Raw genomic sequence first — 57671 nt, 5'->3', positions numbered from 1 at the left:
GGTCCTATCTTGTCCCGAAATGCCAATTTGGCCTATCGACTAGTGAGCACTGCTTTAAAAAATAAATATGGCAAGGACCTTTCCCTACCGGCTTATGAGGAGATTCTAAGCCTAGAGCAGCCGGAAGAGTACGCTGATGTGAAAAGCAAGGCCCCTGCTGAACAATAAGGAGATAATGATGAACAAAAATAATCTACACTACATTGCTTTATTACTTTTAATTTTATTGATTGCTGGTATTTCCCTTGCAAACATGCAATCAGTCACTGTGAATTTCCTCTTGGTCCAATTTAAATTGCCCTTGATCATTCTGATCTTGCTCTGTGTCCTCTTGGGTGCATTTGTCATGACCTTGGTTAATTTTTCAAAGGGCTTCTCCCTAAAAAAAGAACTCAAGAGCACTCAAAAGCAACTGGAGGAAGAAAAGAAAGAAGTTAAAATAGAAGAAAAAAATAACAACTAAAAAAGCACCGATCGGTGCTTTTTTTATGCTGATGTACCTTCTTTTGCTTGTAATTTCTTGGCGACTACTTGTGCTAAGAGTGAAAAGAGGATGACGCCAGCTCCTATCAAGAGAAAAGATTCTACACGGACACTTGGCAACCAGGTCATCAAGCCTTTAGCCACAGGCATAAAGAGAATGGCCAAGGTAAAAATGGTGCTTAAGACCCGGCCCAGATAGTCTCCTTCTACCTTGGTTTGAACCTGGGTAAAAAAGTGGATGTTAAAAATTGTCATAAAGAGCTCACAGACTAGATTTCCAGAAAAGGAAAGAAGAGGCGGAAGGGGCAAGCCCATCATGAAGACTCCTACTCCTGTTAAAATCAATAAGAAAAGTAGCATTTCCATGCTTGATTTAAATTTATTAGCAATCAAGGCTCCGATGATAGAGCCAATAGCGCCCAAGGTTAAGATGGTCGCATATGCTCCTTTGACCCCGTAAAGGCGATTCGAAAAAGGAATCAAAAACTCAAAAGCTGCAAAAAAGAAATTGACGCTGGAAGCCACCAACAAGAGAAAGAAAATCTCTTTCTGATGCCAGATATAGTGCAATCCATCCTTCATATCCGAAAAAATATCTTTTCCCGTAAGCCGTTTCTTTTCCTGAACCTTGGCTTCTTCTTTCGGAAGGAAAGCGACCAGAACAAAGGCGATGAAAAAAGTTAGCGCATCTAGTAAGAGAGTCGCATGGAGACTGGCAAATTGTAAAACAAGGAAAGAGAACACAGGAGAACTAACACCGACCACTTGTAAGGTCAACTCCAAGCGGGCATTATAGGTCACAATCTCATCCTTTTCTACAACTTCTGTGATAATGGCTTTATTAGCCGTACGAGAGAAAGCAAAAGCAATGGCCTGGACAATATTGGCAACAATCAGGCCTGCAATCATCAAGCTATCATTTGTGATAAAAGAAATTCCCAAACAAAGGAGACCACAAACCAAGTCGGTCGTCATCAAAATCTTGCGACGGGAAAAACGGTCTGAGATCACGCCTCCAAATGGATTGACTAGAATGGAGGTGACGAGTTCAGAAATCTGATAAATCCCCAACACTGTCTTTCCTACCGTCCCCATCGAAGCCAGCCAAACACTGTTCCCATAGTCATAGAGCATATTTCCCATTCTATTGATCGCCCCACGAGCAATCAACTGGATAGCATGTCGATTCATAAAAAACCTCCTTCATTTTCTGAAACTATTGTATCAGTTCATGAAAGAGGTTTTCATTTTGTCCCCTATTTGGGAAAATTAATGCTTTACAAATTTATCAAAGGATCCCTACTGTTCTTTTGATTGAAGTTGCTTAGCTACTAGCTGAGCCAAGAGTGAAAAGAGAATAACCCCAGCTCCAATCAAGAGAAATGATTTCATACGGACGCTTGGCAACCAAGTCATCAAACCTTTGGCGATGGGCATAAAGAGAACAGCCAAGGTATAAATTGTGCTCAATACTCTACCTAGATAATCATCTTCCACCTTGGTTTGTACTTGAGTAAAAACGTGGATGTCGAAAATGGTCACAAAAAATTCACAGACCAAATTTCCTGAAAAGGAAAGATAAGGCGGAAGGGGCAAGCCCATTATGAACACTCCTATCCCTGCCATGATCAGTAAAAACAGGAGAATTTTCATACTTGATTTCATTTTATTGGCAACAAGTGCTCCTAGAATAGATCCAATAGCTCCCAGCGTTAAAATGGTCGCATAAGCTCCTTTAACCCCGTATAGACGATTCGAGAAGGGAAGTAAAAACTCAAAAGCTGCAAAAAAGAAATTGACGCTAGAAGCCACCAATAATAGAAAGAAAATCTCTTTCTGATGCCAGATATAGTCTAACCCATCCTTGATATCAGAAAAAATATCTTTCCCGGTAAACTGTCTCCTTTCTTGCACCTTAGCTTCTTCTTTCGGAAGGAAAGCCACTAGGACAAAGGCAATGAAAAAGGTCAGCGCATCTAATAAGAGGGTCATATGAAGACTGGCAAATTGTAGAACTAGGAAAGAAAACACGGGAGAACAGACACTAACAACCTGTAAGACTAATTCCAAGTGAGCGTTATAGGTCACAATCTCTTCTTTCTCTACTACCTCGGTAATAATGGCTTTATTGGCAGGTCGAGAAAAACCAAAGGCAATGGCCTGAACAATATTGGCAAAAATAAGAGCCGCAATCATCAAGCTATCATTTGTGATAAAAGAAATCGCCAAACAAAGGAGCCCACAAACCAAGTCGGTCGTCATCAAAATCTTGCGACGAGAAAAACGGTCTGAAATCACTCCTCCAAAAGGATTCACGAGAATCCCTGTCACTAACTCAGAAATCTGATAGATCCCTAATACCGTCTTTCCTATAGTACCCATCGAGGCCAGCCAGACACTATTCCCATAATCATAGAGCATATTTCCAATTTTGTTAATCGCTCCACGACTAATTAATTGGACCGCATGTCGGTTCATAAAATCTCCTTTATCACTGTCCTATTTAGAACATTCATTTTTTACAAATTTATCAAAGTGTTCTTGATAATAGGCCACCTGCTCTGGCAGTCCCAGCACGTCAAAAATATGCATGGCTTCCTGCATTTGCTGCCGCCCTTCTTCTGTTTGCCCCTTTTGATAGAGTTCAAATCCCTTGAGATAATGAAAGACATTGCGTTCGTAGAGCTTGATGCTCTTGCCGATAATCTTTTCTACATAGGCTTCAAAATAGATGGCATTTTCAAAAGAACAGTGTTCTAAACAATGCTGGTAACAATTCAGAGCCAGAATCAAGACCAGTTTTCGATGGCGACCAATTTCTTTGTAGAAATCTTCACGCTCCATCACTTCTCTCCCAAGCCGTGTGACATAGTCCACCTCATAAAAGCTGTAGAGATTGCCAAAGAGGATCAACTCATACATGGTCCACTCTTCCGTTTGAAAGAGGTAATCTGCCACCTTATCCAGATCACGCTGCTTCATCGTGTAGCTGGCATCTCTCTGGCAAATCAGGCCTTGTAGCAGGATCCAGTTCAGCTCAAAATAGAGGGGATTGGTGGAATGTTTGGCTTTTTCAAGTTGTTCTCTTTGAAGCTTTTGAAAACCTGCAATATCATTTGAATAGTAAAGTGGAATAATCTGAGCCATTAAGGCGACATGCTCATGGTGTTGAAAATTTCTGGCCTTATCCATAAAATTCTCAATTGTCACATGGATATTGTCCAAAATGTCAAAGAAGCGCGAAGCAGCCAGATCCGACTCCCCCAATTCAAAACGGGATAACTGGGAGGTCGAGCAAGCCTCTCCTGCAGCTTCTTTCAACGAATAATTCTTACTGATTCGAAATTCACGAAAAACTTTGCCTAAATCTTCCATTTGATTACCACTTAAATTCCTTTAAGTGCCTTTCTAACTCTTGCAAGTACCCTTCGTAGAATCCTAGATCTTCTTTCACGGAAACATCTAATTGTCTTAAGTAGGAAATCAGCCAATCAACCAATAGATCATACTGATGAAGAGGTAGGCGTTTCATCTGCTCTTCAACAAAAGAAATGGCCTCTGCAAAGCGCTGCTCTTCTAGAACTTGCTGAAGATAGTGAGCCCCGTTGATGAGTCTTCCTTCCTCATCTTCATACTGCCCCAAATCTAAATTTTGAATCTGTAGGCGCAAAGTTGTACCAATCATGTCGGCTACACCTTTAACCTGCTTCATAAACCAATCATTTTCAGTCGCCATAATGTTCTCCTTATACAAATTAGAAAACTATACTTACTGCGCTAGTTCTTCCCATTCTAGCTCGGCTTCTTCTTGGGCGGCGCTCAGCTGGTCGATTTGCTACTGGCTCTCCATGAGTTCGCAAACGTCAGTGGCCCGCAACTTCTTTCAACGTGTAATTCTTATTAATTCGAAATTCACGAAAACTTTGCCCAAATCTTCCATTTATTCCACCTGCTCTGACAGTTCTGCCCACTCTTCCATGACCGCTTCCTGCTGGACAGTCAGTTGATCCAGCTCGCTTTGGAGTTGAACCAAGTCGGCTGCGTCGTTGGTGCTATGCATAGTTTCGCTGATTTCTTGGATTTTTTGATCCAGCTCTTCCATCTCCGCTTCCAATTGCTCAATGCGACGAGTGATTTTCCGGAGTTCCTTCTGGTTTTGCTTCTGCAAGTGATAATCATTGCTGGTGCCTTCTTCGGTCGAAGAAACAGGCACAGCTTCTGCTTGTGCTGCAGCAAGGGCCTCTAACTCTGCTTTCTTCTCCAGATAATAATCGTAGTCTCCTAGGTAAAGAGTTGAGCCCTCTTCTGAGAGTTCCAAGACTTGTGTAGCCACCCGATTGATAAAGTAACGGTCGTGGCTGACAAAGAGCAGGGTCCCGTCAAAGTCAATCAAGGCATTTTCTAGCACTTCCTTGCTATCGATATCCAAATGGTTGGTCGGCTCGTCGAGAATCAAAAAATTGTTATTTTCCATGGACAGCTTGGCTAGAAGCAAGCGGGCCCGCTCTCCACCCGACAGCATGCCGACGGTTTTCTTGACATCATCCCCAGAGAAAAGAAAGGCTCCCAGTCGATTGCGAATTTCTACTTCTGGCGTCAGTTTAAAGTCATTCCAGAGCTCATCCAAGACACTGTTGTGAGGCGTTAGTTTACTTTGGGTCTGGTCATAGTAACCCACCTCGACATTGGCCCCAAAACGAGCTTCACCCTTGATAAAAGGAATCTGCCCGACGATGGACTTGATAAGAGTAGATTTCCCGATCCCATTTGGTCCCACAATAGCGACCGCATTCATCTTGCGGATATCCAGATTGATGGGCTCTGACAGGATTTGATCGTCATAGCCGACGGCTGCCTCTTCTACTGTCAGGACGACATTTCCCGAGGTCTTATCAGAATGGAAGGTCATATGGGCAGACTTACTTCCAGCTTCCGGCTTGTCTAGACGCTCCATTTTTTCCAACTGCTTGCGCCGAGACTGGGCTCGCTTGGTAGTCGAAGCCCGCACCAAATTACGATTAACAAAGTCTTCCAGAGCTGCAATTTCTTTTTGTTGCTTCTCGTAGTTCTTGGCTTCAGTCAGCAATTTTTGTTCTTTTTGCTCGACAAAGCTGGAGTAATTGCCGACATAGCGGTCCAAGGAATGCTTGGTCAAGTCCAGTGTAATGGTGGCGACCTTGTCTAGGAAATACCGGTCGTGGCTGACAATGAGAAGGGCCCCGCTATAATTGACCAAATAGTTTTCCAACCAGGCGATGGTCTCAATATCCAAGTGGTTGGTCGGCTCGTCCAGTACCAAGAGATTTGGTTTTTCTAGAAGCATCTTGGCCAGAGCTAGACGGGTATTTTGCCCTCCTGATAGCTCTTCAATCTTCATCTGCCACATGGACTCATCGAACTTAAAGCCGTTGAGAATCGCGCGGATATCTGCTTCATAGGTGAAGCCACCTGCCTGACGGAATTCTTCCGAGAGACGGTCATAGTCCTGCATGAGTTTTTCTAAGTCAGCCCCAGTTTTTTCCCCCATCTCAAGCTCCATCTGCCGCAAAGTTTTCTCCGTTTTACGGAGGTCGTCAAAGACATGGAGCATCTCATCGTAGATGGTATTGGACGACTCAAAGCGGCTATCCTGGGCCAGATAGGAGAGGGAAAGGTCGCGCTTTTTATTGATTTCCCCAGAAGTTGGTTCTTCTTCTCCCACCAAGATTTTCAAGAGCGTAGACTTGCCGGCTCCGTTCTTTCCTACCAGGGCAATCCGGTCCCGTTCATCCACTTGCAGGCTGATATTATCAAAAAGAACCTCCCCTGCAAAAGAGCGTTCAATTTTGTTGGCTTGTAAAATAATCATGTCCTTATTTTACTATCTTTTTTCAGATTAAACAAGGAAAGACGAGCCATCAAAAAAATCCTGAGCCCCTTGAGGCTCAGAACTTTTAGAAAGTATTTTAAAACTTATTCTTCCTTGTATAATTGTCGGACTGCTTCCACATCTGTATCCTGAATACTGTAGAAGGAACCAGCCGGTTGCATGACCGATTCTCCATCAGTGTGGTCCAGCCCAATCGCATGGCCTAACTCATGCTCAGCTGTATTGACAATCCGATCATAACTATAGTTATAGACATAATTTAAAAGATAATGGCGATTGAGACGCACTGTGATGTGGGTGAAGCGGTTGGTTAAGAGGTTGGTCTGAGAGGCAGTCTCTCCTGCAGCAGAAACGGATGCGTTATCCATTTCCGTCAAGACCACATTAGCCTCTTTTTCATTTGTAACCAACTTGAAGGTAAAGGCGCCTGTTTGGTTCCAAGCCTCAATAGCATCCCGATAAGCTTTTACAAAAGTTTGACTGATATTGGGATCCAGGTAGACCGTGGCCTCCGCTTTCTCCCAGCGAGCACCGCTATGCTCATGATTGTCTGTCTGCGTAGTCTGTGAGCTAGGTGCCATCCCAAAGCGCGATGCAAACCCCTGATCTCCAAATAAATTGCCGACTTGATAGACAACCTTTTGGGCAGCTCGTCCAAATCCATCCATACCAGAACTAGGAGAATCTGTAAAATAGATGATCCCCACTAGAACGAGAAAACTGATGGCAATGGTCCAGAAAAATCCCCAAAAAAGACTCCAAGCCATGCGAAGGATTCCTATGAAAAATCGAAAAATGGTTCTCATACATTCTCCTTTCTCTTAAAGAAGGTATGCAATTGTAACACCCCATTCTTAAAAATAACTTAAATAACTGCGCTTTCCAGCTTATTGATGAACGGTTACTTTGCCTGTCTGATAATCCAGGCTAATCCCACTTTGAACATTGGGAACAAAGACATTGAACTCAAGGCTCCCATCACTCGATTTGGCTTCGATCTGTGATCCTAATGGAATCAGATCTTCTGGATGGTTGTAGATCAAGGTCACCCGATAGCGGATCCGCTTGTTCTTATCCAGTGCTTTTCGAACCAGGGTCTCATAGTAGTTTTGACCGGTGGAATGAGGATCATTGGCTTGATTGGACCAAGCCGTTTGCACAGCGATATTTTTGGGATTGCTAGTCGAGGCATCAAAACCTTTGAGATTGCCGATCAAGGCGTAGCCCAATAGGTGGCCCCGATCCACAGCATGGTCATACTCGCCTGACAGATTATGGACCTGATGCCAACCTGCTGGTTTCCAATCGGTTAGGCCACTACCTGTTGCATCCCGATCTCTGTACTGGCGAGTCGCCTTGGTCATAATAGCGTTCGCAACCGTCGGTACGGTCTTTCCATTCACTTCTTTTGTCTTGTTATCCGCATAGGGTTGACTAGCCACGCTGGCATCCAGATCTGTGCGATTTCCCTTAACTACAAAGGCTCCAGCACCGTTCCATTCCAAGTCATTCCCTAATTGTGAACGGGCAGATTTCGTTAGTACAGAGCTAGCTAACTCTTTACTAGGTGTTTCTTGTTGGCTACTAGTCACCACCGAAACAACCTGATCCGTCGCTTCTTTCACCGTCGGTTGATTAAAATAATAGCCCCCGATAGCTAGGGCCGTTGCGACCACAAAGCCCGCTAGGGTTTGTTTGGTTCGTTTGCTTACTGTTTGTTTTGCCATATCTCTCTCCAAAAAAGAGCAGCGCTAGATGGGTCATTGACTCGATTCGCTGCTCTCCTTTTTACTCAATTTTAGTTAAAAGCTTATTTGCCTGTTAGCTTTCCAATGATCTCTGACCAAGTGTCCGGAGAGAGAATGGACCATGGATTTTTCCCATCGCCAATCACTCCATAGCCAATGACCAAACCAACTGCAAAAATGATGATTCCAATCACAGCCAACAGGAGGACAATTCCTAGCTGTTTTCCAACATAGCGAAGATTAGTTTTCATCGTCTTCTTCCTCTACACGTTTCACGTCTGCACCTAGCGCCACCAATTTCTCATGGAATTGATAATAACCACGATCTAAGTGACTTAATTTGCTGACCTTTGTTTCTCCTTCTGCTACCAAGCCCATCAAGACCAAGGTTGCACTTGCTCGTAAATCGGTCGACATAACCTCTGCACCTTGGAAGCTTTCCCCTCCAACGATACGAGCTGTATCCCGCATAATATCCGAGTGAACGCCCATCCGACGCATTTCTTCCAAATGCTGGAAGCGATTCTCAAAGACCGTTTCAATCATGGTAGACTCACCTTTAGCCATGGCCATCAAGGCTGTGAATTGAGCCTGCATATCGGTTGGAAATCCTGGGTAGGGAAGAGTTTTAACGGTCACTGGACGGAGCTTACTGATATCCGATTGAATCCGAATTCCATTTTCTTCTTCGGTTACCGTTACACCCATCTCCTGCATCTTAGATAGAAGCGGACGGTTGTGTTCCCAAATGGCATCTTCGATTAAGACATCTCCACCAGTCATGGCTGCCCCAATCATAAAGGTTCCAGCCTCGATGCGGTCTTGCACAACATTGTGGTTTGCACCGTGCAAGCTCTCCACACCAACGATGGTCAAGGTCTCAGTTCCTGCTCCCTTAACATTAGCCCCCATTTTATTCAGCAAGAGAGCTAGGTCAACAATTTCAGGTTCCCGAGCTGCATTTTCAATCACAGTGACTCCATCTGCCAAGGTTGCGGCCATCATAATATTTTGTGTCGCACCTACTGATGGGAAGTCCATATAGACGTGTGCACCTTTGAGACGATCTGCTTTTGCTTCAATATAGCCGGCTGTTTGGGTAATTTCAGCTCCCATGGCTTCCAGACCTTTGAGATGGAGGTCAATCGGACGACTACCGATCGTACATCCTCCAGGCATGGAAACTTTGGCATGGCCATTGCGTGCCAAGACAGGACCTAAGACAACGATAGAAGCCCGCATCTTACTCACATATTTATAAGGCGCTTCCTCTGATAATTTTGCTTGCGCATCTACGACAACTGTATTGTCTTCTTCATTGAAGGTTACTTGTGCATTCAACCCACGAACAACATTGTTCATTGTAAAGACATCTGATAAAACAGGTACATTTTTCAAGGTTGTCACGCCCTCGCTTGCTAGAACTGTTGCAGCAAGAAGAGGAAGGACAGCATTTTTTGCTCCTTCGATTTTGACGGTTCCAACCAGTCGATTATGACCACCATTAACGATTATTTTTTCCATACGGGATTGTTCTCCAATTTCTTAAAGTCACGCTTTCTATCATACCATATTTTTTATAAAATGTGGCTAGAATTGGCCAATAAAAATCTGTCGACTCATCTCATAAACACTGATAAAAAATGAGCTCGCTAGATAGCCGATTCCGACGCTGATCATCAAGATCAAAAAACGGATTTTAACCGCATTTTCAGCACTTACTTTTAAAAACTTTTCCCATTGAACCAGGTTCATCAATAGGTAATAGGCAAAAAAGATAAACAATAGATGGCTTGAAAGATTAAAAATCATTTGAATCATACAGCTATTATACCATATTTGGTCCGTACTTTCTTCTTTTGATTCTCTCCCAACAAAAATAAGGTGAGGACATACCTCCACCTTATTTTGAATATCTTATAAACGATTTCCGACATTAATCCGGTTAATGGCGCGTTGAAGAGCAATTTTAGCACGACGTTCCATATCAACCGAATGCTGATCTTTGGCTTCTTCAATCGCTTTTTCAGCTCGCAGTTTGGCACGTTCTGCACGACTAATGTCAATATCTCGAGCACGTTCGGCAGAATCGGCAACAATGGTAATGACATTATCAGCTACTTCGATAATCCCACCATTGACTGCAATCCAATCAATATGTTTGTCATCGTCGACACGACGAACCTTTACTTGGTCTACAGCCAAAACCGCAATGGTATTGATATGATGAGGTAAAATCCCTAATTCACCATCAATTGTCTTGACAGATACAAATGCGGCATGATGATCATAAACCAGTCCATCCGGTGTAACGATTTGGACGTTCATTTGACTCATCTTTCACCTCTTCTTAGAATCCCATTTTTTCAGCTTTGGCAATCACATCTTCGATCGATCCAACACCACGGAAGGCATCTTCAGGAAGATGGTCATATTTTCCGTCCAAGATTTCTTTAAAACCACGAACAGTTTCTGCAACAGGTACGTATGAACCAGGTTGACCGGTAAATTGTTCGGCAACGTTGAAGTTTTGTGACAAGAAGAATTGGATCCGGCGAGCACGAGCAACCAAGGTCTTTTCTTCGTCAGACAATTCATCCATCCCCAAGATCGCAATGATATCTTGCAATTCATGGTAACGCTGAAGGACGCGTTTGACCTCAGATGCTACTGCATAGTGTTCTTCTCCTACGATTTCTGGAGAAAGGGCACGTGAGCTTGATGCCAATGGGTCCACCGCCGGGTAGATCCCCAATTGTACCAATTTACGTTCCAAGTTGGTTGTTGAATCCAAGTGGGCAAAGGCGGTTGCTGGCGCTGGGTCTGTATAGTCATCGGCTGGCACATAGATGGCTTGGATGGATGTAACAGAACCTTTCTTGGTTGACGTAATCCGTTCTTGCAATTGCCCCATTTCAGTTGCCAAAGTAGGTTGGTAACCAACGGCTGAAGGCATCCGTCCCAAAAGGGCTGATACTTCTGAACCGGCTTGGGTGAAACGGAAGATATTGTCGATAAACAAGAGAACGTCCTGACCTTCGACATCACGGAAGTATTCCGCAATGGTCAAACCAGTCAAAGCAACACGCATCCGTGCTCCAGGTGGCTCATTCATTTGTCCAAAGACCATGGCTGTTTTTTCAATAACGCCAGATTCTTTCATTTCCCAGTAAAGGTCATTCCCTTCACGTGTCCGTTCCCCAACACCGGTAAATACAGAAATCCCACCGTGTTCTTGGGCAATATTATGGATTAATTCTTGAATCAAGACGGTCTTCCCAACTCCGGCACCACCGAAGAGTCCGACCTTCCCACCTTTCAAATAAGGGGCTAAGAGGTCAATAACCTTGATCCCTGTTTCAAGAATTTCTTCTGAAGTAGAGAGCTCGTCAAAGGATGGAGCTTTTTTGTGGATGGAGTCACGAGGAGCATCCTCAGGAAAAGGTTGATCCAAGTCAATGGTATCTCCAAGAACATTGAAGACACGTCCCAAGGTTTCTTTTCCGACTGGAACAGAGATTGGACGACCTGTGTCCAAGACTTCCATTCCACGTGTTAAACCATCAGTTGATTCCATGGCGATGGTCCGTACGACCCCATCACCAAGTTCCAAAGCTACTTCAAGAACGACTTTCGATTTTTGTTGGTCATTTTTATAGACTACAAGCGCATTATTGATCTCAGGAAGTTTATCTCCAACGGAAAAGGCAACGTCTACGACGGGACCTACGACCTGAGAAATTTTGCCTAAACTCATGTCATTCTCCTATTCTAAGTAATTTCTACTGCTCAAAAGTTCTCTTTCAAGCATCTGTTTTTGTATTTAAAATTGTATCCGACAACTATTCAAGGGCGCTAGCACCCGCAACGATTTCGGTAATTTCTTGTGTAATCGCTGCTTGACGAGCACGGTTGTATTGAATCGTTAATTCATCAATGACTTTCTTGGCATTGTCTGTAGCAGTTTGCATGGCCATCATCCCAGCAGCATTTTCAGCTGTTTTAGCATCAATAATGGCACCATAGATCATGCTTTCAGCAAATTGAGGAAGCAATTGATCCAAAATGGCATCTCGACTAGATTCCAATTCTAGATTCAATACATAGTCCTCATCCGCTTCATTGGGGTCCAAATCAATAATTGGAAGCATTTGTTCCACCCGCATTTGACTCGTCAAACTGTTGACGTGATGGTTGTAACAGACGTACAACTCATCAAACAAGCCTTCCTGATACATTTGGACTGTTTTCGAAATGATCTTGCGAACTTCCTTAAAGCTAGGTTGATCAGGCAAACCACGCAATTCATAAACCGGCTGAATCCCACGGGCACGGAAGAAATCCGCACCGACACTTCCAATACAGATCACTTCAAAGTCATCTCCAGTTGGATGGTATTCTGCCTTCATTTCCATCATGGTTTTAAGGATGGAGGCATTGTAGCCTCCGACCAAACCACGATCAGATGTAATCACGATATAAGCTGTCTTATTTACCGGCCGACTCACCAACATCGGATGGGATTTGGCATTTTCTGTTTCATGTCCATGGAGCAAGTCTGTTAGTAACTTACGTACCTTAGCGGCATAAACCTGAAAATCCTTGGCTGCTTGCTCAGATTTCCCGAGTTTAGCAGCAGACACCATCTGCATAGCATTGGTAATTTGACTGGTATTTTTAGTGGATGCAATTTTATTTTTTATATCATTTAATGAAACTGCCATCTTCCACTCCTATTTCTATTTGAAATTTGACTGGTTGACAAATTCTGTAAGGGCTGCATCCAGTTCTTCTTCTGCTGGAAGATCATGTGTCGAACGAATCGTCTCAAAGATTTGGTTATAATGTGCTTCAAAGTAATCAAACAACTCTTCTTGGAAACGAAGAATATCGTCTACTGGAACACTATCTAAGAAACCATGAGTCAAGGCATACAAGATCACGACTTGTTTTTCAACTGTCAATGGTTCATGAACAGGTTGTTTCAAGACTTCAACTGTTCGGCGACCACGGTTCAATTTCGCTTGAGTCGCAGCATCCAAGTCACTACCAAATTTCGTGAAGGCTTCCAATTCACGGTAGGAAGCGAGGTCGATACGAAGAGTACCCGCAACTTTCTTCATAGCCTTGATTTGGGCAGCTCCCCCTACACGGGATACAGAAGAACCTGCATCAATGGCCGGACGAATACCAGCATTGAACAAACTATCTTGCAAGAAGATTTGTCCGTCTGTGATCGAAATCACGTTGGTTGCGATATAAGCAGAAATATCTCCTGCTTGGGTTTCAATGATTGGAAGAGCTGTAATAGAGCCACCACCCAATTCATCTGAAACTTTAGCTGAACGTTCCAACAAACGGCTGTGGAGATAGAAGACATCCCCTGGGAAGGCTTCACGTCCTGGTGGACGACGAAGAAGAAGGGACAATTCACGATAGGCTACGGCTTGTTTTGACAAATCATCATAGACGATCAAAACGTGTTTACCGTTATACATGAACTCTTCTGCCATGGCAACCCCGGCATAAGGTGCCAAGTAGAGCAATGGAGATGGTTGAGAAGCCGAAGCGGTTACCACAATCGTATAATCCATGGCTCCGTATTTACGAAGAGTTTCTACTTGCGTACGAACTGTTGATTCTTTTTGACCAATCGCCACATAGATACAGATCATGTCTTGACCCTTTTGGTTCAAGATGGTATCGATGGCAATCGAAGTTTTCCCTGTTTGACGGTCCCCGATAATCAATTCCCGTTGACCACGTCCGATTGGAACAAGGGCATCAATGGCTTTCAAACCAGTTTGTAGGGGTTCTGAGACAGATTTCCGTTGCATAACACCAGGAGCTGGTGTTTCGACTGGACGGAATTTATCTGTCACAATCTCACCCAAACCATCTACTGGTTGGCCAAGTGGGTTAACAACCCGACCAATCAAGGCATCCCCTGCAGGGACTTCCATGATTTTACCTGTACGACGGACAGAGTCTCCTTCACGAATATCCGTGAAATCACCTAAGATGATGATCCCGACATCCGTTGTTTCTAAGTTTTGGGCCATCCCGTATGAGCCATTTTCAAAGATCAACAACTCACCACTCATGGCATTTTCAAGACCATGAGCACGGGCAATCCCGTCACCAATGTAGGTTACAACACCTGTCTCAGTGACGTCAAAGTTTGGCTTGAAATTTTCAATTTGTTGCTTAATTAAAGCGCTGATTTCTTGTGCGTTAATCGCCAAAATTCACACCACTTTCTATTTCAATTTAGATTTTATAACTTGCAATTGGTGTTTGAGACTGGTATCCAACGTTTTATGATTGGCTGTCACGACAAAGCCACCAATTAAATCTGGATCGATCTTTTGTTGGATCGAGCGAACTTGAATCCCAAATTTTCTTTCGATAATGGGGATTAGCTTTTGCTCTTGAACAGGATCCAAACCAGCAACCGTCGTAACAGTGACGACAAAAGCGTTGCTCAACAGTTGAATCTGATCCAAACAAATCGTTACAATGTCATAAAATAAGGCTTCACGATGATTGAGAATAACCACTTCAATCAAATGGTCGAGTAATTGTGAATCCGAGGGTTGAAAAAGTCTGAGACTTTTTGCTTTCTCTTCATCCTCTACACCGATATGAGCTAAGAAGTTAGCAAGTCCAGTCTCCTCAAAAATCCCCTTGATTTGGGTCAATTTTTCAAAGACTAGATCTTGTTCTCCTTTTTCAAAGACCAATTGAACAAAAGGCTGGGTATATTTCTCAATCACCATCAGTTGCTTTTTGTCCATTAGGCTTCTCCTAATTCATCAAGATAGCGATCGATCAGTTGGCGTTGACCTTCAGCATCCAGCTGTTGGCTCAACAATTTGCTGGCAAGATTGACAGTGAGATCTGCCACATCACCTTTGATACTGTTCAATGCTTCTTCTTTGTTATGCGCAATTTCTTGTTGCGCTTTTTCTTTCAAACGTACTGCTTCTTGAGTGGCTTCTGAAAGGATCTGAGATTTATTCTTTTCTGCAGTTTCCTTTGCATTTTCGACGATAGACGCAGCTTCTTTGCGGCTACCTGCCAACTCTTCTTCACGTTTACTTGCTAGTTCCTCAGCTTTTTGACGAGCTGATTCAGCTCCATCAATATCATCTGTAATCTTTTTGGCACGCGCTTCTAAAATTCCATTGATATTGTTCCATGCAAATTTCTTTATTAAAAAGATTAATAATAGGAAGGAACCAGCAATGAGAATAAAGTCACCAATAATTTCACTCATTGATACATGCATTCTTCTACTCCTCCTCTACTTACTCTTCACCATTAATTTTCTTACCAATATAAATTGATGACAACATGGTAAACACATAGGCTTGGATACATGAAATGAAAATCGAAAACGCTGTCCACGCCATGCTTCCAATAAAGGCAAATGGATACCAATAAACAGCTTGATGCGACAAAGTCACAAGCAAGCTTGCTAGTACCTCACCCGCAAAGATATTTCCGAAGATCCGAAGTGCCAAGGAGGCAAAGTTCGTTAATTCTTCCAAAATATTCATGGGGGTCATAAATCCGGGTGTCACAAAAGCCTTTAAATATTCCTTCACACCACGTCTGCGAATTCCTTCTACATGGGCGATTAAGGTGATCAAAAATGAAAAGGCAAAGTCATAACCCAGGTTAGCGGTTGGTGATGTCCACAAATTGTAACCATTGGTCGTTTCGATTTTAGCCATCAATCCAATGTTATTGGCTACTAAAAGAAAGAGGAAAAGAACAAACAAGAACAAGGAATAGTCCTTTATGTAATGTTCCCCAATATTTCCTTTTGTAAAGCCTACGACAAAGTCATATGCGTATTCCAGCACATTTTGTTTGCCTTTTGGTCGGATCGACATTTTTCGACTGGCCCAATAAATGAAGCCAAAAACGGCGAAAACAGAAATCAGGGTCATAGCAAGTAGGGTCAAATTAAAAGATACAGGTCCAAGAGTAATCGTTGGATTGATACTTTCTTCCAAGGTTTGACACCTCCTTTTCTAAAATAGAAGCGTCTATTTGATAATAAAGGCCATAACCAAGGTTACGAAGAAAGTACCTTCGACAAAGGCAACACCAAGAATCAAGAGGCTACGCAATTGACCGATAATTTCTGGTTGACGAGACGCAGATTTCAATAAGCTACTCATCATCAAACCTTCTGCCAGTGATACACCAAAACAGGCTAAACAAAGACCTAAAAATGTTAAATTCATGATGAATTCTCCTTTTATAAATTTTACCTCCTTAGTTTACTCCTAAAAGATATAATAGTCAAATATTTCCTATAAAAGTAAGCGTTTTAGTGAAATTACGTTATTTTTTTAATATGATAATTTTTCCTATCTACGATTGATTTCTTTTAATTTTTAGACGCTTTGTCCACCTCTATTCATTTTTCCTTCTAAAAAACTCTCACCTGCTCAGCAGATGAGAGAATTCGATTATTTAAAGATAGACGTTTTGAAACTGTCTGTTTGTTGCAGTAATTTCTTAAAGATTTTTTCTTTCAAGGCAAGGGTATTGTCAAATTTGACAGAACCATTCTTCAAACTGGCCTGATCTTTTTCAACCGCAGTTGCAAAGGCTTGTTTTAAGTCATCATAAGTGCTATAAGTAGTCCCATCAACTTCAATAGCCTGAAGTCCATTTTTAGCACTGGTCACCACTTCGTTGAAGTAGGCTTTCTTCCAGTCTTCAAGGGTACTGAATGTTCCATCAGAAATCTTTTGAATGATGTAATCATCCCCTAAAGTCGCATGACCTGCTTGTTTGGATTCTTGTTTATACTTGTTTGAAGCATAGCCTAAGAAGCCTTTTTCATAACCATAGTAGCCCCAGAGTCTAAAGGTATTGTGTTTGAAGGACATGGCTCCAGGAGCCCCTTCACTGGTGTTTCCACCATAGATCCCTGTCATCATCGGCACCGTCACATAGGCTGAGCCAAAGTCTAATGGATTATAGACACCATTTCCAGGACCACGATTGGTCATGAAGTTGTTGGTGATGAGATCATCTACTGAATGTAAGGTGATGGCTTTTTCCTCATCACTCAAAGGACGCACCTTATCAAATTGATTCTTGGTATTAGCCCCTCGGTATTGTTTATCAACCTTCTTGAACCATGCATTGTTCAAGTCTTGACTGCCTTTATTGAGGACGGCTTCTCCTTCTAGGTAATCCAGAAGCATGAGAGTGTCATTATAGCCTTTCATATACCGATCAATTTCGTCACGTGACTTCAAATCATTTGGATTGGTATTGTACCATTGGTTTCCATCGTTAGGACGCTCATAGGCCATGTTGAGACCTAAGGCCTTGTATTCCCCATTTGGATTGGATACGGATGGTGTTTGCAACATTCCTTGGGCAAAGGCTTCAATATCAGTTCCTTCGCGGTGTCTCCAACCACCTAAGTAAACCATACGGTCATTGACGTGCGTCGTTTCGTGCGTGAAGGCAGAGACCCCAAAGTCACTGATCATATCGGTCACCATGAAGAAGACAGAGTCATCTTTATATGGATTTCCGTAAATTCGCGCCACTGCTCCCATCCGCCAATCTGTCGCATGGTAACGATCGGTTGGACCATACAATTCACGGATTGGAGCCACATCCTTGCCACTGTTGGTATGTCCATAACGGTCTGTACTAATGCCCTTGTAGTTTTGGTTATCAAGGACAGGGGTCGGCACCATATTGTTGCTCTTCAAGAGCTGATTGCGAACCTTATCCGTTGCTAGACGTGACCAGAAATCTAGGTAATTCTGTTGGCCTTTCGCTACCTTGTCAATTTCCTCTTTGAAGGCCGTTCGTTCCGCTTCCGTGTTCTTGCCATATTTCTCGAAGGAACTATAGGCCATAGTGTTGTAAGTTGAAATCAAGAACATATGAGCATCTTTTAAGTTCAAGAGTGGCAAGATCATTTTACCGTGAACATCATTGTTTAAGCCCTCATAGGCTCTGTGTTTAGCAGACGCGAATGCTGGATTGGTCGTCTCAGGCTCCACAATATAGACATTGTCTTTGGTTGCTTTGATGAACCAATCGTTCAAGTCTGTCTCTTTTGTAAAGAGCTCCATATTGTACTTCAAGAAGTCATTGAGGTTGCCAGAAAGAGTCGATTTAGCCACGACTTCACGGAAAGCATCGTGGGTACGAGTCCCTTTGATGTAGTCTTCTTTTGAGCCGATTTCAATCAAGCGGTCTAAGACATCAACATTCTTCCCATAGAAGTCTGGCTTGAACAACATGAGTTGCTTGAGATTGACATTATCGAATTTCACCCCGTAATAACGGTTGAGGTAAGAAAGACCCAAAAGAACAGCAGCCTTATTATCATCAATCTTCTTAATGAGCGCACGTTTGGCAGCTTCATCTGTATTCAACTGATGATCTTGGTTTTCAACCAGTTGTTTGACAAAGTGAGTCAGATTATCCTTGACTGCTTGGAAGCTTTCTTCAAGGTAAAGGTTCTTAATAGCATTGACCTTGTTAGGACCTGTTCGACCAAGATGGGTGTAGATTGGATCTGATTGTAATTCGACAGGGCTTAATTTTTCAACGATGGCACCAATGAGATCACTACGGTCTTTGTCCACCATATTCGGTGTATAGACCACTTCACCGAGCTCCGCCACACTGTACTCTTTGACTTGTTTGACTTTAGACTCTTTCGGTGAAATGCTAAAGATATCTTTTGTCTTATCGGCATAATGGATCAGGATGTGATCAGCATCAGCTAGTTCCGTGACAAAATCATTGCCCTTCATAGCAGTCACAGACAAGACTTCCTTGGTCAAGAGAGGACTCGTTGTAGCCAATTTATTCCCTTGGTCGACAATCCATTCTTTGTTGTAGAATGGTTGCAATTTAGCAATATTGCGGTAAGCTAGCTCACGAGTCGCATCGTAACCAGTGATAGCCTTGTATTGATCGTCTTTGCTAACAAGGTGATTGAGCGTATCTTCAATCGGTTTGCTGCTGGTGAATTTATCAGCAGTGATTCCCATTGCTTCAATCTTCTGCTCAGCTTCTGCCAGCGAGATGCTAGGGATTTTACGGGAGTTGTTAAAGGATTTCTTCCCTTCACTTACGCCTTCCACACTGTAATTGCGCTTGGTTCTTGAATAGGTGAAATAATCATCTGCGTCGATATCCGAGTGTCCGAAGACCATCTCACCAGTTTTGACTTTCATCATGGTGATGTTGTCTTCAATAGTCCCCAAGGCCCAGTTGGTCCCTAGTAATCCACCAGATTGTACCGCGTCTTTGAGTTCAATTGAACCTTTAGCAACTGAATTTCTGAGAACCCCTTCTTTACCTACTGTGTGGTTATTTCCACCATTTTGAGAGGAATAAACGAGACCTGCCGCTTTGGCTTTGTTCCCAGTGATTTCAGCATAAACGTAAGCTTTTTCAACAACACCTTTCCAGTTCTCGCCAACAACACCCGCTAGATAGCCACCTTTGTTCCCAGCAGCGTGCAGTTTCCCGATAAAGGCAACATTGCTGACCTTCCCACTGCCATCAATTTTATTGACGATCCCTGCTACGTCATTGTTACCGACAACACTTCCTGTTACTTTAACATTCTCGACAGTTGCATTGTTTTTGATGACACCTGCGATTGGGGCTACTCGATCTGTCCCAGGTAGGTCAATCGCAACATTTTCAAGCAAGAGATTCTTAACCGCACCACCTTCGATGTTCCCAAATAATGGTCTTGTAATGTTATGGATGGCAAATGTATTTCCATCCGTACTTTCTAAAATCCCCTTGAAGGCATTGGTCACATAGGATTTCCCTGCTGGCTGGACATTGGACGCATTCATATTGCTACCAAGCTTAAAGGTTCCAGTCGGATTGGCTTGCATGGCTTTTACAAGTTCGTTGAAATTGTAGTAGACATCACCTTCATGTGCTTTGGGTTTCGCAATATAATGGACATATTCCTCACTAAATTGGTTGTCCGCAGTCCGTTGGACCAGATCTGGAGCTTTGGCTGTTACTTTGTATAAGGTCGCACCATCTACCGTCACTTCTTCAATTTTATCAACGGCTAGTTTTGTAACCTTATTATCATGGGTAGTGACCTTTAAGTAGTAAGGCTTCACATCTGATGGTGTTTCAGACAAGAGGCTGCTATCGGTCTCAAGACCTTGGTCATCCACGCTAATCAGACTGGTTTCCTTGATGTTTTTGATTTCAACTTTTTTAAGATCAATTCTCAGTGGTTCTTCCTTGAGAACTTCTTCTTCATCCCCATTTCCACGGTCATACACCATGGTCGTTGCGAGCGTATAATCCTTGTAGTAGTCCAAGTCCGCTAAAGCAGCTGCCAAGTCTGTCTCTGAAAGGGTCAGGGTTTTCACCACTTGATCACCCTTCTTCAATACAGCCTGGATGGACTTGATGGTCACACCGTCTGGTTTGTCCAAACGATAGGTAGCTTTAGCACTGCGCTTCAACACTTCCTGATCAAGATTGGTCAAGGTCAAGGTTGGCTTGTCTAATTCCTTTGTCCCTTGTTGAATGATCTGATCTTGCGCTTGTTCTACCACTTCTTCGGAAATTGTAGGAGCATCCGTTGTTTTGACACCTTTAATGGTCTTGTAGACCTTGGTGATTTTCTTCTTCCCATTTTTACCGGCTTGAGAAACCCTTTCAGTTCCTTTTAGCAAGGTGGCATCTTGTTCGGTTACCGTCTTAAATGGAATTTCTTCAAAAGCAACTTCCTCTTTTTGGCCTTCAATCGCCTTAGTCCCACGACTAATTTTTTCTGTCACAGGAGCTTTGACCGTTTCAGTGGTCGTACTGAGAGGCTCTCCAATCTTCTCACCATTGACCGTCTTATAAACACGACGAATCTCCTGGCTACCAGCCTCTCCTTTTTGAAGGAGGCTTTCTTCATCGGTGTAACGATTGGCGTCCGTTACATACTCTGTTTCATATGGAAGGATTACCGTTTCTGTCTCGGTTACCGTCCCTTCCGTAACTTGATAGGTTGGATTCTCCGGTTGAACGGGGGCTTCGCCAACATGGCCTTCTTCCTGTGTCCCTTTGGCTTCCACCATACCTGTATAGGTTGGGTTCTCCGGTTGAATAGGGGCTTCGCCGACATGGCCTTCTTCTTGTGTCCCTTTAGCTTCCACCACACCTGTATAGGCTGGGTTCTCTGGTTGAACAGGAGCTTCGCCGATATGGCCTTCTTCTTGTGTCCCTTTGGCTTCCACCACACCTGTATAGGCTGGGTTCTCTGGTTGAACAGGAGCTTCGCCGATATGGCCTTCTTCCTGTGTTCCTTTATCTTCCACCACACCTGTATAGGCTGGGTTCTCTGGTTGAACAGGAGCTTCGCCAACATGGCCTTCTTCTTGTGTCCCCTTAGCCGTTACAACTGGAGAAGGGCTGGGTTGAGGGGTTGGTTGGGCATCTTCTTTTGTCCCAACAGCAAGAATTTGTGAAACTGGTTCTTTAGTGACCTTGCTTTCAACGACTCTGCGAACTTCTTGTCCATCTACCACACTCACTTCTGTCAATAGGGTCCGCTCCCCATTTTGACCAGCAGTCAGCACCTTGGTTTGCCCTTTAGGTAATGTAGGATCAACTTGGTTGACAGTTTCAAATGGCACAGGCTCAGTATAGACTTCCAGGCTTGGTTTTTCAACTTGAGGAAAGGCTGGAGCGACTTCTGGGGTCACACGCGCTTGTGGTTCCACTTGTGGAATCCCTGTACTTGTTTTGATCGTTCCTTTTACAGAAGGTTTCGTTTCCTGCATAGCCTTTGGCTCTCGTAAGCTCGTCTTTTGGACTGACGGGTAGCGCAGATAACCAATATAGTCATAGCCGTCAATTTGAATCACGCCATTTGCAAGATCTTTGCTCGATGCGATCGCAAGATCCTGATTATAGGCGCGCAAGACTTGATTTTGTAGGGCTGCGACTTCAACTGGAAGTAGAAGACTTTGTCCCATGGCTCCAATCAAAAGGACGCCCATGATCTTCTTCCGGTGCTTTTTAGAGAGTAAGAGGACCGCAAAGGAAGCAGTGGCTAGACTTAGCCCAAAAAGGGCGATTTCCTGACTTCCTGTTTGAGGAAGAACCGACTGAGTTGCTTCCTTCTTCTTATAGACGAGATAGAAAGTATCTTCATTTTGATATGCTTCAGGGATTGCATGAATCACCTGTGCTTTTTCTTCAGCAGTCAGCTCTTCTTCTGTCACATATCCTAAGTGCACATGAGCAGGTAGGGTCACCTGATCTGCTTGGACAGGACGAGCCCCTAACAGGCTTCCTCCTAATAAAAAGGCTCCAATGGCCACCGGACCAACACCGACAGATAATTTCCGAATCGAATATTTGGTCATTTTTTCAAACGTTTGTTTCGCTTTTTTCATCCTAAAATTCCTATATAGTAATATTTAACCCTCGAGCAGGGACCTGATTATTTTTAGAGAGGATGGGATCCTTTCCAGAAATAAGAACCTTCCCGGGATTTTTTACCTTTACCTATCTTATCTTTTTTCTTCTATTTTAGCAAGCTCTAAAACTCAAAAATATAAACCGTTTTCTTTATAGGAAGAAAGCAACACAAAAAAACGCCTCGAAAGGCGTTTGTATCATAGATCTATTTATAAGGATTGGTACAAATCATTGTATCGTTGACTAGCCGTATCCCATGAGAAGTCACGCGTCATAGCTTGCTCTTGGAGACCATACCAAGCCTGTTTGTCATTGTAGTAGACAGCCAAGGCTTCATCAACTGCCCAGTTAAACCAATAGCCAGACAAATTATTGAAACTAAAGCCTGTTCCACTTCCATCAACAGCATTATACGGTTGGACCGTATCTCGAAGTCCGCCGACTTCATGCACCAGAGGAAGGGTTCCATAACGCATGGCCATCATTTGAGAAAGGCCACATGGTTCAAAGCGGCTTGGCATCAAGAAGACATCCGACGCTGCATAGATTTCTTGGGCCAATTGGACATCAAATGTGATATTCGCTGAAAGTTTATCTGGGTAGGCTTGACCAAACCAAGCAAAGGCATTTTCAAATCCAGGGTCTCCTGTCCCCAGCAAAACAATCTGAATATCCTTTTGCAAGAGTTGATGCAACTCTTCTACCACCACATCAAAACCTTTTTGACGTGTCAAACGAGAGACGATCCCAAACAAAGGAACATCATCGCGAACAGGTAGACCAACACGTTCTTGAAGAGCTCGTTTGCTAGCTGCTTTACCTGAAAGATCTGAGAGACTGAAGTGATACGTCAAGAGTGGATCCGTTTCAGGATTATACAGATCTGCATCAATCCCGTTAACAATTCCGGTCACCTTGCCAGACTCCATCCGAAGGATCTGATCCAAGCCACAACCATATTCAGCAGTCATAATCTCATGCGCATAGCTAGGAGAAACCGTTGTTACACGGTCAGCATATAGAATGCCGGCTTTCATCCAGTTCAGGCAATCATTCCACCGAAGCGTTCCATCTGCATAGCGTTCAAATCCAACTCCGAATAGGTCCCACAACATTCCTGGGTCGAACTGACCTTGGAATTCCAAATTATGGATAGTCAATACTGTTTTAATTTCATGATAAGCTTGAATCCAACGGTATTTTTCCTTCAGCAAGAAAGGAATCATCGCCGTATGGTAATCATGGGCATGAAGAACATCTGGAATGAAGTCAACCCGTTCCATCGTTTCTAAAGCCGCGAGCTGGAAGAAGGCGAAGCGTTCTCCATCATCAAAGTCACCATAGACATGACCTCTAAAGAAATAATGTTGGTTATCAATAAAGTAAAAGGTGACTCCATCACGCACAATACGTTTCACACCAACATATTGACTTCTCCAGCCAACCTTGGTCTCAAAATGCAAAACATCTTCGATTTGATCTCCAAACTTAGTCTCTACCATATCATAGTAAGGGAGGATCACGCGCACATCATGACCACTTTTCGCTAAGGATTTAGGAAGAGCGCCAATAACGTCTCCCAATCCGCCTGTTTTAGAAAATGGTGCACCTTCAGCTGCAACAAATAATAGTTTCATTAGACAATATCCTCTGTAACAATCGTTCCTTTTTTAACCACGACAGGTGCTTCTTCTGTCCCACGAATCGTCACACCAGCAGCCACTTCGACACCCTTATCCAGGATGGCATATTCGACGATTGCATTTTCATGAATCACAACACCAGGGAAGAGAAGACTACTGCGGACTTCTGAACCTTCATGAAGGTGTACCCGCCGTGAAACAACGGAGCGTTCAACGGTTCCTTCTACAATACTACCCGAAGCAAATTGAGACGTTTTAATATGTGAAGTCTTGGAATAATACGTTGGTTCTTCATTCTTCACTTTCGTATACACCTTTTGGTTTGGTGAAAAGAGCTTCATGAATTTTTGGTTTTCCAACATATCCAAGTTTGCATGGTAGTAGGATTCAACTGAATGAATATTGGCTAGGTAACCTGTATATTCAAAAGCAAAAGCATTGTATTCCACCGCCAAATCACGCAAGATATAGCGCAATTTTTGTGGGTATTCTTTCTTGGCTTCTTCTTCAATTTTTTCAATCAACCAAGGAGTATCCACAATAAAGACATCTGTCGACATGTTGTAGACTTCGTCAGGATCCTTGCCATCGAAAAGTCTTTGCTCTGTAACATGGTCTGTTTCATCAATTTCCAAGATAGCATTGACTTCAGAGATATTTTGAAGATGCAACTTCTTATAAACCACTGTAATCGGACGGTCAACGCTATTATGCAAGTGGAAAACTTGATTGAGGTCAATATTCATCAAGACATCACAGTTCAAAGCAACTGTTTGGTTGGAACCAGACCGTTTCAAATAGGTCAATAATTGTTGGTAGTATTCTGGCCCTACATTTGTATTTTCAACAGGAGTGTTATAGATTCCGAGGTAATAGTGGCTCAATAAAGTAGACAAGCCCCACTCACGACCTGAACGAATATGGTCAAAGACCGAACTAATATTTTCTTGTTGGAAAATCCCAAAAACACTACGAATACCAGCATTCGCAAGACTAGACAACGGGAAGTCAATCAAGCGGTATTTCCCATCAAATGGTAGAGATGCTACCGGACGATGGCTGGTCAAAGTGGACATATCATGATACCCAACTGTATTTCCTAAAATGGCTGAATATTTATCAATCTTCATCTGTTGCTACCCCCACTTTTTCATTGTAACCGACAACTTGTACTTCCTCTGTTCCATCAATCACGACACCTTCTGCAATGACTGCACCTTCCCCGATAATCGCGCGTTTCACGACAGCTCCTTTACCGATAATGGCATTGCTCATCACGACAGCATCTTCGACAACTGCTCCTTCACGAACTTGAGCTTCTGTTGATAAGATGGAGTGTTTGACTGTACCGTCTACCGAACAACCGTCGACGACAAGAGAATCTTCGACGTGGCCATGTTCCCCAAAGAAGTTCGGTGGAGAAATGAGGTTGCGTGAATAGATTTTCCAGTGACGATCGCGACTATCCAAGGCATTATTTGGATCGATATATTCCATATTGGCTTCCCAAAGAGACTCAATCGTACCAACGTCTTTCCAATAACCATTGAATTCATAAGCATAAACACTTTCGCCTGATTCTAGATACGTTGGAATGACATTTTTACCGAAGTCTGACATATCGATATCACTCTTTTCAGCAGCAACCAACATATTGCGGAGACGAGCCCAGTCAAAGATGTAAATCCCCATGGAAGCCTTGGTAGATTTTGGTTCAGCTGGTTTTTCTTCAAATTCGACAATCCGATTATTGGCATCTGTATTCATGATTCCAAAACGGCTTGCTTCCTTCAAAGGTACATCTAGGACGGCAACAGTTAAGCTTGCATTATTATCCTTGTGCGCTTGAAGCATATCATCGTAATCCATCTTATAGATGTGGTCCCCAGATAATATCAAGACATATTCCGGATTGATGCTGTCGATATAGTCGATGTTTTGGAGGATGGCATGGCTAGTTCCTTCAAACCAACGATTTCCTTCACTAGCTGAATAAGGTTGGAGAATAGACACACCTGTATTGATTCCATCCAAGCCCCAACTGGAACCATTTCCAATATGGCTGTTAAGTGCAAGGGGTTGATACTGTGTAATCACACCAACATTGTGAATTCCTGAGTTGGCACAGTTTGAGAGAGCAAAATCGATAATCCGATAGCGCCCACCAAATTGAACCGCAGGTTTCGCGATGTTTTTGGTTAATTTTCCAAGACGTGTTCCTTGCCCACCGGCAAGAATTAAAGCGAGCATTTCATTCTTCATTGACTACTTCCTCTTTTTAAAGCTTGGACTCCCTTAGAGTCAACCGATCATCATTTTTTATCTGATGTTTTAGATTTCGTTTTGCGAACCTTCCGTTTCACCTTCCAAATGCTAGCTCCTAAAGCCGGCAAAGTAAAGGTCAAAGTTTGTTCATAATCCTTCCACAGTCCATCTTGAGACTGAACTGTCGGATTGTGCTCTTTCCAGACACCTCCCCATTCTTCTAATTCTGTATTCCAAATTTCTTCATAGACCGCTGATATAGGCACACCAATCGTAAAGTCCTTGCGTTCTACTGGTGCCATATTAAAGACGCACACCAAAAGATCACCCTTACGATTTTTCCGGATCATAGACAAGACGCTCTGATCCCGGTTATCTGCATCAATAATCTCTAAGCCATCAAAGCTATCATCAATCTCCCACAATTCCTTGTGTTCTTTGTAGAAATGATTGAGCTGAGAAGTGAAACGACGCATCTTAGCATTCATTTCATCCTCTAGATTGCCCCATTCCAATTGCTCTTCTGACTTCCATTCCAAAAATTGACCAAATTCTGAACCCATAAAGAGTAATTTCTTACCTGGATGGCAAATCTGATAGGTCAAGAGGTTACGGAGTCCAGCAAATTGATTGTAACGATCTCCCCACATCTTATGCATCAAACTCTTCTTACCATGCACCACTTCATCATGTGAAAATGGTAGTAAGAAGTTTTCAGAAAATGCATACATGAAACTAAAGGTTACCAGGTTAAAGTCAAATTTCCGGTAGATGGGATCTTCTTCGTAGAATCGAAGGATATCATTCATCCACCCCATATTCCATTTATAGTCAAAGCCAAGTCCACCTTCTTCTTCAGGACCCGTGATCTTTTGACCAGCAGAACTTTCTTCTGCAATCATCATGACATCTGGGTGTTCGTTCTTGATAATCGCATTCAAACGTCTAAGGAAATGAACGCCTTCGTAGTTGAGGTTTCCACCATCAATATTTGGTGTCCATGGACCACTATCGTAGTCAAGATAGAGCATATTGCTCACAGCATCGACCCGAATCCCATCTAAATGATAGGTATCAATCCAAAACTTCAAACTAGAAATCAAGAATGACTGGACTTGATTCTTCCCTAAATCGAAGTTCAAGGCTCCCCATCCGTAGTTATGCGCACGATGTTCATCCTGGTATTCAAAGGTTGGTGTTCCATCATAATAAGCCAAGGCATCATCATTGATAATGAAATGTCCTGGTACCCAATCCACGATCACTCCGATATTGTTGAGGTGGCATTCTTCCACGAAGTCTTGAAACTCTTCTGGGCTACCATAAGTCTGCTCGAGTGCAAAATATCCCATGAGCTGATAGCCCCAACTCAAGCCCAATGGATGGGCCATCACTGGCATAAATTCCACGTGGGTGTAGTTCATCTCTACCAGATACGGAATGAGTTCATCTTTTAGTTGTTTGAAGGTGTAGGAACTGTGATCCTCATTTCGTTTCCAAGATCCTGCATGAACCTCGTAAATATTAACAGGTCGTTCCTTAAAACCAAGTTTTTTACGGCGTGCTCTCCAGAGACCATCTTTCCAGTTTTTCTCTGGAATGGTCTTAATAATAGATCCTGTATTGGGTCTCTTTTCCATCCATAACGCTAGAGGATCGATTTTTTGCACCTGATGACCATTTTGTCGAGTCACCAAATACTTGTATATATCTCCCTCTTTTGCATCGGAACAGAAGACTTCCCAGACGCCTCCTTCATTACGAACCATTGGAATTTTACGAGCTTCCCAATCAGTGAAATCACCAATCAGATCCACCGCCTGAGCATTGGGAGCCCAAACACGGAAGGTAAAGCCTTCTTGTTCTCCCCTTGTTTCCTTGTGAGCTCCTAAGTACTCTTGAAGATGGAAATTATCCCCTCTTCCAAATGTCCATAAGTCTGTGCTTCTATCCATATACTCACCTCTTTATTTTTTTGAAAGCGTTTTCTAGTTGTTTTTATTTTACTATAAAATCACTTAATTTTCAAGTTGATTCCAGGAAAATCATGTAAATTTATCAGGAAAAGTTCTTTCATTTTCTCTTCCGAACCTTTTACTTCATTCCTTCGCTTTCCTCCTAATCTTACTTACGATTATACTATATATACGAGGAAAATTAAACAAAAAACCGAACATTTAAATCACTATTTTTATTACTAACTAGTTTATTACGAATAAAATGAACATTTTTATGTACAATGTAAAAAAAGACTAAGACAAATTTGTCTTAGTCTTGATCGACTCTTAGTCTACGTTCACGTATTCTTTTGAAAGTTCAAGAACTTCTTCCATTGTTGAACATTCAGTCAGAGCACGGTTAGCGTATTCTTGCATTTTAGCTGTGTCGAGTTTCTTCATCAAGCTACGTGTACGAAGGACAGATGTCGCTGACATAGAGAACTCATCCAAGCCCATTCCGACAAGAAGTGGAACAGCAGTTTGGTCACCGGCCATTTCACCACACATACCTGCCCATTTGCCTTCAGCGTGAGCTGCTTTGATCACGTTGTTGATCAAACGAAGTATTGATGGGTTATATGGTTGGTAAAGGTATGAAACTTGTTCGTTCATACGGTCAGCAGCCATTGTGTATTGGATCAAGTCATTTGTACCGATTGAGAAGAAATCAACTTCTTTAGCAAATTGGTCCGCAAGCATTGCAGCAGCTGGGATTTCAATCATGATACCTACTTGGATATCATCTGCCACAGCAACACCTTCAGCAAGCAATTTAGCTTTTTCTTCTTCAAGAATACCTTTAGCCGTACGGAACTCTGTCAACAAAGCAACCATTGGGAACATGATCCGCAATTTACCGTGAACAGATGCACGAAGCAATGCACGCAATTGTGTACGGAACATTTGGTTACCTGTCTCAGAGATAGAGATACGCAAAGCACGGAAACCTAAGAATGGGTTCATTTCTTTAGGAAGATCAAAGTAAGGGAGTTCTTTATCCCCACCGATATCCATTGTACGAACGACAACAGGTTTACCGTTCATACCTTCAAGAACTGCTTTGTAAGCTTCATATTGGTCATCTTCAGTTGGGAAGTCTTGAGAATCCATGTACAAGAATTCTGTACGATAGAGACCAACAGCTTCTGCACCATTATCGTTTACACCTTCAACGTCTTTAGGTGTACCGATGTTGGCAGCCAACTCGAAGTGTTTTCCATCAGCAGTCACTGTTTTCGCATCTTTAAGGAGAGCCCATTCAGCTTTTTGTTTGGCATATGCTTCACCAGCTGCTTTGAACTCTGCGATTTGTTCTTCAGTAGGGTTGATCACTACTTCACCAGTGATCCCTGAAACAGCCAAAACATCGCCATCTTTGACAAGTTCTGTGATGTTATTTGTACCAAGAACAGCTGCGATTTCAAGTGTACGAGCCATGATAGCTGAGTGACTTGTACGTCCACCGATATTCGTAACAAAAGCTTTTACATACTTTTTGTTCAACTGTGCTGTATCAGATGGAGTCAAGTCATGCGCAACCACGATTGCTTCTTCATTGATAGAAGCAGGGTTTGGCAATTTCTTACCAAGCAAGTTGGCAAGGACACGTTTGGTAACGTCACGAATATCTGCTGCACGTTCTTGCATGTAAGGATTGTCTTCCATTCCTTCAAAGATCGCAATGAACATGTCAGTGACTTCTTTCAAGCCAGCTTCTGCATTGATTTTTTTCGTACGAATCGTTTCTTTGATCTGACCAATCATTTCAGGGTCAGCAAGAACCATCATATGCGCATCAAAAACTTGCGCTGCTTCTTCACCAAGGCTTGCTACTGCATTCTCCCGAATAAGAGAAAGCTCGTTTTGTGAAGCTTCAAGAGCTGCATCCAAACGAGCTTCTTCTGCACTTGTATCTTCGACTGAAACAGTCTCAAATGATAAGTCTGGTTGAATGAGCAAATATGCCTTAGCAACGGCAACACCGTCAGATGCTGCAATTCCTTTTAGCATTTTTGTCATATTTTTAAGCCAATCCTTCTTTAGTCATTGTTTCTGAAATAGCTGCGATAGCATCATCAGCGTCAGCACCTTCTGCAGAGATTACAACGTCTGCTCCTTGACCAACACCAAGGCTCATAACACCCATGATTGATTTCAAGTTAACTGATTTACCTTTGTATTCAAGAGTAATATCTGAAGCAAATTTGCTAGCAGTTTGAACCAACAAAGTTGCTGGACGTGCGTGGATACCTGTTTCTGCCACGATGTGGAAATCTTTAGAAGCCATAGTTTGACTCTCCTTTTTAAAAATAGTTTTTGAGTTACCTTTTGATAACCCTTACAATTTGGTATTATATCATCTTTTGAAATTTTTTTCAAGATTTTTATCACTGACTTACAGAAAAAGACTGCGAAAAATCCCAATTTAGATACATTTTAAGAAGCAACTGAAGAACAGAGAAAATATCTTTTCAATTTTCTACTATATTATAAGTAACATTTTCCTCCGCTTTCAATGAAAAGAAGCTGTTTAACCACAGGATATTGATTCACCAAAAAATTATAACTAATTAAAGATGCTTTAAAGCCTATTCCTATCCCATTTCTTCGATTTTCACACTTTTCACTCACCACAATATATTGTGCTTTGAAAACTCCATTTCATCTCTTTGCACAATATTTAGTTTTATTTTGTTGACAAGTTGCTGGATTTTGTTTATACTGTTTACAGATTTATATTTCGATAGGAGAACGGAAAAGAAATGGTAACCATTTATTCAAAAAATAATTGTGTTCAATGCAAAATGACTAAGCGATTCCTCGATAGCAATCATGTGGAATACCGCGAAATTAACTTAGACGAACAGCCAGAATTTGTAGAGCATGTTAAGAACCTTGGCTTCAATGCTGCTCCAGTTATTCAAACACCGGATGAGGTATTTTCTGGTTTTCAACCAGCTAAGTTGAAGAAACTTTCTTAATAAACACAGTATTTTGCTTAAATAGGGTCTAGCGTTAGCAACCTAACACTAGACTTTTTACTTGGAAAGAGAGGACTTCTCCTCTTCATTTTTTTGAACTAGAAAAGGATTATTATGGGATTAAAATCTCTTGAAGATGTGACGTATTTTCGTCTTAACAATGAAATCAACCGTCCAGTAAACGGCCAAATCATGCTTCATAAAGATAAAGAAGCTTTGGATGCGTTCTTTAAAGAAAATGTTGTACCAAATACTAAAACCTTTGACTCGATTACAGACAAGATTCAGTACCTTCTCGAGCACAATTACATTGAGAGAGCTTTTATCGAGAAATACCGTCCTGAATTTTTAGAGGAATTGGCCCAATTTATCAAAGACCAAAACTTCCAATTCAAGTCCTTCATGGCGGCCTACAAATTCTATAACCAATACGCTTTGAAAACAAATGATGGAGAATACTATCTTGAAAGCATGGAAGACCGTGTCTTCTTCAATGCTCTCTATTTTGCAGATGGAAATGAAGCTATCGCGCGAGACATCGCAAACGAAATTATCCACCAACGCTACCAACCAGCGACTCCTTCTTTCTTAAATGCTGGTCGTGCCCGCCGTGGAGAATTGGTTTCATGTTTCTTGATCCAAGTAACCGATGATATGAATGCAATCGGACGTTCCATCAACTCTGCCCTTCAACTTTCACGTATCGGTGGTGGGGTTGGGATTTCCCTCAGCAATCTTCGTGAAGCTGGAGCACCAATCAAAGGATATGAAGGAGCCGCTTCTGGGGTCGTACCTGTTATGAAACTCTTTGAAGATAGCTTCTCTTACTCTAACCAATTGGGACAACGACAAGGGGCTGGGGTTGTTTACCTCAACGTCTTCCACCCAGACATCATCGCCTTCCTTTCTACTAAGAAAGAAAATGCTGATGAAAAAGTTCGGGTGAAGACTCTCTCACTTGGGGTCGTCGTACCAGACAAATTCTATGAATTGGCTCGTAAGAATGAGGAAATGTACCTCTTCAGCCCATACTCTGTGGAACGTGAATACGGAGTACCATTTAACTACATCGACATCACTGAAAAATACGATGAGTTGGTTGCTAATCCAAATATCCGCAAGACTAAAATTAAGGCACGTGATTTGGAAACTGAAATTTCTAAATTGCAACAAGAATCTGGCTATCCATATGTAGTCAACATCGATACTGCTAACCGGGCCAACCCTGTTGATGGGAAAATCATCATGAGTAACTTGTGTTCAGAGATCCTCCAAGTTCAAGAACCAAGCTTGATCAACGATGCCCAAGAATTTGTCCAAATGGGAACAGACGTCTCATGTAACCTTGGTTCAACCAACGTGGTTAACATGATGACTTCACCTGATTTTGGACGTTCGATTCGTGCCATGGTTCGTGCTTTGACCTTCGTCACCGATAGCTCTCATATCGTGGCCGTTCCAACTATTGACCACGGAAATAAACTGGCGCATTCGTTCGGACTTGGAGCAATGGGACTTCACAGCTACCTTGCGCAACAATTGATCGAATACGGATCACCTGAGTCTGTCGAGTTCACTAGCATCTACTTCATGCTCATGAACTACTGGACTCTCGTAGAATCAAACAACATTGCGCGCGAACGGGGTGTTACCTTCCACAACTTCGAAAAATCTGATTATGCCAATGGTACTTACTTTGATAAGTACACGACTGGAGAATTTGTACCAAAATCTGATCGCGTCAAAGAACTCTTTAAAGATATCTTTATCCCAAGTGCTGAGGATTGGGCAGAACTGCGTGCTAAAGTTCAAGCAGATGGTCTTTACCACCAAAACCGCTTGGCTGTCGCACCAAATGGATCTATCAGCTACATCAATGACGTCTCTGCTTCTATCCACCCAATTACACAACGGATTGAAGAACGCCAAGAGAAAAAAATCGGTAAGATCTACTACCCTGCAGCAGGATTGTCAACGGAAACGATTCCTTACTACACTTCTGCCTACGACATGGATATGCGAAAAGTCATCGATGTCTATGCTGCCGCAACTGAACACGTAGACCAAGGTCTTTCACTGACTCTCTTTATGCGTAGCGATATTCCAAAGGGTCTTTACGAATGGAAAACTGAAAACAAACAAACCACTCGTGACTTGTCTATCCTTCGGAACTACGCCTTTAACAAGGGTATCAAGTCTATCTACTACGTCCGTACCTTTACAGATGATGGTGGAGAAGTTGGCGCCAACCAATGTGAAAGCTGTGTCATCTAATCCGCTATCCTAGATAGCTATCAAAAGTCGGTTCGCCGACTTTTTGTGCGGTATTCTATCAATTTATGGTAGAATAGTAACGATTGAATGAATAGAAAAAGAAAGTGATGCAAATGGAAACATACTACAAAGCCATTAACTGGAATGCGATCGAAGATGTCATCGATAAATCGACCTGGGAAAAACTGACAGAGCAATTCTGGTTGGATACACGTATCCCTTTGTCAAACGACTTGGATGACTGGAGAAAGTTGTCGAATAAAGAAAAAGACCTAGTTGGTAAAGTCTTTGGGGGATTAACCCTTCTAGATACCATGCAATCTGAAACAGGTGTTCAAGCTCTTCGTGCGGATATTCGTACTCCCCATGAAGAAGCTGTCTTTAACAACATCCAATTCATGGAATCTGTCCATGCTAAGTCTTACTCTTCTATCTTTTCTACTTTGAATACTAAGTCAGAAATCGAAGAGATTTTCGAATGGACCAACACCAATCCTTTCCTTCAAAAGAAGGCAGAAATCATCAACGAAATCTACCTCAATGGAACTCCCCTTGAAAAGAAAGTCGCCAGCGTTTTCCTTGAAACCTTCCTCTTCTACTCTGGTTTCTTCACACCTCTCTACTATCTTGGAAACAACAAATTAGCCAACGTAGCTGAAATCATCAAGTTGATCATTCGGGACGAATCTGTTCACGGAACCTATATCGGCTACAAGTTCCAACTTGGATTTAACGAATTACCAGAAGAAGAACAAGAAAAACTCAAAGAGTGGATGTATGATCTGCTCTACACCCTCTATGAGAATGAAGAAGGTTACACAGAGAGCCTCTATGATGGTGTGGGCTGGACTGAGGAAGTCAAGACCTTCCTTCGCTACAATGCTAATAAAGCCCTCATGAACTTGGGACAAGATCCGCTTTTCCCAGACTCAGCAGATGACGTTAACCCAATCGTCATGAACGGAATCTCAACCGGTACCTCTAACCACGACTTCTTCTCTCAAGTCGGAAATGGTTACCTTCTCGGTGAAGTAGAAGCTATGCAGGAGGACGATTACAACTACGGCCTATAAGACAAAAACCTTTCCAGATGGAAAGGTTTTTAAATATAGACAACCTATTGTTTTACATAAAACAGATAGATGATTTTCAAAAAATGACTTTTATTTTTTGAAGATTAAAAACTTTCCGCCGTGAGAAAAGTGCTAGAAACAATCATGTTTCTAGCACTCGGGAGTTTTGGAACCTTAGGTCCAAAACTAAGTCAAGGAACTTCTTTGAAGTTCGCTGACGTCCGTACTCACCTAAGAAAAGTTTTTTAGAAGACTTTATCTTCAATCTGAAACCTTTCCAGACGGAAAGGTTTTTTTGTTGCAATCTTTTTCTAATTGGATCTGCTTTTTTTTTGAAAAAAGAGGTTGGACAAACATCCAACCTCTCCGATGATTACAATTTACCTGCTACAGCATCCAACAATTCTTGGATTTTAGCTTGGTTGCTTCCTCCTGCCATGGCCATGTCTGGTTTACCACCACCACGTCCATCGACGATTGGAGCCAATTCTTTGATCACATTACCTGCATGGACCTCTTTTGTCTTGCTAGCTACAAGGACATTGACCTTGTCACCGATAGCTGCGACAAGAACAAGGACGTCAGAGTAATCTTTTTGTTTCCAGTTATCCGCAAAGGTACGAAGAGCACCTGCATCTGATACAGAAACTTGGCTGGCAATGTAACGGTGTCCATTTGCTTCTTGAACATTCTTGAAGACATCGCCTGCTGCCGCTGCTGCCGCTTTTTCCTTCAATTCTGCATTTTCTTTTTGCAATTGACGGAGTTGTTCTTGAAGACCTTCCACCTTGTGAGGGACTTCCTTAAGTTGAGGTGCTTTCAAGGTTGCTGCGACTGCTTTCAGTGCATCTTCTTGTTCACGATAAGCTTCGAAGGCTTCCTTACCAGTCACTGCCAAGATACGACGAGTTCCTGATCCGATCCCTTCTTCTTTGACAATCTTGAAGAGACCAATTTCAGAAGTGTTGCCTACGTGAGTACCACCACAGAGCTCAACAGAGTAATCACCGATCGTTACAACACGGACTTCTTTACCGTATTTTTCACCAAAGAGGGCCATGGCTCCCATTTCTTTAGCAGTATCGATATCTGTTTCAATCGTTTCGACTGCGATCGCTTCCCAAATCTTTTCATTGACTTGTTGTTCAATAGCGCGCAATTCTTCAGGAGTTACGGCTTGGAAGTGGGTAAAGTCAAAGCGAAGGAATTCTACTTCGTTGAGAGATCCTGCTTGGGTTGCGTGGTTCCCAAGGATATTGTGAAGAGCGGCATGGAGCAAGTGAGTTGCAGTGTGGTTCTTCATGACACGATGACGACGATTGGTATCGATCGCCAAGGTGTATTCTTGGTTCAAGGCAAGAGGAGCAAGAACTTCAACAGTATGAAGTGGTTGTCCATTTGGTGCCTTTTGTACATCTGTTACAGTAGCTACGACATTTCCTGTAGCATCCAAGATTTGACCATGGTCCGCAACTTGTCCACCCATTTCAGCGTAGAATGGAGTTTCTGCAAAGATCAATGATGCAGTCCCTTCTGATACAGCCTCTACTTCTGCATTGTCCGCTACGATAGCCACCAACTTAGAAGGCAATTGGCTGGCATTGTAGTTGAAGCTACTTTCAACTGTAATGTTTTGAAGGGTTTCATTTTGCATCCCCATAGATCCACCTTTGACAGCCGATGCACGCGCCCGTTCTTGTTGTTCCTTCATAGCTGCTTCAAAACCGTCACGATCGACTGTCATTCCAGCTTCTTCAGCGATTTCTTCTGTCAATTCTACTGGGAATCCGTATGTATCATAAAGTTTAAAGACATCTTGACCAGCAATCACTGTTTGACCTTTGGCTTTCAAGTCTTCAACAATGGTTTGGGCAAAGTGTTGACCAGAGTTCAAGGTACGAGCAAATGATTCTTCTTCACTCTTGATGATTTTTTCGATAAATTCTTGTTTTTCAAGTACTTCTGGGTAGTAGCTTTCCATGATCTTCCCAACAGTTGGAACCAATTTATACAAGAAGGTTCCTTCAATCCCCAATTTTTGACCATGCATAGAAGCACGACGGAGGAGACGACGAAGAACGTAACCGCGTCCTTCATTACCTGGAAGAGCCCCATCTCCAATCGCAAATGAAAGCGAACGGATGTGGTCAGCAATCACCTTGAAGCTCATGTTATCGCCATCTGGATCATAGGTTTTACCAGACATCTTTTCAACTTCACGGATGATCGGCATGAAGAGGTCTGTTTCAAAGTTAGTCTTGGCCCCTTGGATAACGGCTACCAAACGTTCCAAACCTGCACCCGTATCAATGTTCTTGTGTGGCAATTCCTTGTACTCACTACGAGGAACAGCAGGGTCAGCGTTAAATTGTGACAAAACAATGTTCCAGATTTCGATGTAACGGTCGTTTTCGATATCTTCTGCAAGCAGACGAAGACCGATATTTTCAGGGTCAAAGGCTTCTCCACGGTCAAAGAAGATTTCTGTATCTGGTCCAGAAGGCCCCGCACCGATTTCCCAGAAGTTGTCTTCGATTGGGATCAAGTGACTTGGATCTACCCCAACAGCGATCCAACGGTTGTATGAATCTTTGTCGTCAGGGTAATAGGTCATGTAAAGTTTGTCTTTAGGGAAATCAAACCATTCCGGACTTGTCAAAAGTTCATAAGCCCACGTAATGGCTTCATCACGGAAGTAATCTCCGATAGAGAAGTTCCCCAACATTTCAAACATGGTATGGTGACGAGCAGTTTTCCCTACGTTTTCGATATCGTTGGTACGGATGGCTTTTTGAGCATTGGTAATCCGTGGATTTTCAGGTTTGATGGTTCCATCGAAGTATTTCTTAAGAGTGGCAACCCCTGAGTTAATCCATAAAAGTGTTGGATCGTTTACTGGAACCAAGCTAACAGATGGTTCTACAGAGTGGCCTTTGCTTGCCCAGAAATCAAGCCACATTTGGCGGACTTGTGCACTAGATAATTGTTTCATATTTGTCTCCTAATTTTTTTAAGATTAATTTGCGCCAGCTTCTAACATTTCGACATAATCGATGGCGACACAAAGTGAGATGACTAAATCAGCGTATTCATCCTCATACACCGATACTTGGTAGGTAGAGGTTAAATGAAAGAGTTCCTTGCTAATCTCAGCGACGATTTGATCCCGGTCATCGAATAATTTGAATTCTAGGTCCCAGATATTTCCTTGTACCCGAAGTCCCAAATCTTCGATATCGTACTTATCCCTGAAGAGCGTCAGCTTTTTATGGATAAAAAAGCGGTCCCCATCCTTCAACTCAACCACAAACTTGGGAAGAAAGCTGATTGTTTTTTTAGTAATGTGGCTCACTTCTTGTCCATTCTTATCGTAGATGGTAAAAGTCTTGGGAATCTTAAGAAAAGATCCCTCAACCTGGTACTCAACATTTCCCAACTCATCTTTGATATCGAACCGCTCGCCACCCAATCGAAATTTTTGTTTCACTTGATAGGTTCGCATCTTTTGATCTCCTTTAAAAAGCTCCAGACAACTGCCCATAAACAAAAGACAAGCCACTAAACGAAGGGCGAAAAACCGCGGTACCACCTTCATTCAATGAACTTGTCATTCTTCATTTTATATGCAATTGTCTCAGCCGAGTAGCAAAATCATTTCTCTTCCATGGCTCGCACCCCCGCCACTTCTCTGATTCCGAGTAACAATGATTTATTCTCAACTATTTCATTATACAAGTTCCAAAAGGAACCGTCAACTATTTTTTAGATGATGAACTGCTATCGCTCGTTTGAACACCGATATTTTGCAAATATTGGTTGAAGGTTGATTTGAAGGCATCATCTTTGACCTTGATATTGGCATTGGTCATCGCTTTTGCAATAATGCTACGGATGTAGTTAGTATCTTGCTTACGACCGTCAACAATGATCTCTTTCAAACGTTTTTCGTATTTCTTCCAGTCAGAACCTTTTTCTGTCTTCTTATTCAATTTGACAATATAGTAGCTAGCAGAATAGTTTTGACCTGCTGAAACTGTGATCACATCTGAAATCCCATTTTCATCCAACTTAAAGGCAGCTTCTTTGACTTGAGATGGAATATCTGCTGTTCCTGAATCGAACTTGACTTCGCCACCTTTGTCTTTTGTAGCAGTATCTGTCGAATTGTCTTTGACGATTTGGGCAAAGTCTGCACCTTCCGCTTTAGCTGCTTCCAACACTTCTTTTGCTTTGTCTTCTGAATCTAACTTGATAATTTGTGCTGTTACTTCTGGTGTGTAAGATTCAAAAGCCGCCTTGTAGTCAGACTCTTTGATATCTTTCTTAGCAGCTTGGTTGACTGCATATTCCAACAACATATTGCTACGGATTTGTTTCTTTGCTGTTTCTTCCGTCAAGCCTTGTTGCGCCAAGTAAGCATCGAATTGCTTGCCTAATTGTTTCTTTTGTTTAGCCAATTCTTTATCGACTTCTTTATCAGAAACTTTTGATCCATATTCTTTTTCAAAGACTTTATTGATGGTCATTTGGAAAAGAACTTGTTGAGCACCTTGGTTGTTTTTGATTTCATTATAGAAATCAGAAACTGTAATCGTGTCCCCTTTCATGGTCACGATATCTTTGTTTGTGCCATTGGCACACGCTGCTAGTGTTACGACTGATAGCAAGGTCACAGCACCTGCTACAAGTTTTTTCTTCATGAAAATTATTCTCCGTTCCTTTTTAAACTTCTTCTATTTTACCACAAATTAGAGAGAATACCTTAAATTTACCTAAAAAGAGCTAGGATCTGGCAAGGTTACCGTCTCTGTATTTTTCCGAATCATCAAAATACCATCTCCAAGTGGCACCAAACTAGCGGTCAAATCTGGATGATTGAGAGTCGCATGAAAGAGGTTCTGAAGCCCCCGGTAAATGGTTCGTTGCCCACGACGCACTTCCATGATGTCCTTGGCAACATCTCCTCCTTGGAAAATATCATCCAATACCACGACTCCCCCAACCTCTAAGAGTTCGAGAATTCGTGGCAAAAAGACGATGTACTTAGACTTAGCAGAGTCCATAAAGACAAAGTCATAGGTCTCTGTTAAATCCTGCAAGACATCTACTGCATCTCCTTCAAGCAAGGTGATTTGTTTTCTCTGATCGTATTTAGCCAGATTTTCCTTGGCAAAGCCAATCATCTCTTCATTCCGATCAATAGTGGTAATTTGTGCATCGGGAGCATTTTCAGCCATTAAGAGCGCTGAAAATCCAATTGCTGTCCCAATTTCCAGGATTTTCTTTGGTTGTAGGGCTTGCAGGAGTAGTCTAAAGTAAGCTACCGTTTCATGCGGAATAATCGGAATATTTTCCTTGCGGGCGAATGCTTCTAACTCCTCCAAGGCACCTGCTACCGGTTTTTGACGCGTGCGCATAAAGTCAACGATCTCGTCTTTAACCACTGGCCGGCGCATATTGTGGTTGGCATTTTTACTATAAGACTCTACCATCTTATGCGAGTCCTAATTTTTCTACTAGGGCTTCAAATTCATTCAACCGACGTTCAAAGACCGCAAAGGCTGCGTCCAAGTAGTCTTCTTTTTCCATATCCACACCTGCTTTGCGGATGACATTGAGTGGATAATCAGAATTTCCAGCTTTCAAGTAGTCGATATATTTATCACGATCTTCTTGTGTTCCATGAACAATCTTTTCAGCTAAGGCTGAAGCTGCTGCAAAACCTGTTGAATATTGGAAGACATAGTAGTTATAGTAGAAGTGAGGAATCCGAGCCCATTCATATTGGATCTCAGGGTTGTCTTCTTTTGAAAGACCATAGTATTTTTCATTGAGCTCTGCATAAAGGTTGTTCAAGAACTCACTAGTCAAAACGGTACCTTCTTGGTCTGCTTTATGGATGGCATGCTCAAATTCAGCAAACTGCGTTTGACGGAAGACGGTTCCACGGAAGCCATCCAAGAAGTGATTCAAAATAGCAAAACGAGTTGCATCGTCTTCTACTTCTTCTAACAGACGTTCGGTCAGGATATTTTCATTGGTTGTAGAGGCGATTTCGGCAAGGAAGATGGAATAGTCCCCATAGACATAAGGCTGGGTTTCACGGGTATAGCTAGAATGCATACTGTGACCAGTTTCATGCACCAAGGTGAAGAGATTATCCAATGTATCTTGCCAGTTCAACAACATGAAGGCATTGGTATCATAAGAACCACCTGAATAGGCACCTGAGCGTTTTCCTTGGTTGACATGCACATCAATCCACCGTTCGCTAAAGGCACGTTTCACACGAGAAAGGTAGTCCTCACCCAAAACAGCCAAGACTTCTTCTGCTTTGGCCAACGATTCTTCATAGGTAAACTTGTAGTCTGTATCGGATAATGGCGTATACATATCGTACATCTTCAAGTCTGAGATTCCTAGAATTTTTGAACGCAATTGCACATAGCGTTGCAAGAGTGGCAAGTGTTTGTTGACCGCTGCCACCAAGCTATCATAAACACTTTCTGGTACAAAGTTTTCAGAAAGGGCCGCTTCACGGGCAGATGAGAATTTGCGAACTTTGGCATTAAAGTTGTGAACTTTCACATTGGTTTGCAAGGTTTTAGCATAGGTATGTTGGTACTGTTCATAAACCTTGTAGAGGCCTTCGTAAGCTTCTTTACGAACGGCACGATCTTTTGATTCTACCAAAGAAATATAGTTTCCATGGGTTAATTGAACCTCTTCGCCCTTGTCATCATGCACAGTTGGGAAAACAATATCTGCATTGTCCAAGATTTCAAAGGTTTCACCCCCAGCCGCAAAGATCTCACCAGCTCCTGCAAGTAATTCCTCTTCTTTTTGAGACAAGACATGTTCTTTTTTCTCTAGCAAACGATCAAAATAATGACCATATTGTTCCAAGGCTGGAACTTCACTCACAAAGGTCTTGTATTGCTCATCCGTAATGGCCATGAATTCAGGCTCATAGAAGGCAAAGGTTTCACCTAACAAGCTATAAAGAGACATCCCTTTTGATTGGTACTCTTGGTATTTAGCCACTCGTGTGTCTTGGTCATTTTTCATATGGGCATAGACGTAGACCTTTTCTAAACGACGACTCAATTCCAAATATGCATTGGTTGTATCCAACAGTGTTTGCGCTGAATCCAACAAATGGCCAGCATAGTGGCTTGCTGCTTTAATATCTGTAGCTAAGCTTGCTGCTTCTTCTTCCCAAGCTTGATCTGTCGCAAAAATTGTCGACAAATCCCATTGGTATTTTTCATCAATTTCATTACGTTGTTTTACCATTTCGATTAATCCTCCAATGGTACTATTTTAGCATAAAAATGAACATTTCGGGAGGTTTTCTATCTTAGAAAGTTAGCTTTTCTGTTGAGCATAAAAACGTGGGGGATAAAGGATCTGAACGGGTTGGATCCCTTGCGACTGATAATAGGTCATAAATTGCTGGTAGTAACCTTCTACATCCTCTTTAATTTGGAGCAAGTTCTGTGAAAGGATCGGACGACAAAGAGGATAAAAGAAATCCAGCCCCAGTTCCATCAGATGGTGTCCCTGCATATAGAGTTCTTCCTGAAGCTTCAGCCACTTTGGATGACGATAAAAGAGTTGCTGCTGTATATACGTTAAAAATGTACGATCGAGCTCGACTGCCATTTGCTGCATGGGTTGCGAAAGATAAGGGGTCCGTAAGACTTCCAGTAAAGACCTTTGGCCAAAAGGGAAAATTTCTGTTTGATAATGCAATCGCCCTCGTAAATCCTCATGGATGAGGTATTGCAGACGTAGCTCTTTCTTTGTCAGATCCAATTCCCAAAGATGGAACCCTCGATTCTGACTAAAATAAAGAAAGCCAGCCTGCAGCTTTGTTAGTCTTTCCTTGAGCCACAACTTTTTACCAAGTAACCAATAGACCTGGTAACCGTTGGATCGATAAGCATCGCTCCTCTCCTTCAAGCGTTCTAAAGATAAGGAGCTGCACTGCACTTCCAAAGCTAAGTTCTTTTCTACTACCAAAAGATCGGCAATTTGTTGAAAGTCTGCTAAATAACTTTCTACCTCTGTATGAGATTCCTTAGAGGCCCAATCATAAAGACAAGCTTTTAATTCCAGATGTTCAAAACTCTCAGCTTCGTGATGGTAGGGACAATGCTGTAATTTTATATGAGCAAAATGAGCCCGTAGAACCGAGCCATTTTTTAGACGCACTGGACTATGACAAGCCAAGCAATAGAAGGGACCTTCTGTCACAGCTGGGATCTCTTCCATACAGTTCCACCGCTTTTGATTGTTATCCATGGCAATAAACATAGGCCCACCTCCTCATCTATATCATTCGAAAAAAAAATAGGAAAAAGGCTGGAAATTCCAACCTTTTCTTCTTTTTATTCTTCAGAATCTGAATCTGAATCATCACTAGAATCATCAGCAACAGGAGATTTACTCAATTCTTTCTGCATATCTTTCATTTCTTTACGAGTACTTTCCAACTCTTCACGAGCATCTTTCAAGATTTCGATCAAAGCTTCACGGTCTTCTTTAGGAACGACTGTACTATCTGAACCGATGCTTTCCAAGCCTTCATTAAAGATATCTTTTTGGTTTTCTAATCCTTGCTTTAAGGTACTAATCATTGCATCGTATTGTTCTTTTGCAGAACCTGTCACAGAAGTGCCTGCTTCTTCAGTAATAGAAACAGATTGATCCATTAATTTTGCAAACAACTTTTTGAAGTCTCCAACTGTCTTAGCCTTGTTGATTTCAGCATCTGTTAAGAGGCTAGAAGATGACGTATCTTCTGAATCTGTTGAATTATCCTTACTTTTTGAAGTGTTGGCAGATTTGCTCGTCACTTTAGTCGTTGATTGACTGTTTGAAGTTTCCTTCTTTGTGTCTTGTTTGTTTGAACAAGCAGCTAGGGAAAAGATCGTCAAAAGAGCAGCTGTCGATAAGATCATTTTTTTCATAAAATGGTCTCCTTTATATTTATTTTACCTCATTCTACCATCGAATACTTTGACTGTCAAATTAATCACTAGTTCTTAATATTAGCAAAAAAGTTGGACAAAACACTGTGAAATCAGTGTTTCTGTCCAACTCCTCGATGATTAGTCATACAATTGTAACAATTTCATTAGTCTACTTTGCCACCAAAAAGGCCGTGAGCCTTCCCTTGGGGCATTTTTAAGGCAAAGCTCAGCAAAAAGACGATCCCTACAACCCCTGCTAAAAAGAAACTCATGACTTGGTAACCACCTCTTTCAATACAGAGGGCTGCGAGAGGTTGTAAAAGAATGGTTCCTAAATAACGAGCTCCTTGGACAATAGCCATGGCAAGAACCAAGTCTTTGCCATTCACCTGTTGGGCAATAAACCGTAAGGAGACCATAATCAAAACCATCCCTGTTGTATGCTTGGCTAAAAGAGTCAAAAGCACTTTTAAGAAGACAGGACTTGGAAGAGCGTAGACAACATATTGAGCAAAAATAATCCCGATTGGAAGAGCGATCAAAACCCGTAAAGGCCAGTGGTCCATGAATCGATCAGAGAAAAAGATCAAGGGAGCTTCCACTACGACGGAGATAGCTACAACCGTAGAGGCAATATGGACTGGTAGACCACTATCCATGAGTAGCTCAGGAATATAGGTATGACCAATATTTCCAACCCCTGAAGCCAAGCCAATCAACACAATAAAGAAGAGATAAGGTCCATTGTGAAGAAGAGGACGAATAGAGACAGGGTGTTTTTCCTTTTCTACGACTGTCTCTTTTTTCTTCATTCGAACCGCACTTAGACAGAAAATGCTGAGTAAAATGGTGATCAAAACCGTATAATAAACAGCTTGGGGGCTAAACTGATGATAGACCCAGCCGGCTATTTGGACACCGACCGAGTAGCCAATGGTTCCCCAAACGCGAATCTTCCCAAAAGCGTATGGACTTTGCGTTGCAAATACTTCCATCATGGGAGCTGTCCCATTCAAACAGACTAGAACAATCCCATAAAAAACGGTCAGCCAAAAGAGATTGGGGGCCCAAAGAAAACCGAAGACACCACCAATGATCACACTCAGACTGAGGGTCGTCATTTTTACGATTCCAAATCGCTCATTGATATAACCAAAGAAGGGTTGGGCTACCATGGATAAGAAAAAAGCAACCGATACCAAGGTCGACACTTGGGTTGCACTATAGTGCTTTCCCATCAAATAGACGGAAATGAGGGTCGTAAAGAGAGATGTGGACATAAAATAAAAACTATAGAGCAACATATAAGCCGCATAAGAATTTCGGAATTTTTTCATATGAATCCTTTCTAAAAATATCGGAATGAGACAATGACAAAACCCAACTGACAATCAGTTAGGTTTTATTTTACTCTTTATTATAGCGCTTTTGAGCCTCTTTTTTGCGTCTCTCACGACTTTGTTTTTCAATCGAGAGAATGATGACAAGAATGAGAATTGGAATCAAGATCAGGAAGTGATCCAGCGAAAGCCATTTACTGTGCTTAGCCGTTGTCTTTTTCCCACTTGCTGTTTCTTTGACAAGCTCTGGCTTGGCCCCTTCTTCTACCTTCATATCATCTCGGATACCTTCAGACAACGTGTAGAGATCATTATCTACTGTCAGATAGCCATCTTTTACCGCAAGGGTCGGTTCTTTAGCACCTTTTTTGACCGTTGCATAGAAGGGTTTTTCAAGTGTATAGGTCTTGCCGTCAATCTTCTGGACACCTGCATCTAGCAATTTTTTATAGCCAAAATCTTTATAGGCTTTTTCGATCAAGGCATTGCCAAACGGGTGACGGTAATATTCCCCATCTTGGTCTGCCCAATCTCCTACGCCCATAATGACAGCAATTAAGCGCTGATTGCCCCGTTTGATGGTCGCGATATAGTTGAAAGCTCCACGAGGGCTTGAACCAGTTTTCAAACCATCCACACCTTTCAAGGCATACTTGGCTCCTGGCAATGAATAATTGTAGGTATCAAAGGTTTCCTCATATGGAGTCCCTTTTTTGACCGTGACTTGTGCTTGATTGGTATAGTTTAAAATATCTGGGTATTGATTGATAAAATGATAAACCAGAATCCCTAAATCACGCGCAGTTGTCTGGTTGGCCGCATCATTTGGATAATTGTTGACCTGATAGTAGCCCTGCAAGGTGGAGATGGCCGCCCCACTCGGGTTATTCCAGACCGTATTGGTCATCCCTAATTCCTTAGCCTTGGCATTCATGCGCTCGATAAAGGCATCTGGATCATTGTTGGACATGAGATTGGCCAACATGAGGGTCGATACATTTGAGGATGGAACCACTGTCATGGTAATCAACTCAGGAATTGTGTAGTCTACCCCAGCAACAATATTATTGTTGGAGATCTCATAGATCTTTCCGATCGCTTGGTCTGAAGCGGTCGCCTTGATCACTGTATCCTTACTGATCTTGCCATTTGCCATATCTTCAAACAAGAGATAGAGCGTCATGAGCTTACTCATGCTGGCAGGATCTCTGACTTCATCGATATTGTCTTTCCAAAGAACATTGCCCGTATTTCCGTCAATAATAAGCGAAGAATGTGGACGGTTAATGGCTTGGACATTGTCATTTGGATACATCTTTTGCGCCATATCCACCAATTCATCCGCACTCGCTAGAATTGGCTGGCATAAGAGACTCAGAAGGAGGCAAATATGGATCAAATATTTTTTTATCATAAACTTTTCCTTTATAACAGACTAATCAGCTGGAGGCTAAAATAAGCTTCTAGCCCTCATGCCCTTTCCTCTTGTCTCCCAGTAGATGAAAAGAGCTAATCCCAGCAGATAATTACTTGTATTGTACCATATTTTGAAGCAGAAAAAAACCTATCTGGCCCGAATAAATCGGCGATAGGTCCTGTTTTTTATCGACTTAACAAGCTCAAGGCTTCCTTATCCGCAATAATGGTCACATTTGGATGTCCTTGAAGGGCACTAGCTGGCACTTTTTCAGTCCTTTCACCCTCTACTGTACCTTTGATTGCTTGGGCTTTTGATTCCCCATAGGCAAACAAGACAATCGATTTCGCTGCTAAGATATTAGCAATTCCCATCGAAATGGCTTGGGTTGGTACATCTTCGATCTTATCAAAGAAACGAGAATTAGCCTCAATGGTAGAGTCATCCAACTGAACTAAGTGGGTCTGACTATCAAAGGATGTCCCTGGCTCATTAAAACCGATATGCCCATTGCGTCCGATTCCCAAGATTTGTAGGTCCACTGGATGGTCTTCGAGTATTTTGTTATAACGGATCACTTCCTGATCGGCAGATTCTTCTACACCTGATGGGAGATAACTTTCTTTGAATGGTTTGGCATCAAAGAGATTTTTCTCCATGAAATACCGATAAGATTGAGGATCATCTCCCGTCAACCCTACGTATTCATCTAAGTTTACACTGATTAGATTAGATAAGTCCAAATCACTTTCACGAATTTGTTTATAAAACTCAAGGGGACTGCTTCCAGTCGCAAGACCTAAGGTTTGAGCACCTTCCTTTAAGGTTTCTTTTAATATATCAAAGGCAACTTTTCCACCCTCAATTTGGTCCTTTACTTCAATAATTTTCATTGGATAGACCTCCTATTTCTCTATGCTTTTATTATATGGTATAGACCAATTTTTGTCAAGTGAAACCGCTATCTTTTTCTGGCATTTTTTTCATTTTCAAGTCGATTCGTGATATAATGAAAGGTATGATTGTATCACTATTATTCATCATTTTTTTGATCGGACTCCTTGTCTTTCTCTTATCTTTCTTGATTCATCAAAGAAAGATTCTCAAGGTCCTGATCTTTTTGATGGGAATCAGCCTGATGCTCTTAGCTGTCGGGACTACCATCTATCTACTCACAAATTTATTATAAAAGGAGCGCAAATGAATACCAACGACTTTGACTTTGATTTGCCTGAAGAACTGATTGCTCAAACCCCTCTTGAAAAACGAGATGCCTCTAAACTCTTGATCCTCGATCGAAAAACAGGGCAATTCCAAGACCGTCATTTTGATGCAATTTTGGATGAATTGGAGCCAGGAGATGCTCTTGTCATGAACAATACGCGCGTTCTACCAGCCCGCCTTCATGGGGTCAAACCAGAAACAGGTGGTCACGTCGAATTCCTTCTCCTTAAAAATACTCAAGATGACTGTTGGGAAGTCTTGGCAAAACCTGCAAAACGCTTAAAAGTAGGGGCCACAGTCAGCTTCGGAGATGGTCGTTTGACTGCAACGGTTGAGGAAGAATTGGAGCATGGAGGGCGCATCGTTCGCTTCCACTACCAAGGGATCTTTTTAGAAGTCTTGGAAAGCCTTGGTGAAATGCCACTTCCTCCCTATATCCATGAAAAACTGGCTGACCGCGAGCGTTACCAAACCGTTTACGCCAAAGAAAATGGTTCTGCTGCAGCTCCGACGGCAGGTCTTCATTTCACCCAAGAATTGCTCCAAAAAATTGAAGCAAAAGGGGTTCACCTGGTCTATTTGACCCTTCATGTGGGCCTAGGAACCTTCCGTCCAGTATCTGTGGACAATCTTGAAGACCATGAGATGCACTCTGAATTCTACCAACTTTCTGAAGAGGCCGCTGCTACCCTTCGTCAGGTAAAAGCTGCAGGGAAACGCATCGTAGCCGTCGGAACGACTTCTATCCGAACTCTTGAAACGATTGGCAACAAATTTGATGGAGACATCCAAGCTGATTCAGGCTGGACCAATATTTTTATCAAGCCTGGTTATGAATGGAAAGTCGTCGATGCCTTTTCAACCAACTTCCACCTTCCAAAATCAACTCTGGTCATGTTGGTTTCTGCCTTTGCCGGCCGTGAATTAACCCTCGAAGCATACCACCATGCGATTCAAGAACGATACCGATTCTTCAGTTTTGGGGATGCTATGTTCATCAAGTAAAGGAGTCTCTCATGAATAAAATTGAAAGTCGCCACCGCTTGATCCGCTCTATCATTTCTGAGCGTAGGATTCATACCCAACAAGAACTTCAAGAAGCCTTAGAAGCTAATGGCGTTCTCGTTACCCAGTCTACCCTTTCACGGGATGTCAAATCCTTGAATCTAGTAAAAATTAACGAGGGGGATAGTTCCTACTATGCCATGAACACCATCGCTCCTTCCCGTTGGGAAAAGCGCCTGCGGATGTATATGGAAGATGCCTTAGTTATGTTACGGCCCGTTCAAAACCAGGTCGTTGTAAAAACTCTTCCAGGTCTTGCCCAATCCTTTGGAGCGATCTTAGATGCATTGGAACTCCAAGAAATTGTAGCGACCATCTGCGGAGACGATGTCTGTTTGGTCATCTGCGAAGACAACCAAGGAGCTTTGGATTGTTTTGAAAAATTAAAAGAATTCACCCCACCCTTCTTCTTTAGTAAATAAAAAGTTTGGAAACTTGGTTTCCAAACTTTTTATTTTGTCGCTAGGCGCTGAATGGCTTCTCGATAGATTTCCATCGCAGCGTAGAGATCGTCAATTTTTGCTCGTTCATTGGCCTGGTGCTCGGTCTGTTCTGCACCTGGGAAAAGAGCGCCGAAAGCTACACAGTTTTCCATAGTTCGCGCAAATGTCGCACCACCTGAAGACATGGCTGGTGTCCTATCCCCAGTTTCTTCCTGGTAAACGGCCATCAAAGAGCTGACTAAAGGACTATCTAGCGGTACATATAAAGGAGCCAAATAGTCAAATTCTTCATACTCTAACTGATAGCTAGCCGCAATTTCTTGCAGACGAGCCACTAAATTCTCCTTATCTACAAGGACTGGAATTCGAATATCAATTCCAATTTCCGATTGCTCTTGATCGATCACAAGGGTCGCAAGGTTGAAGGAAAGATCCCCACTTGGTTCATCTGTAATTTTTCCAAATAGGGCTTCTCCAGTTGCATCCTCACCAACAGCATCTGCAATAAAGAGCAAGGCTGGGTGGGGTTGGATGAGGGACAGACTTTCCGCTAAACCGACAATGGCATTCACTCCTTCGGCTGCATCTTTGGAGTGCTTTGAAACTCCCATAACCATTACAGAATCTTCTGTTTGGCTATACTGAACCCCACTTTGATCCAAAACGGGAAGCAATTCTTCTAAACGATGACCTGCATAGGTCGCTTTATCTGGAACAACATTGAGGGCCTGACCAGCCTGTAAAGGAAGATCATCCCAACCTGGGCCATGCAATTTCACTTGTAACAAGCCTTTTTCAGCATAGGTTAATGGGAAAGAAGAATCCGGTGCAAACCCAAGATCCGCTTGTTCTTCAATTTGATTGTAGCGGTTCATACACCGCCACAAGGTTTCTTCATCCGTCCCAAAGATAAAGCGGATTCGTTTGGTAAACTGGACGCCATCATCCAGCAAACTCTTAACTGCATAGAGGGCAGCGAGTGACGGCCCCTTATCATCCTGTACACCACGACCTACTAGATAGTCACCGACAACAGTCGCTTCAAAGGGTGGCGTTTGCCAATCTTTTAGATCACCGGCTGGAACAACATCCAAGTGACAAAGAACGGCCAGGAGTTCCTCCCCCTGACCGATCTCTGCATATCCATAGTATCCTTCAGGATCTATATATGTTTGAAAACCTAATTCTTGAGCAAGCTCTAAGGTTTTTTCTAGGACATCTTGGATAGCTTGTCCAAACGGTGTTCCATTTTCCCCTTCATTTAACACAGAAGGGTAAGAAATGATGGTTTGAAGAGAGTTTAAAAACTGCTCTTTCACATCGTCCTTAATTCTTTTTTTCATGAAACACCTACTTTATTCTATTGCAAGAATGGAACCACAGTTCCTAGTAGAAGAAGGGCAATAGTAATCACAACAATCGCTACGACCAATTTACCCATGAATTTCCACCATGCACTCAAGTCAACACGTCCAAGAGCAAGAGCTCCCATTACGATACCTGAAGTTGGTGCGATCAAGTTCAAGACACCAGATGCAGATTGGTAAGCTGTAACAATCAAGCTACCTGGTACATTGACGAATTTACCAAGAGGTGCCATGATACCCATTGTTGCGCTGGCAAGACCAGATGATGATGGGATCAAGAATGACATTGGCAAGTAGAAAATGTAAGTCAAGACAATGAACAATTGAGATGAAAGACCTTTCAGTCCTTCTTCACCCCAGTGAAGAATTGTTGCAGTGATCATACCGTCGTTCATGATGACTTGGATACCACGTGCTACTGCTACGATAAGAGCAACACTCAAGAGGTCAGCTGCACCATTCATGAAGGATGAAATAATCTTATCTTCTTTCAAGCCATAAATGATACCAACAAGGATTCCCATGAAGGCAAAGAGCATAGCTGTTTGAGGGAAGTACCATGTACCAAGAGCATCTGTGTTACCGATCAATTGACCAAGGTAAGGAACTTTATGGAGAGATTCGTTGAAGCTGTCAAAGAATGTAATACCCAAATCTTTGAATGGGATAAATCCAGCAACCATGATGACGAATGTTGAAATGAAGACGAGCAAGACACGTTTTTGTTTCTTGTTCATTTGTGAAGGAATTTCTTCACCACTATCAACGTTGAAGTGTTTCAAATCTTCTTCACGAGTTGCATAGGTGAGAGATTTGGTTGGGTCTTTTTGAACCTTATCTGCATAACGGTATACATAGTAGGTGCTAAGTCCTGTCAATACGATCCAGAAGATAACACGGAGCAAGAGACCTGAAGCACTTGAGATACCTGCAGTATCAGAAGCGATAACTGTTGCAAATGGGTTCAATGTTGACGCCAAACATCCGATTTGTGATCCTAAGAGGATAATAGCCACCCCTGTCAAGCTGTCAAAACCAACAGACATCATAACAGGAACAAGAAGTGGATAGAAGGCCATAGTTTCTTCACCCATACCATAAGTTGTACCACCAAGGGCAAACAATGGCATCAAGATCAAGATCAACATTTTTTCACGGCCTTTGTATTTACGAACGATAGAAGCAATCCCTACATCAAGGGTACCTGTTTCGTTCACAACTCCAAGGAAACCACCGACCATCAAGATGAAGAAGGCTACGTCAATCGCTGCACTGGTTGGTGCTTTACCAAGCATGGCATTGATTGGAGCCATCAGGACATCCCAAATCCCTTGAGGGTTTTGTTTCACAGATTCATAACTACCTGCGATGATGGCACCAGCTTTATCAACTTTGTATTGACCAGCTGGAATGATCCAAGTTAACACTGCCATAATGGCAATGATGATCAACAATACGGAAAAAGATGAAGGCATCTTAAATCCTTTTTTCGTTTTTTCACTCATTTGTCTTCCTCCTAACGCAACAAAGTGTGAGTGATGTTTTACAAGAGTCTCTTGTAAAACGCTTACCTATAGATTTATTCTATCACAATAAGCTTTAAAATACTAGTTTTTTCCTAATTTTTCATTAGTCTTTTTGGATGATTGTTCCACTTTCAGACTCAATCAAAGCTCCAAGGTTTTCAAGTGATGTAATAACTGCTTTTCCTTCTGGGCGACCATTGACGAAGGCAATGGCAGCTTCCACTTTAGGAAGCATGCTTCCTGGTGCAAATTGGTCTTGTTTGATGTATTCTTCCAATTGAGCCACATTAACATGTTCCAATTTTGCTTGGTCTGGTTTGTTGTAGTTCACAAAGACATAATCGACACCAGTCAAGACGATGAAGAGGTCTGCTTCTACTAATTCAGCCAAACGTTGAGATGCAAAGTCTTTATCGATAACCGCTTCAACACCAGATAAGCTACCATCTGCTTCTTTCACAACTGGGATACCACCACCACCGGCTGCCACAACGACTTGACCGTCGTTCAACAAAGTACGGATGGTATTGATTTCTTTGATATCCACTGGTTTTGGTGAAGCCACGACTTTACGCCAGCCACGACCAGCATCTTCTTTGAAAGTTGCTCCTGATTTTTCAGCTTCTGCTTTTGCTTCTTCTTCTGAGTAGAATGGACCAATTGGTTTACTGAGGTTAACAAAAGCTGGGTCGTTCTTATCAACAATGACTTGTGTCACAACAGAAGCCACATCTTTTTCGATTCCTTCTTCATGAAGAGCATTTTGAAGAGCATTTTGAAGCCAGTAGCCAATACTTCCTTCGGTCATAGCAACTAATGAATCCAATGGGAAAGCAGGGTTTTTTTCAGAGTTTGCTGCCAAGTGTTGGAGCAAAAGGTTCCCTACTTGAGGACCATTTCCGTGAGTGATGATCAAGTCATCCCCGTTTTTGATTAATTTGACTAAGTGTTTTGCTGTTTCTACAAGTGCTTCTTGTTGAGCTTGAGCAGAAGGATCAGATGAGAGAATAGCATTTCCTCCCAAAGCAACGACGATTTTTCTTGACATAAATTTTCCCTTTCTATAAAAAATAGGGGCAGGACTAAAGCTAGCAGTCCAGCCCCTATAGCTGTTGGTATACGGTTATAAAGTCTTAAACTTTTGGAATGTACAAGTTACCAAGAGTAGCTGCCATAACCGCTTTGATGGTGTGCATACGGTTTTCAGCTTGGTCAAAGTGACGAGCATATTTGCTGCGGAACACTTCGTCAGTAACTTCCATTTCTTCTACGCCGAATTTTTCAGCAACATCTTTACCGTAAACAGTATTTGTATCGTGGAAGGCTGGCAAGCAGTGCAAGAAGATTAAGTCTTTGTTATCAGCTTTCTTAATCAAATCCATGTTTACTTGGTAAGGTTTCAAAAGGGCAACACGTTCTGCAAATTTGTCTTCTTCACCCATAGATACCCAAACGTCAGTGTAAAGTACGTCTGCACCTTTCACAGCTTCATCGGCATCTTCAGTGATCAAGATATGAGCGCCACTTTCTTTTGCATATCCTTCTGCCAATTCAACGATTTCTTTTTCTGGGAAGAGTTCTTTTGGTGAGAAGATGTGTACGTTCACACCAAGGATAGCACCTGTTACAAGAAGGCTGTTCGCAACGTTGTTACGTCCATCACCACAGTATACAAGTGTCAAACCTTCCAAACGTCCAAAGTTTTCTTGAACTGTCAAGTAGTCTGCAAGCATTTGAGTTGGGTGCCATTCGTCAGTCAAACCATTCCATACTGGAACACCTGAGAATTCAGCCAATTCTTCAACCATACGTTGGCTGAAACCACGGAATTCAATACCGTCAAACATACGTCCAAGAACTTTAGCAGTATCTTCTGTAGATTCTTTTTTACCAAGTTGGATGTCGTTTGCACCTAGGTATTCTGGGTGAGCACCAAGGTCGATAGCTGCTGTTGTGAAGGCAGCACGAGTACGAGTTGAAGTTTTTTCAAACAAAAGCGCAATGTTTTTACCAGCAAGATAGTGGTGTTCAATGTTGCGTTTTTTAAGGTCTTTCAAGTGAGCTGAAAGTCCGATAAGGTACTCTAACTCTGCACGTGTAAAGTCTTTTTCTGCCAAGAAGCTACGTCCTTGGAACACTGAATTTGTCATTCTATTTGTCTCCTATTTTCTTTCTAGTATTGATCAGTAAGAAGAAAGAGCTGATCCTCAAAGACCAGCTCTCGGTCTTCTCTATTAGATTTCTTCACGTTCAAATGGCATTGACATACAACGAGGTCCACCACGACCGCGAACCAATTCACTTCCGCGGATCTTAATCAAACGAAGTCCGTATTCTTCTAATTTCTTGTTTGTGACTGTGTTACGATCGTATACAACTACCACACCAGGTGCGATTGTAAGAGTATTTGATCCGTCGTTCCATTGTTCACGAGCAGCTGCAACCACATTGCCATCACCACAAGGGATCAATGTAACTTTTTCAACACCAAGGTTTTCAGCAAGTAATTCAGCCAAATCACCTTTTTCTTCAACAATCTTCAATGCTTCATTTTCATATGTTACAGAGAAGACGCGAAGGTTGCCTTGGATTTCTGGGTGGATGGTGAATTTATCGTAGTCCACCATTGTGAATACTGTATCCAAGTGCATGAATTTACGGTTGTTCGCAAATTCGAAGGCCAAGACTTTCTTGAAGCCAACGTTCTTCTTGAAGATGTTTACCAACAATTTTTCAATTGATGCAGCGTCTGTACGTTGTGAGATACCAACTGCCAAGACATCTTTAGAAAGGACCAATTCGTCCCCACCTTCGATACGAGTATCTTCTTCACGGTTGTATACCAAATCTACATTACCACCATATACTGGGTGGTATTTGAAGATGTATTTACCATACAAAGTTTCACGGTTACGTGTATCTGCGTACATGTGGTTCAATGATACTGCATTACCAATTGTAGCAAATGGGTCACGTGTGAAGTACAAGTTTGGCATTGGGTCGATTGCAAATGGATAGTCAGATTCAACAAGGTCTGTCAATCCTTTTGCTTCTTCAGGAATTTCTGGAAGTTCAGCTTTTTGGAAACCAGCCATTGTTTTTTCAACCAATTCTTGGTTGTCTTCAATACCACGAAGGATTTCACGAATAGCGTTTTTAGTTTGGCGTCCACGAATGTTTGCTTCATCAAGATATTCTTCGATGAATTGTTCGCGAATTTCTGGAGTAGTCAATGACTCAGCTGCCAATTTTTCAAGATAAAGTACTTCGATTCCTTCGTTACGAAGCGCTTGAGCAAAATTGTCGTGTTCTTTTTGTGCATCTTCCAAGAATGGAATATCATCAAAAAGAAGACGCTCTAGATAGTCAGGCATTAAGTTTTCCAACTCTTTACCTGGACGGTGCAACATTACTTTTTTCAGTTTTCCAATTTCTGAGAAAACATGAATTGGTTTAGTTGACATCTGTCATCCTCCTTTTTTCTTTGAGCTTGTTCACAAGCTTATTACAATTGTTATTATATTCTTTATTGGTACCGCTTTCACAAAGGATTCTGCTTTTTGAATGCAAAGAATTTGGCGTTTTTTTGAATCCTTCCTATTTTTTAGTTAATATGAAGCGTTTTCTTTGCATATTTTGTCTTTTATATTATTTTTATGAATATATATTTTTTTGTAAAAAATAAAAAAAGATCAACAAATTAGTTGATCTCTTCAAAACTTTTTAAAAAGTAGGCTGTATCTAGAAAAGTTAGTTGTTTTCTCTCATACTGGATCTTATGAGAATCGATGAGTTTCTTTAAAACTTGATTGACAGTTTCTCGAGTTGTGGCTGCTAATTTGGCCATTTCCTTCATACTAATTGGAAATGGAAGTTGATTTCCAAGACTTTCATAGTCCTTGCACAGAATGGCTAAGGATTGAATCACACGCTCACTGGCACTAGCTGTCACGACATTGCGCAAGCGCAACTCTTGAAATTCTAGGATGGAGGAGAGCTTTCTCATAATAAAGAGCAACTGCTCCTTGCTCTCTTGGGCATATAATTCATAGAGATTGACGGGAATCACGAAACAACGCAAATCCGTCACCGCACTAGCTGTATAATGGTAACGCTCATCCTGGAACATCCCACCATAAGGGAACAGAGCCCCCTTCTTTATATAATCCATATAGGAGAATTGGTCCGACGAATCAAATTGCTCAATACGAGCAAAGCCTTTTGCCAGAAGAAAAATGCGCTCCCGCCTATCTCCTGCATAAAACAAAATTTGTCCTTTAGGGATATCCCTGGCATGAATTTCAACAGCTAATTTATCAAATAGCTCCACTGGTAGCGCAGAAAAGGCTGGATGCGAGCGGAGCAATTGGTAATCTTCCTTTGTAATCATGTCTATACTTCCTCTTATTACTATTATTAGTATAACATACTTTTTATAGAAAAGGGAAAGAAGTCTCTTTAGAACAGAAAAGTAATTCGAAACACCAAGTCATTTTCATGATACTTTGTTAGAAGAAAAGGTCTGAGCAAAACTCAGACCTTTTGTCGATTATTCATTCATATTGACACGATGCCATTCATTGATAACATAAGCCAATTGTCCCAATTGATAAAGACCAACGCCACTGATTTCAGAACTTTCTGGAGTCGTACCTCCAAGTCCTGCAGTGTAAATGGCAACCAAATAAGGAGTCGATTCACGAACAATCGCATCCACATTAAGTGCTTCAGCAACATACCCTGGTTTTTGTTGAATCACCAAATCTGGCAAGAATTTCTTATAGTACTCACCTGGGAAAGACTCCCCGATCAGTTCTAGTAAATCTGCATATTTTTCTTGATGATTCCAAAGATATTCCAAGACATGGATGTAATAATCCGTTGTCGTTTTATTATCTTCGCTAAAGGTTTTGACTTCTGGTGAACGGGATTGACCATAACGACTGAATAACTTGCGCGCTTGCTCCATCCCCCCTAAACGATCTGCCAAAGCATAGGCTGGGGTATTTTCAGAGTAAACCAATGAATAGCGCTGCATATCAGGGATAGACATAGCTCCATCAAAGGCAGCAACGTAATTGTCATGCTCCCCTACATATTCATAGTAGGTGTTGGTAATGTCAAACCGGTCTGTTAAATTCAGTTTGCCCTTTGCGACTTCATCCACCACCAACATGTTCAACGGTAGCTTATAGGTACTACCTGCCGTCATTGGTTGAAGATCATTCATGGCAAATTGCTCTCCAGTAATGGCATTGCGATACGTGAAGGCAACTTGTGACGGATCAATTCCACTTTCCGCTAGGAAATCCTGGACAACCTCTACCAAACCTTTATTAGCATAATCATAGACAAGGCCATAAGCACTCATCGTTTCCATGTCTGCATCTACTACTGCTTGCTTAGCTTCAGGAGATTTGACACGTGGTTTTTTCGTCTCAGGGGTAGACTTTTCGATATCTTGTTCTTTTACTTCTTTTGTTTTCTTTGCTTTTTTTTCAATTGCTGA

At 42.1% G+C, this 57671-nt stretch carries 50 protein-coding genes (2 of these 50 only partly in view); 8 read left to right on the top strand and 42 right to left on the bottom strand.

The genetic code is table 11. The annotated features are described in order from the left end of the window. Together gatD and RIN70_RS04025 are read left to right on the top strand one after the other, a co-directional pair. On the top strand, positions 1-168 hold the final stretch of the coding sequence (gene gatD / locus RIN70_RS04030) for a lipid II isoglutaminyl synthase subunit GatD (protein WP_009732567.1). Its footprint begins 621 nt before the window's first position; only the last 168 of its 789 coding nucleotides appear in the window; the start codon falls outside the window, past its left edge; its stop codon occupies positions 166-168. 10 nt (positions 169-178) lie between these two features. Beyond that, positions 179-463, top strand: a complete 285-nt coding sequence (locus RIN70_RS04025) for a lipopolysaccharide assembly protein LapA domain-containing protein (RefSeq protein ID WP_024056107.1) — start codon at positions 179-181, stop codon at positions 461-463. Between the two features lie 23 nt (positions 464-486). Here the strand turns inward: RIN70_RS04025 and RIN70_RS04020 are convergent, their stop codons facing one another. The 25 genes from RIN70_RS04020 to RIN70_RS03900 form a co-directional block, all read right to left on the bottom strand. Further along, on the bottom strand, positions 487-1674 hold the full coding sequence (locus RIN70_RS04020; RefSeq protein ID WP_045759262.1) for an MFS transporter: 1188 nt from the start codon (positions 1672-1674) through the stop codon (positions 487-489). A gap of 108 nt (positions 1675-1782) precedes the next feature. Then, complete coding sequence (locus tag RIN70_RS04015; RefSeq protein ID WP_045759261.1) at positions 1783-2961, bottom strand: MFS transporter; 1179 nt, start codon at positions 2959-2961, stop codon at positions 1783-1785. A 21-nt stretch (positions 2962-2982) separates the two neighbouring features. Continuing rightward, positions 2983-3858 (bottom strand): XRE/MutR family transcriptional regulator, encoded by an 876-nt coding sequence (locus RIN70_RS04010; RefSeq protein ID WP_313790701.1) that lies wholly within the window; start codon positions 3856-3858, stop codon positions 2983-2985. 4 nt (positions 3859-3862) lie between these two features. Further along, complete coding sequence (locus RIN70_RS04005; RefSeq protein WP_045759259.1) at positions 3863-4219, bottom strand: hypothetical protein; 357 nt, start codon at positions 4217-4219, stop codon at positions 3863-3865. 204 nt (positions 4220-4423) lie between these two features. Beyond that, on the bottom strand, positions 4424-6331 hold the full coding sequence (locus RIN70_RS04000) for an ABC-F family ATP-binding cassette domain-containing protein (protein WP_045759258.1): 1908 nt from the start codon (positions 6329-6331) through the stop codon (positions 4424-4426). Positions 6332-6435: 104 nt separating this feature from the next. Further along, positions 6436-7158, bottom strand: a complete 723-nt coding sequence (locus tag RIN70_RS03995) for a M57 family metalloprotease (RefSeq protein WP_155199441.1) — start codon at positions 7156-7158, stop codon at positions 6436-6438. Positions 7159-7239: 81 nt separating this feature from the next. Continuing rightward, positions 7240-8079, bottom strand: coding sequence for a DNA/RNA non-specific endonuclease (locus RIN70_RS03990; protein WP_049515169.1), 840 nt, complete (start codon positions 8077-8079; stop codon positions 7240-7242). A gap of 83 nt (positions 8080-8162) precedes the next feature. Further along, a complete protein-coding gene (locus RIN70_RS03985; RefSeq protein WP_003006464.1) occupies positions 8163-8351 on the bottom strand; it encodes a DNA-directed RNA polymerase subunit beta in 189 nt (62 codons plus the stop codon). Continuing rightward, on the bottom strand, positions 8341-9624 hold the full coding sequence (gene murA, locus RIN70_RS03980; RefSeq protein WP_049515168.1) for a UDP-N-acetylglucosamine 1-carboxyvinyltransferase: 1284 nt from the start codon (positions 9622-9624) through the stop codon (positions 8341-8343). Before murA ends, RIN70_RS03985 begins: the two co-directional genes overlap by 11 nt. A gap of 66 nt (positions 9625-9690) precedes the next feature. After that, a complete protein-coding gene (locus RIN70_RS03975; RefSeq protein ID WP_003006458.1) occupies positions 9691-9921 on the bottom strand; it encodes a DUF1146 family protein in 231 nt (76 codons plus the stop codon). A 96-nt stretch (positions 9922-10017) separates the two neighbouring features. Beyond that, positions 10018-10437 carry a F0F1 ATP synthase subunit epsilon gene (locus RIN70_RS03970; RefSeq protein WP_003002471.1) on the bottom strand — a complete coding sequence of 140 codons (420 nt, stop codon included), beginning with the start codon at positions 10435-10437 and terminating at the stop codon, positions 10018-10020. Positions 10438-10450: 13 nt separating this feature from the next. Next, entirely contained in the window at positions 10451-11857 is a 1407-nt protein-coding gene (atpD, locus tag RIN70_RS03965) for a F0F1 ATP synthase subunit beta (protein WP_049486331.1), read from the bottom strand. Between the two features lie 85 nt (positions 11858-11942). Beyond that, positions 11943-12824, bottom strand: coding sequence for a F0F1 ATP synthase subunit gamma (locus RIN70_RS03960; protein WP_155199440.1), 882 nt, complete (start codon positions 12822-12824; stop codon positions 11943-11945). Between the two features lie 15 nt (positions 12825-12839). After that, on the bottom strand, positions 12840-14345 hold the full coding sequence (gene atpA / locus RIN70_RS03955) for a F0F1 ATP synthase subunit alpha (RefSeq protein ID WP_003006447.1): 1506 nt from the start codon (positions 14343-14345) through the stop codon (positions 12840-12842). A gap of 15 nt (positions 14346-14360) precedes the next feature. Next, entirely contained in the window at positions 14361-14897 is a 537-nt protein-coding gene (locus RIN70_RS03950; RefSeq protein ID WP_024055549.1) for a F0F1 ATP synthase subunit delta, read from the bottom strand. After that, the gene (gene atpF / locus RIN70_RS03945; RefSeq protein WP_155168944.1) at positions 14897-15391 is read right to left on the bottom strand and encodes a F0F1 ATP synthase subunit B; all 495 of its coding nucleotides are present in this window, start codon (positions 15389-15391) and stop codon (positions 14897-14899) included. Before atpF ends, RIN70_RS03950 begins: the two co-directional genes overlap by 1 nt. A gap of 19 nt (positions 15392-15410) precedes the next feature. After that, on the bottom strand, positions 15411-16124 hold the full coding sequence (gene atpB / locus RIN70_RS03940; RefSeq protein WP_024055550.1) for a F0F1 ATP synthase subunit A: 714 nt from the start codon (positions 16122-16124) through the stop codon (positions 15411-15413). A gap of 33 nt (positions 16125-16157) precedes the next feature. Beyond that, entirely contained in the window at positions 16158-16358 is a 201-nt protein-coding gene (locus RIN70_RS03935) for a F0F1 ATP synthase subunit C (protein ID WP_003006433.1), read from the bottom strand. Between the two features lie 228 nt (positions 16359-16586). Continuing rightward, positions 16587-22541, bottom strand: coding sequence for a ZmpA/ZmpB/ZmpC family metallo-endopeptidase (locus RIN70_RS03930; protein WP_313790699.1), 5955 nt, complete (start codon positions 22539-22541; stop codon positions 16587-16589). Between the two features lie 234 nt (positions 22542-22775). Next, complete coding sequence (glgA, locus tag RIN70_RS03925; RefSeq protein ID WP_070589437.1) at positions 22776-24203, bottom strand: glycogen synthase GlgA; 1428 nt, start codon at positions 24201-24203, stop codon at positions 22776-22778. After that, complete coding sequence (gene glgD / locus RIN70_RS03920; protein ID WP_031573430.1) at positions 24203-25339, bottom strand: glucose-1-phosphate adenylyltransferase subunit GlgD; 1137 nt, start codon at positions 25337-25339, stop codon at positions 24203-24205. The genes glgA and glgD overlap by 1 nt, the downstream gene beginning before the upstream one ends. Next, positions 25329-26471 carry a glucose-1-phosphate adenylyltransferase gene (locus RIN70_RS03915; RefSeq protein ID WP_014713084.1) on the bottom strand — a complete coding sequence of 381 codons (1143 nt, stop codon included), beginning with the start codon at positions 26469-26471 and terminating at the stop codon, positions 25329-25331. The genes glgD and RIN70_RS03915 overlap by 11 nt, the downstream gene beginning before the upstream one ends. A 50-nt stretch (positions 26472-26521) precedes the next feature. Continuing rightward, positions 26522-28429: a 1,4-alpha-glucan branching protein GlgB gene (glgB, locus tag RIN70_RS03910; RefSeq protein ID WP_070660183.1), complete on the bottom strand. Its 1908-nt coding sequence runs from the start codon at positions 28427-28429 to the stop codon at positions 26522-26524. Between the two features lie 330 nt (positions 28430-28759). Beyond that, positions 28760-30493 (bottom strand): phosphoenolpyruvate--protein phosphotransferase, encoded by a 1734-nt coding sequence (ptsP, locus tag RIN70_RS03905; RefSeq protein WP_003006414.1) that lies wholly within the window; start codon positions 30491-30493, stop codon positions 28760-28762. Positions 30494-30497: 4 nt separating this feature from the next. Beyond that, positions 30498-30761 (bottom strand): phosphocarrier protein HPr, encoded by a 264-nt coding sequence (locus tag RIN70_RS03900; RefSeq protein WP_003006411.1) that lies wholly within the window; start codon positions 30759-30761, stop codon positions 30498-30500. Positions 30762-31236: 475 nt separating this feature from the next. On the opposite strand from RIN70_RS03900, the gene nrdH reads away from it, so the two are divergent. From nrdH to nrdF, 3 genes are all read left to right on the top strand, one after another. Next, the gene (nrdH, locus tag RIN70_RS03895; protein WP_003006408.1) at positions 31237-31455 is read left to right on the top strand and encodes a glutaredoxin-like protein NrdH; all 219 of its coding nucleotides are present in this window, start codon (positions 31237-31239) and stop codon (positions 31453-31455) included. A 114-nt stretch (positions 31456-31569) separates the two neighbouring features. Then, entirely contained in the window at positions 31570-33729 is a 2160-nt protein-coding gene (nrdE, locus tag RIN70_RS03890; protein WP_013903312.1) for a class 1b ribonucleoside-diphosphate reductase subunit alpha, read from the top strand. Positions 33730-33842: 113 nt separating this feature from the next. Beyond that, positions 33843-34802 (top strand): class 1b ribonucleoside-diphosphate reductase subunit beta, encoded by a 960-nt coding sequence (gene nrdF, locus RIN70_RS03885; protein ID WP_272143717.1) that lies wholly within the window; start codon positions 33843-33845, stop codon positions 34800-34802. A gap of 373 nt (positions 34803-35175) precedes the next feature. Here nrdF and alaS read toward each other — a convergent pair whose 3' ends face one another. From alaS to RIN70_RS03835, 10 genes are all read right to left on the bottom strand, one after another. After that, entirely contained in the window at positions 35176-37794 is a 2619-nt protein-coding gene (alaS, locus tag RIN70_RS03880) for an alanine--tRNA ligase (RefSeq protein WP_070465592.1), read from the bottom strand. Between the two features lie 24 nt (positions 37795-37818). Next, positions 37819-38304, bottom strand: coding sequence for an LURP-one-related/scramblase family protein (locus RIN70_RS03875; protein ID WP_003012021.1), 486 nt, complete (start codon positions 38302-38304; stop codon positions 37819-37821). 253 nt (positions 38305-38557) lie between these two features. After that, complete coding sequence (gene prsA, locus RIN70_RS03870; RefSeq protein ID WP_313790697.1) at positions 38558-39502, bottom strand: peptidylprolyl isomerase PrsA; 945 nt, start codon at positions 39500-39502, stop codon at positions 38558-38560. A 72-nt stretch (positions 39503-39574) separates the two neighbouring features. Beyond that, on the bottom strand, positions 39575-40294 hold the full coding sequence (locus RIN70_RS03865) for an O-methyltransferase (protein WP_049496750.1): 720 nt from the start codon (positions 40292-40294) through the stop codon (positions 39575-39577). Position 40295: 1 nt separating this feature from the next. Beyond that, positions 40296-42098, bottom strand: a complete 1803-nt coding sequence (gene pepF / locus RIN70_RS03860) for an oligoendopeptidase F (RefSeq protein ID WP_070673837.1) — start codon at positions 42096-42098, stop codon at positions 40296-40298. A 72-nt stretch (positions 42099-42170) separates the two neighbouring features. Continuing rightward, a complete protein-coding gene (locus tag RIN70_RS03855) occupies positions 42171-43121 on the bottom strand; it encodes a competence protein CoiA family protein (protein ID WP_313790696.1) in 951 nt (316 codons plus the stop codon). Between the two features lie 74 nt (positions 43122-43195). Beyond that, complete coding sequence (locus RIN70_RS03850; RefSeq protein ID WP_070673835.1) at positions 43196-43777, bottom strand: LptM family lipoprotein; 582 nt, start codon at positions 43775-43777, stop codon at positions 43196-43198. Positions 43778-43944: 167 nt separating this feature from the next. Next, on the bottom strand, positions 43945-45117 hold the full coding sequence (locus RIN70_RS03845) for an MFS transporter (RefSeq protein ID WP_129824304.1): 1173 nt from the start codon (positions 45115-45117) through the stop codon (positions 43945-43947). 70 nt (positions 45118-45187) lie between these two features. Next, a complete protein-coding gene (locus tag RIN70_RS03840; RefSeq protein WP_049490513.1) occupies positions 45188-46534 on the bottom strand; it encodes a DUF1958 domain-containing protein in 1347 nt (448 codons plus the stop codon). A gap of 188 nt (positions 46535-46722) precedes the next feature. Then, positions 46723-47430 (bottom strand): glucosamine-6-phosphate deaminase, encoded by a 708-nt coding sequence (locus tag RIN70_RS03835; protein ID WP_004219627.1) that lies wholly within the window; start codon positions 47428-47430, stop codon positions 46723-46725. A gap of 125 nt (positions 47431-47555) precedes the next feature. Between RIN70_RS03835 and RIN70_RS03830 the strand changes: the two genes are divergently transcribed. Genes RIN70_RS03830 through RIN70_RS03820 form a run of 3 tightly spaced genes read left to right on the top strand, consistent with a single transcriptional unit; the run spans position 47556 to position 49248 of the window. Next, positions 47556-47726, top strand: a complete 171-nt coding sequence (locus RIN70_RS03830) for a hypothetical protein (RefSeq protein ID WP_003006369.1) — start codon at positions 47556-47558, stop codon at positions 47724-47726. Between the two features lie 11 nt (positions 47727-47737). Then, on the top strand, positions 47738-48766 hold the full coding sequence (queA, locus tag RIN70_RS03825; RefSeq protein ID WP_003006367.1) for a tRNA preQ1(34) S-adenosylmethionine ribosyltransferase-isomerase QueA: 1029 nt from the start codon (positions 47738-47740) through the stop codon (positions 48764-48766). An 11-nt stretch (positions 48767-48777) separates the two neighbouring features. Further along, entirely contained in the window at positions 48778-49248 is a 471-nt protein-coding gene (locus RIN70_RS03820) for an arginine repressor (protein ID WP_003006364.1), read from the top strand. 29 nt (positions 49249-49277) lie between these two features. Here RIN70_RS03820 and RIN70_RS03815 read toward each other — a convergent pair whose 3' ends face one another. From RIN70_RS03815 to RIN70_RS03785, 7 genes are all read right to left on the bottom strand, one after another. Then, positions 49278-50612 (bottom strand): dipeptidase, encoded by a 1335-nt coding sequence (locus RIN70_RS03815; protein WP_272106476.1) that lies wholly within the window; start codon positions 50610-50612, stop codon positions 49278-49280. Between the two features lie 17 nt (positions 50613-50629). Continuing rightward, complete coding sequence (locus RIN70_RS03810; protein ID WP_049514056.1) at positions 50630-52141, bottom strand: YfcC family protein; 1512 nt, start codon at positions 52139-52141, stop codon at positions 50630-50632. Positions 52142-52265: 124 nt separating this feature from the next. Beyond that, positions 52266-53210: a carbamate kinase gene (arcC, locus tag RIN70_RS03805; protein ID WP_024055214.1), complete on the bottom strand. Its 945-nt coding sequence runs from the start codon at positions 53208-53210 to the stop codon at positions 52266-52268. Between the two features lie 85 nt (positions 53211-53295). Continuing rightward, entirely contained in the window at positions 53296-54312 is a 1017-nt protein-coding gene (argF, locus tag RIN70_RS03800) for an ornithine carbamoyltransferase (protein WP_313790695.1), read from the bottom strand. A gap of 84 nt (positions 54313-54396) precedes the next feature. Next, a complete protein-coding gene (gene arcA, locus RIN70_RS03795) occupies positions 54397-55626 on the bottom strand; it encodes an arginine deiminase (RefSeq protein WP_070589462.1) in 1230 nt (409 codons plus the stop codon). A gap of 236 nt (positions 55627-55862) precedes the next feature. After that, positions 55863-56552: a Crp/Fnr family transcriptional regulator gene (locus RIN70_RS03790; RefSeq protein WP_070589464.1), complete on the bottom strand. Its 690-nt coding sequence runs from the start codon at positions 56550-56552 to the stop codon at positions 55863-55865. A 159-nt stretch (positions 56553-56711) separates the two neighbouring features. Next, positions 56712-57671 carry the 3' portion of a serine hydrolase gene (locus tag RIN70_RS03785; protein ID WP_070589465.1) on the bottom strand. The gene runs 108 nt beyond the window's last position, so only the last 960 of its 1068 coding nucleotides appear in the window; the start codon falls outside the window, past its right edge — the gene reads right to left on this strand; its stop codon occupies positions 56712-56714.

Origin of the sequence: Streptococcus parasanguinis (assembly GCF_032163505.1) — a bacterium.
GTDB classification, from domain to species: Bacteria; Bacillota; Bacilli; order Lactobacillales; family Streptococcaceae; genus Streptococcus; species Streptococcus parasanguinis_V.
The sequence above is the reverse complement of the archived record's forward strand: the minus strand, read 5'-3'. Positions and strand labels throughout refer to the sequence as shown.

What these genes read in the sequence shown, in the direction of transcription:
- RIN70_RS03975 (WP_003006458.1), bottom strand. Translation starts at nt 9,921, where the DNA reads ATGATTCAAATGATTTTTAATCTTTCAAGCCATCTATTGTTTATCTTT.
- RIN70_RS03815 (WP_272106476.1), bottom strand. Translation starts at nt 50,612, where the DNA reads ATGAAAAAAAGAATTAAGGACGATGTGAAAGAGCAGTTTTTAAACTCT.
- RIN70_RS04000 (WP_045759258.1), bottom strand. Translation starts at nt 6,331, where the DNA reads ATGATTATTTTACAAGCCAACAAAATTGAACGCTCTTTTGCAGGGGAG.
- RIN70_RS03990 (WP_049515169.1), bottom strand. Translation starts at nt 8,079, where the DNA reads ATGGCAAAACAAACAGTAAGCAAACGAACCAAACAAACCCTAGCGGGC.
- RIN70_RS03865 (WP_049496750.1), bottom strand. Translation starts at nt 40,294, where the DNA reads ATGGTAGAGTCTTATAGTAAAAATGCCAACCACAATATGCGCCGGCCA.
- arcC (WP_024055214.1), bottom strand. Translation starts at nt 53,210, where the DNA reads ATGTCAAGAAAAATCGTCGTTGCTTTGGGAGGAAATGCTATTCTCTCA.
- RIN70_RS03995 (WP_155199441.1), bottom strand. Translation starts at nt 7,158, where the DNA reads ATGAGAACCATTTTTCGATTTTTCATAGGAATCCTTCGCATGGCTTGG.
- RIN70_RS03970 (WP_003002471.1), bottom strand. Translation starts at nt 10,437, where the DNA reads ATGAGTCAAATGAACGTCCAAATCGTTACACCGGATGGACTGGTTTAT.
- murA (WP_049515168.1), bottom strand. Translation starts at nt 9,624, where the DNA reads ATGGAAAAAATAATCGTTAATGGTGGTCATAATCGACTGGTTGGAACC.
- argF (WP_313790695.1), bottom strand. Translation starts at nt 54,312, where the DNA reads ATGACAAATTCAGTGTTCCAAGGACGTAGCTTCTTGGCAGAAAAAGAC.
- RIN70_RS03810 (WP_049514056.1), bottom strand. Translation starts at nt 52,141, where the DNA reads ATGAGTGAAAAAACGAAAAAAGGATTTAAGATGCCTTCATCTTTTTCC.
- RIN70_RS03935 (WP_003006433.1), bottom strand. Translation starts at nt 16,358, where the DNA reads ATGAATTTAACATTTTTAGGTCTTTGTTTAGCCTGTTTTGGTGTATCA.
- alaS (WP_070465592.1), bottom strand. Translation starts at nt 37,794, where the DNA reads ATGAAACAATTATCTAGTGCACAAGTCCGCCAAATGTGGCTTGATTTC.
- nrdH (WP_003006408.1), top strand. Translation starts at nt 31,237, where the DNA reads ATGGTAACCATTTATTCAAAAAATAATTGTGTTCAATGCAAAATGACT.
- atpF (WP_155168944.1), bottom strand. Translation starts at nt 15,391, where the DNA reads ATGCATGTATCAATGAGTGAAATTATTGGTGACTTTATTCTCATTGCT.
- RIN70_RS03900 (WP_003006411.1), bottom strand. Translation starts at nt 30,761, where the DNA reads ATGGCTTCTAAAGATTTCCACATCGTGGCAGAAACAGGTATCCACGCA.
- arcA (WP_070589462.1), bottom strand. Translation starts at nt 55,626, where the DNA reads ATGTCAACTAAACCAATTCATGTTTTCTCAGAAATTGGAAAACTGAAA.
- RIN70_RS03915 (WP_014713084.1), bottom strand. Translation starts at nt 26,471, where the DNA reads ATGAAGAATGAAATGCTCGCTTTAATTCTTGCCGGTGGGCAAGGAACA.
- RIN70_RS03985 (WP_003006464.1), bottom strand. Translation starts at nt 8,351, where the DNA reads ATGAAAACTAATCTTCGCTATGTTGGAAAACAGCTAGGAATTGTCCTC.
- queA (WP_003006367.1), top strand. Translation starts at nt 47,738, where the DNA reads ATGAATACCAACGACTTTGACTTTGATTTGCCTGAAGAACTGATTGCT.
- RIN70_RS03850 (WP_070673835.1), bottom strand. Translation starts at nt 43,777, where the DNA reads ATGAAAAAAATGATCTTATCGACAGCTGCTCTTTTGACGATCTTTTCC.
- RIN70_RS04025 (WP_024056107.1), top strand. Translation starts at nt 179, where the DNA reads ATGAACAAAAATAATCTACACTACATTGCTTTATTACTTTTAATTTTA.
- RIN70_RS03930 (WP_313790699.1), bottom strand. Translation starts at nt 22,541, where the DNA reads ATGAAAAAAGCGAAACAAACGTTTGAAAAAATGACCAAATATTCGATT.
- RIN70_RS03840 (WP_049490513.1), bottom strand. Translation starts at nt 46,534, where the DNA reads ATGATAAAAAAATATTTGATCCATATTTGCCTCCTTCTGAGTCTCTTA.
- RIN70_RS04010 (WP_313790701.1), bottom strand. Translation starts at nt 3,858, where the DNA reads ATGGAAGATTTAGGCAAAGTTTTTCGTGAATTTCGAATCAGTAAGAAT.
- RIN70_RS03855 (WP_313790696.1), bottom strand. Translation starts at nt 43,121, where the DNA reads ATGTTTATTGCCATGGATAACAATCAAAAGCGGTGGAACTGTATGGAA.
- RIN70_RS03960 (WP_155199440.1), bottom strand. Translation starts at nt 12,824, where the DNA reads ATGGCAGTTTCATTAAATGATATAAAAAATAAAATTGCATCCACTAAA.
- RIN70_RS03950 (WP_024055549.1), bottom strand. Translation starts at nt 14,897, where the DNA reads ATGGACAAAAAGCAACTGATGGTGATTGAGAAATATACCCAGCCTTTT.
- RIN70_RS03875 (WP_003012021.1), bottom strand. Translation starts at nt 38,304, where the DNA reads ATGCGAACCTATCAAGTGAAACAAAAATTTCGATTGGGTGGCGAGCGG.
- ptsP (WP_003006414.1), bottom strand. Translation starts at nt 30,493, where the DNA reads ATGACAAAAATGCTAAAAGGAATTGCAGCATCTGACGGTGTTGCCGTT.
- nrdF (WP_272143717.1), top strand. Translation starts at nt 33,843, where the DNA reads ATGGAAACATACTACAAAGCCATTAACTGGAATGCGATCGAAGATGTC.
- RIN70_RS04015 (WP_045759261.1), bottom strand. Translation starts at nt 2,961, where the DNA reads ATGAACCGACATGCGGTCCAATTAATTAGTCGTGGAGCGATTAACAAA.
- RIN70_RS03790 (WP_070589464.1), bottom strand. Translation starts at nt 56,552, where the DNA reads ATGATTACAAAGGAAGATTACCAATTGCTCCGCTCGCATCCAGCCTTT.
- nrdE (WP_013903312.1), top strand. Translation starts at nt 31,570, where the DNA reads ATGGGATTAAAATCTCTTGAAGATGTGACGTATTTTCGTCTTAACAAT.
- atpD (WP_049486331.1), bottom strand. Translation starts at nt 11,857, where the DNA reads ATGAGTTTAGGCAAAATTTCTCAGGTCGTAGGTCCCGTCGTAGACGTT.
- RIN70_RS03845 (WP_129824304.1), bottom strand. Translation starts at nt 45,117, where the DNA reads ATGAAAAAATTCCGAAATTCTTATGCGGCTTATATGTTGCTCTATAGT.
- RIN70_RS03835 (WP_004219627.1), bottom strand. Translation starts at nt 47,430, where the DNA reads ATGAAAATTATTGAAGTAAAGGACCAAATTGAGGGTGGAAAAGTTGCC.
- pepF (WP_070673837.1), bottom strand. Translation starts at nt 42,098, where the DNA reads ATGGTAAAACAACGTAATGAAATTGATGAAAAATACCAATGGGATTTG.
- RIN70_RS03830 (WP_003006369.1), top strand. Translation starts at nt 47,556, where the DNA reads ATGATTGTATCACTATTATTCATCATTTTTTTGATCGGACTCCTTGTC.
- glgB (WP_070660183.1), bottom strand. Translation starts at nt 28,429, where the DNA reads ATGGATAGAAGCACAGACTTATGGACATTTGGAAGAGGGGATAATTTC.
- RIN70_RS04020 (WP_045759262.1), bottom strand. Translation starts at nt 1,674, where the DNA reads ATGAATCGACATGCTATCCAGTTGATTGCTCGTGGGGCGATCAATAGA.
- prsA (WP_313790697.1), bottom strand. Translation starts at nt 39,502, where the DNA reads ATGAAGAAAAAACTTGTAGCAGGTGCTGTGACCTTGCTATCAGTCGTA.
- RIN70_RS03820 (WP_003006364.1), top strand. Translation starts at nt 48,778, where the DNA reads ATGAATAAAATTGAAAGTCGCCACCGCTTGATCCGCTCTATCATTTCT.
- glgD (WP_031573430.1), bottom strand. Translation starts at nt 25,339, where the DNA reads ATGAAGATTGATAAATATTCAGCCATTTTAGGAAATACAGTTGGGTAT.
- glgA (WP_070589437.1), bottom strand. Translation starts at nt 24,203, where the DNA reads ATGAAACTATTATTTGTTGCAGCTGAAGGTGCACCATTTTCTAAAACA.
- RIN70_RS04005 (WP_045759259.1), bottom strand. Translation starts at nt 4,219, where the DNA reads ATGGCGACTGAAAATGATTGGTTTATGAAGCAGGTTAAAGGTGTAGCC.